The organism is Phyllobacterium sp. GQ127 (assembly GCF_059758635.1).
The window spans coordinates 1-57,394 of sequence record NZ_JCAXDZ010000004.1; the positions used below are offsets into that span (position 1 = coordinate 1).

Here is a 57,394-nt window from a genome sequence, read left to right on the forward strand (position 1 = left end):
TAGATTTTTCCTTCGCCGATTTACGATTTCTTCACAAAAAAACCGAGGCTGCCATCATGGCCAGCCCCGGTTTTTGAATGACGAGAGAACGAGCCGTCAGTTGAACGGCTCAAGCCTTGTTCTTATTGTAAACGTCAAAGACCACTGCAGCCAGAAGCACCAGCCCTTTGATCACCTGTTGCCAATCAATATTAACGCCCATAATCGACATGCCATTATTCATGACGCCCATGATGAAGGCGCCAATAACTGCGCCCATCACCTGACCGACGCCCCCCATTGCCGATGCGCCGCCAATAAACACAGCCGCAATGACGTCGAGCTCAAAGCCAAGACCGGCTTTCGGCGTTGCCGTGTTCAATCGCGCAGCGAAAATCAATCCAGCAAGCGCGGCCAATACACCCATGTTGACGAAGGTGAAGAAGGTTAGCCGCTCGGTCTTTATGCCAGAGAGCTTTGCCGCTTTTTCATTACCGCCCATGGCGTAAATACGTCGGCCAATTGTCATGCGTTTGGTCACGAAGACGAAAAGCGCAATCAGCAGTGACATGACGACGAGAACGTTGGGCAGCCCCTTATAAGAAGACAGCAGGTAAACAAGGAATAGAATAATACCGCCGATGATAAGGTTCTTGGCTACAAAGAGCGCAAAGGGCTCACCGTGATAGCCATGCTTCTCGCGCTTTGCCCGGCCACGGACACTTGAATAGATCATTAAGGCAACCAGAACGATACCGATCAGCATGGAAGTTACGTTGAAGCCAACGACGCCAAAGAAGTCAGGAATGAAACCAGAGCTCAAAAGCTGGAACTGAGGCGGGAACGGGCCAACCGATTGTCCACCGAGCAACCAAAGGGCCAGCCCTTTGAAAACCAGCATGCCAGCCAGCGTGACAATAAAGGATGGTATTTTGTGGTAGGCGACCCAATAGCCCTGTGCCGCGCCGATTACACCACCCATTATGAGGCAGAGTATCGTTGCCGGCACATAGTGAATTTGCCATTTCACCATCATGACAGCAGCCAATCCGCCCACAAAGCCCGACACGGAACCGACAGACAGATCGATATGTCCGGCAACAATGACCAGAAGCATGCCGAGAGCCATGATAATAATGTAACTGTTCTGCAAAACGAGATTGGTGAGGTTCACCGGGCGGAACAGCGTGCCATTGGTGGTGAACTGAAAGAACAGCATGATCAGAATCAGCGCCGCAACCAGCCCGTATTCACGCAAATTGCCTTTTGTCGCCGAACCGTTGGTCTGAATTTTTGCCGGTGCAGTTTCAATACTCATGATTATTTCCCTTCAGCGCGGATAATGGCGCGCATGATCTTTTCTTGGCTGGCTTCGCTGGCAGCCATTTCGCCAACGAGCTTGCCCTGATTCATAACGTAAATCCGGTCGCATATGCCGAGAAGTTCCGGCATTTCCGACGAGATCACCAAAACGCTTTTACCCGTAGCCACAAGCTGATTGATGATCGAATAGATTTCATATTTGGCACCGACATCAATGCCACGCGTTGGCTCATCCAGAATCAATAAGTCCGGATTGGCAAAAAGCCACTTCGACAGAACGACCTTCTGCTGATTGCCGCCGGAAAGATTTCCGGTTTTCTGATAGATGCTGGATGAACGGATATTGGTTTTGGTGCGATATTCATTCGCAACCTTCAATTCGGTCATATCATCTAGAACGCCATTACTGGAAACACCTTCCAGATTAACGATCGTGGTATTGTGCTTGATGTGATCAATCAGATTGAGGCCATAGGTCTTGCGGTCCTCCGTGACATAGGCAATGCCATTATCGATGGCCCGTCCAATGGTTGAAACATCGGCCTTCTTGCCCTTGATGAAAACTTCGCCGCTGATCTTGCTGCCATAGGCCTTGCCAAAGACACTCATGGCGAATTCAGTTCGTCCGGCCCCCATCAGCCCTGCGATGCCAACGACTTCGCCCTTGCGGACATTCATGCCGATCCCGTTGACCACGGTGCGGTCGCTATGGAGATGATGGTGGACCACCCAGTCCTTCACCTCGAAGACAACTTCGCCAATATTTGGCACACGCTGCGGATAGCGGTCTGCCAATTGGCGACCGACCATCAAAGTTACGATCTTGTCTTCGGAAATATCCTGCTTATCCAGCGTCTCGATGGTTGCACCATCGCGCAAGACTGTAATGCGATCCGCGACTTTACCGACTTCATTGAGCTTGTGGGAGATCAGGATCGACGAGATACCCTGCGCCTTGAATTCCAGCAGCAATTCAAGCAAGGCATCGCTATCCTTTTCATTAAGACTGGCTGTGGGCTCGTCAAGAATGAGAAGTTCAACTTCCTTGGATAAGGCTTTGGCAATTTCCACCAATTGCTGCTTGCCCACACCCAGATTGGTCACGAGCGTCAGCGGGTCTTCTTTTAAACCAACCTTGGCAAGCAATTCGCGCGTGCGGGTTTCCGCTACGTGCCAATCAATAATGCCAAACTTTGCAGGTTCATTACCGAGAAAAATGTTTTCAGCAATTGACAGCAGCGGCACCAAAGCCAGCTCCTGATGTATAATAATAATGCCTTTTTTCTCACTGTCGCTAATATCGCGGAAGCGTTGCTCCTCGCCCTTGTAGAAAATTTCTCCCTCATAACTGCCATGCGGATAAACTCCGCTTAGCACCTTCATCAGGGTTGACTTTCCGGCTCCGTTCTCGCCCACCAGAGCGTGAATTTCACCTTTGCGAACATTAAGATTGACATTATTCAGCGCTTTGACACCAGGAAAGGTCTTGGTGATATTGCGCATTTCGAGGATTGTATCCATCGAGATCCTCATCGACGTCACTGCAATAGGAAAAGAACCCTGCATCGCAAGATGCAGGGTTCATGCGATCTGTCAGCTTATTTCAGCTGATCTTCGGTGTAGTAGCCACCACCAATCAGAATCTCTTTCCAGTTGGTCTTGTCGACTTCAACAGGCTTGAGAAGATAGGCTGGAACAACTTTCACACCATTATTATAGGTCTTTGTGTCGTTGATTTCCGGCTCTTCGCCTTTCAGCACCTTGTCGATAAGGTTGGCCGTAACCTTGGCCAGTTCGCGTGTATCCTTGTAGACCGTTGAATACTGCTCGCCTGCGATAATGGATTTGACGGAAGGCACTTCAGCATCCTGTCCGGAAACGAACGGGAATGGCTGATCTTTCGTGCCATAGCCTACGCCACGTAGCGACGAGAGGATGCCAATGGACAGACCATCATATGGCGACAGCACTGCGTCCACCTTCTTGTCTGTGTAGTAGGCTGAAAGGAGATTATCCATGCGGGCTTGAGCAACAGCTCCGTCCCAGCGCAGTGTTCCGACCTTATCCATGCCTGTCTGGCCGGACTGAACAACAAGTTTGCCGCTATCGATCAAAGGCTGAAGCACCGACATTGCGCCATCATAGAAGAAAAAGGCGTTATTGTCGTCTGGTGAGCCGCCGAATAGCTCGATGTTGAACGGGCCCTTCGCATCAGGAAGTCCAAGCGCCTTGACCAGCGAACTCGCCTGTAGAACGCCAACCTGGAAGTTGTCGAATGTTGTATAATAGTCAACATTACCGGAATCACGGATGAGGCGATCATAGGCGATAACCTTGATGCCGGCATCATGTGCCTGCTGCAACACATTGGAAAGCGTGGTGCCGTCGATGGCACCAATCACAAGAACCTTGACGCCCTTGGTGACCATGTTCTCGATCTGGGCCAGCTGGTTGGGAATGTCATCTTCCGCATATTGCAGATCGGTACCATAGCCACGTTCTTTCAACGCCTTGACCATGTTATCGCCGTCAGCAATCCAGCGGGCGGAGGCTTTAGTAGGCATGGAAATGCCAACGGTGCCTTTGTCTTGTGCAAAAGTTTGCGTGCTCATCGCGCCCAGCGCGATCAGTCCCGCAGCAACCAAATTAAGTATTTTCACGTCTATCCTCCCAATTTCCAATCAAATTACGCGCTTTTGTTGACCGCAGCCAGCTTTGCCAAGATTGAACCAGTCCTCCCAAGGCAGGGCCCGTCTGCACATTTATCTGAAAAGTATGACTTTTGGAATAGGCCTTCTTTCACGATTGTGAAATTCCGCTGCACAAACATTTTCAGTTGCGCATCAGGCTACCCAAAGCTGGCTTAATGCCATATAATCTTATTATAATATTTTTTGGAAGACATATCCGTCGATCCCCTTATATAAATATTTGCAAATGAACATCGGGAGGAAATTGTGAATCTGGTTCAACTACTCAATACCAAGGGCAAGCGTCAGGTTGCTGCACGTATCGGCGAAGAGTTTCGTCTGGTAAAACGGACCCGTTCTGTATTGGAACTGGCCCATGCGGCAATCGAAGCTGGAACTGGTATTGCTGCAATTATTGAAATTCGCGGACTTGGAAAGACCGTCGATATCGCTGCTGCCTATAGTGAAGGCAGACTGCTGCCGCCCATCGATACCCATGATCCAGCTCATATCCATCTGACAGGAACCGGGCTGACACATCTTGGATCTGCTGCAACTCGCGATGCCATGCACCGCAAGATTGGCGATGCCAAAGAAGAAACACTCACCGATTCTATGAAAATGTTCCGTATGGGTCTTGAAGACGGCAAACCCAAAAAGGGAAAGACCGGAGTTCAACCGGAATGGTTCTACAAAGGCAACGGATCAATGCTGACTGGCCCAGGCCAAGCCCTGCTTTCTCCAGCTTTTGCCGATGATGCAGGGGAAGAACCGGAAATCGCTGGCATTTACGTGATAGGCCCGGATGGATCACCTTTCCGGCTGGGCTTCGCGCTGGCCAACGAATTCTCCGATCATGTCATGGAGCGCGTAAACTATCTTTATCTTGCTCATTCCAAGCTTCGCCCCTGCTCAGTCGGCCCAGAATTGATCCTTGGCGATTTGCCAGCAGATATTCGCGGCACATCCCGCATTACGCGAAAAAACAAGACCATATGGGAAAAGCCATTTCTTTCCGGCGAAGATAACATGTCCCATACGATTGAAAATCTGGAATATCATCACTTCAAATATTCGGTTTTCCGCCAGCCAGGTGACATTCATATTCACATGTTCGGAACAGCAACATTGTCATTTGCGGATGGTATAAAGCCCGAGAATGGCGACGTATTCGAAATCGAGGCACCAGCTTTCGGCCTTCCCTTGCGCAACCCGCTCAAGGTGGAAAAGCCTTCCAAAGTGAAGATCACAGCACTTTAAGTATCTTCTATATGACCAAAGCGTGTTCTTCCGTTATCGGTATTGACGGAAGAACAGCCTCGACATGTGATAATACCGGCTGGTTATAGTGCGAGTTCTATGACGATGCGCGCCCTGCGACCAGGACACGCTCGGCGCCTTCGGCAATGACAACGCGCATCGCAGCCTTGGCAGCCTCCACATCTCCGTCACGAATTGCCGCAGCAATTGCTGCATGGCGGGCTACTGAACGGATATGACTTTCTGAATTAGGAATCGGCGAGCTGATGGTAAATGTCGTCACCAGAGCTACCTCTATCAGTGCACTGATAGAGCGCATGAAGGGATTCCCGGAAGCCTCTGCAACGGCAATATGGAACTGCAAATCGCTGTAGACAAAGTCCGTTGCGGACTCTTTTGCCTCTCCCATCCGCTCGACCCAGCGAAACAATGTTTCCAATTGTTTGTCCGTACGTCGCAATGCTGCAAGACCCGCCGCCTCAGGCTCCAATGCCAGACGCATCTCGACAATACTCGCCAGAAAATCGGCTGTTGCGCCGGCTTCGAAATGCCAAACCAATATATCAGGATCGAACAGGTTCCAATGCGATCGTTCCAAGACCCTTGTGCCGATCTTGGCTTTCGGTTGGATCAGACCTTTCGCCGCCAGCGTTTTCAGCGCTTCGCGCAAAACGGTTCGCGATACTCCAAAACGTTGCAGAAGTTCGGTATCTCCTGGAAGTATGCTTTTTTCAGGATAGGCGCCGCTGATGATCTTCAGACCAAGATCACGCATAACATGACCATGATGCGTTCGCGACTGGCCCGTCGTGCGAAAGTCGTAATCGGTGAGTTCCCTGCCTGCCAAGTGCTTGCCTGTAAATTCATGGGGTGACTTTACACAGGAGATTGCAAAACATGCCACGCAACGGTTTCTGAACCGTGCAGCCTCTGCCTCCCTCTCTCCCTGATACCTATTTATAATATTATAATATCATTCACAATCGGCAATATTGCTATTCCGCAGGTCCCCTCCTCCTATGGAGCGAGAACAGCGCGAATAGAGCACATTCGCGCTGTTCTCCGGTCAATTAATGCGGAAAAAATGCAAACCGGATCACGAATAAAGCCGCCACAAGCAATGTTGCCAAATGAATATCTCTGAATTTTCCGGTTACCGCCTTCAAAATTACATAGCTGATGAACCCGAAGGCAAGACCGTTTGCAATTGAATAAGTGAACGGCATTACCAATGCAGTCAATGCAGCTGGCGTGGCCTCCGTAATGTTATCCCATTCGATTTCCACCAGTTCATGCATCATCAGACCCGCGACATAAAGCAATGCAGGCGCGGTCGCATAGCTGGGAACCGACGCAGCCAATGGCGCTATGAACAAAGCTGCAAGAAACAACAGCGCAACAACCAGAGCCGTCAAACCAGTGCGTCCGCCTGCCTGCACTCCCGATGCACTTTCAACATAGGCCGTGGTGCTGCTGGTTCCTAGAACCGACCCGGCTACAATGGCGGTGCTGTCGGCAAAAAGCGCACGGCCCAAGCGATTGGGCTTACCTTCCTCGATAAGGCCCGCACGTTTGCTGACACCGATGAGGGTGCCGGTGGCATCAAATACCTCAACCAGTACAAACACCAAAATGACTTGCAGAAAACCGGTATGCAACGCTCCCGCTATATCGAGCTGAAAGAATGTTGGGGCCAAGCTTGGAGGCATTGAAAAGACGCCTTTGAACTCGCTGACACCAAGAACCATCGACAGCACAGTCACAACAAGTATTCCAATGAGAATCGCGCCGCGAATCTTGAGTGCATCGAGAGCTGCAATGACAAAGAAACCCAATATAGCAAGCAGAACGCCGGTATCGCCAAGATTTCCAAGCCCAACCAGCGTCGCGGGATTGTCCACGACAATGCCCGACGTCTTCAATGCGATCAGCGCAAGGAAGAGACCAATACCGGCGGCGATAGCGCTGCGAATGGATTTTGGGATGCCTGAAACAAGCCAGCTTCGGATGCCTGTTACCGTAAGCAACAGGAATATACAGCCTGAAATGAAGACTGCGCCGAGCGCTTGCTGCCAGGTAAAACCAAGTGCCGCAACCACTGTAAAGGCAAAGAACGCGTTCAATCCCATGCCGGGGGCCATGCCGATTGGCCAATTGGCGACAAGGGCCATGATGGCCGAACCCAGCGCCGCTGCGAGACATGTCGCAACAAAGACAGCATTGCGGTCCATACCAGTCGAAGACAAGATGTCTGGATTGACAAATATAATGTACGACATGGTCAGGAATGTTGTCAGGCCCGCCAAAACCTCCGTCCTTACGGATGTCTGGTGGTCGCTAAGCTTGAAAAGCTTTTCGAACATGATGGTCCCCTAAGCTAAATGCCAATATTCAGATTGTTGCTATGATGAACAGACGCGGAAATGGCAAGAGCACAATGCCATTGTCCATTGGCTTATATGATTGAGCGAGTAATTCCTGATATTTTTCAATAAATTGCGGCTTCTGTTCTTCGCTCAACGCAGCAAGATACGGCCTTAACGCGGAGCCCAGAAACCACTGAACAATACCCTCGAGCCCTTTTAGCGGATGATGGTAGATGGTGCGCCAGATATCCACACGCCGAGCGTGAGGTTTAAGTAAATCATAGTAAAATGAAGCATCGCCTAAACTGCTTCTGGCTGCATTGGCTCCGGAAAGCTTTTCGGCCCAACGTTTGTCGGCTGCAACCTCCCGCATGGCAATATGGGTCGGCTGCTCCAGATTGTCCGGCATCTGCACTGCCAAGGAACCATTAATATTGAGAAACTGCGTGAGTTGCGGAAACAATGTGTCGTGCCCAGACAGCCATTGCATTGAAGCATTGGCGTAAAGGAGGTCAGCTTTCTTTTCCGGACGCCAAGTATCGAGATTCCCCTGTTCAAACCTGCAATTCGGCACTCTTTCACGAGCCTGCGCAATCATCTGTGCAGATGAGTCTATTCCCAGAATCTCTGCTGAGATATAGCGTTTGAGCAAGAGTTCTGTAGAATTTCCCGGGCCGCAGCCGAGATCTACTGCAAATTCTACTTCCGCCGTCGGCACCGCCGATAAAAGATCGTTGGCTGGGCGCGTGCGCTCGTCCTCGAACTTCAGATATTGTTCCGGTGACCAACCTGTTTTTCGCACGATGATACCTTTCAGATACGAATCGCAATAAATTTTTTGACCCGTTGTCGGCATAAGTCATACTGGTTCGTCATCCTATGAAGAAGAGGAAATAAAATGCTCTACGCCATTCTTTGCTACAATTCCGAAGACATCGTTGGCGCCTGGTCCAAAGACGAGGACGATGCTGTCATGGCGCGGCTCGCAATTGTTCAGGAACGACTGACCAAGGAAGGAAAGCTCGGTCCGGTAGCACGGCTGCTGCCGACGACAGCTGCAACAACCTTACGCAAGAGCGGCAATGATCCCGTCATTATTGATGGTCCCTTTGCCGAAACCAAGGAACAGTTCCTCGGCTTCTATGTCGTCGATTGCGCCTCTTTGGACGAAGCACTTGATATTGCCAAGGAACTTTCGATCGCTAATCCCGGAACGGGATCCTACGAAATTCGGCCTATTTCAATATTCAGACCCGGACAAACCAAACCATGACAGATGCACGTTGGATCGATGCGGCACTTATAGCGGCCCGCCCGCAGGCTGTAGGCGCGCTGCTGCGTTACTTTCGCAATCTTGATGTAGCGGAAGAAGCGTTTCAGGAGGCCTGCGTCAAAGCGCTGAAAAACTGGACCAAGAACGGTCCGCCACGCGATCCAACGGCCTGGCTGATTTTCGTCGGGCGCAACAGCGCAATTGACGTGGTTCGCCGTCAGGCAAAGCAGCAGCCATTGCCGCCTGAAGAAGTGCTGTCTGATCTGGAGGATAATGAAACGACGATTGCAGAGAACATCGACGGAGCGGATTATCGTGATGATATCCTTCGTCTTTTGTTCATCTGCTGCCATCCTGACCTTCCGGCAACGCAACAAATTCCATTGGCGTTGAGAATCGTTTCGGGCCTTTCGGTAAAACAAATTGCCAAAGCCTTTCTGGTCGGCGAAAGCGCCATGGAACAGCGCATAACACGTGCAAAAAGCCGGATTGGCGCAGGCGAAATTCCGTTTGAAACGCCCGATCCCATCGAACGTGCTGAGCGGCTAGCGGCGGTCGCGGCAATGATCTATCTGATTTTCAACGAAGGATATTCCGCTGCCGCCAGCGAACAAAAAGCCCGAATTCCGCTGTGCGACGAAGCAATCCGTCTGGTCAGGCTTCTATTGCGCATGTATCCGACCGAACCCGAAATAATGGGCCTGGCGGCATTATTGTTATTACAGAATGCGCGATCGGCTGCACGTTTCGATGCAAATGGCGAAGTCATTCTTTTGGAGGAACAGGACCGCAAACTCTGGAACCGTGAAATAATCAATGAGGGCCTGGCCCTGATCGATAAAGCGATGCGGCACAGGCAGCCTGGTCCCTACCAAATTCAGTCGGCAATAGCAGCGCTGCATGCGCGCGCGCCCACCGCAGAAGAGACTGATTGGAACGAAATTGACGTGCTTTATCGCGCGCTGGAGCGCATGATGCCCTCACCTGTGATCACGCTTAACCGCGCAGTTGCCGTCGCTAAAGTGCGCGGGCCCGCAGCGGCACTGACGCTCATCGAACCATTGGAAGAGCGGCTCTCAGGTTATTTTCACTATTTCGGGGTCAAGGGCGGATTGCTGATGAAAATCGGCCGGAATGGAGAAGCGCGCGAAGCATTCAACCGCGCAATCGCTCTTGCCAATACTGCCGCTGAAGCAGCCCATATCCGCACCCACCTTGATAGTCTCTCAAAAAAATAAACGGCAATTTTTTTCGCGGTAAATGTCGGATTTCACGCATGCCGTTCGTCCTTAGTTCAGACCATCGAAACAAGGAGAGCTGCAATGGATACAATGGCAAATACAGATCGTGATCTGGTTCTGACACGCCTCATCAACGCCCCCAGGGAAAAGGTTTTTAAAGCCTGGACCAATGCGGAATTATTGAAACAATGGTTCGCGCCCCTGCCCTATACAACACCGCATGCGGAACTGGATGTGCGCGTTGGCGGATCCAACTTCATCACCATGCGCGGACCGGACGGGAATGAATTCCCTAATCGAGGTGTGTATCTTGAAGTCATTGAGAATGAGCGGATTGTGGTCACTGATGCTTTCACCAGTGCTTGGGTTCCATCAGAAAAACCTTTCATGACACTGATTCTTACTTTCGAGGAGCAGGAAGGCAAAACGAAATACACGGCGCTTGTCCGTCACTGGTCCGTGGCTGATCGCGAAGCACATGAGAAGATGGGATTTCATGAAGGTTGGGGTCAATGCACCGATCAACTTGAGGCGCTCGTCGCAAAACTTTGAAACTCGCTTCACACTCCGCAATTAACACTGGAAGGAAGTAAAAGTGACAAGTATTAATCAAAATACCGCCATTGAGGACACCCTCAAGAACTGGTCGGATGCAATTTCCAACAAGAATGCGCAGAGCACGCTTTCTTATCTGACGGAAGACATTGTCGAGTTCAGTCTTGCCCCACCATTACAGTATCGTGGCAAGGATGCCGAAGGCATTCAAAGCTGGTTCGATAGCTGGACCGGGCCTATCGGAAATGAGTCGCGGGAGTTGGATATTACGGCAAGCGACGACGTTGCTTTTGCGCGCTGTCTGGTCAGAATGACCGGCACGAAAACCACGGGTGATAAGGCCGACCTGTGGTTTCGGCAGACGCTGGGTCTAATCAAACAGGGCGGCATCTGGAAAATCGCTCATGTGCATGCTTCCGTTCCATTTTATATGGATGGAAGCTTTCGAGCAGCAATAGACTTAAAGCCTTGATAATCAAGACATATCTATGGGCATTTTATGAGCGGCAATATCGTGAGGCAGCGTCGTCTGCCGCTCGATCATGCGGTGGACACGCGGCTCAGTATCGCCCTTGTGAAGGGCTCTGATCCGCGTTCCGACAATGGCATCGGCCTTTGTGCGGCGTTGATTATGGCGCACATATTCCACCCAGGTCGGCGTATGGTAGCTTTCCGTCCAAATCTCCGGGTTCTCCAGATCGCGCATCAGGGCCCAATGGCCTGCACCATCGCGAATTCGGATGCGCCGCCGCGCCGCCATTACCTGAAGAAATTCGTTCGCGTCCTCTTCCTTGATGACATAATCAATCATGATAACAATGGGCCCGCTGCGCGGTTTAAGATCAAGCGCCAGCAATGGTTCACTGAAATGATTGAGCGGATCTAGATTGAGTGTTTTGAATTCCGGCAAAGCATAACGAAGACCAATCGCGCCGCCTATAAGCATTACCACGCTCGATGCAAGCAACGCCATTTCCGCACCATGTTCTGCAGCGGCCTGACCCCATATCCAGCTTCCTCCGGCTATGCCACCAAAAGTTGTCGTTTGGTAGAGCGACAGCGCCCTGCCCACAACCCAGCGTGGTGTCGATAGCTGTACGGTGACGTTGAACAGCGACAGGGCCAGCACCCAACACGCGCCGGATACAAGAAGCGCAGCACTGGTCAGCCAGGTATTGGTGCTGACAGCAGTTACGACAGCACTAAGCGCGAACCCGATAAACGCTGATTTTACAATGGCTTCACTTGACATGAACTCACGCAGGCGGGCACTTAAAAGCGCTCCGCCAATGGCCCCTATGCCAAAGGCGCCAAGCAGGATGCCGTAAACCAGCGGGCCACCTTTCACCAGATCGCGTGCAACCAATGGCAGCAAAGCGAGAACAGCACTGGCAGAAAGCCCAAAAACAAAACTGCGGAATATGACTTTTGCAATGTTCGGAGACATCGCAACATAACGCAAACCTGCAGAAATGGCTCGCCCGAGAGTTTCTCTCGGCAAAGGATTAGCATCATATTTTGGCTGCCAGCGAAACAAGGCAAGTATCAAGGGCAAATAACTGAGAGTATTGACTGCAAATGCAGCTGCGGCTCCCGCGAAAGCAACAATAGCGCCACCAATAGCTGGGCCGACACTGCGCGTTATATTAAAGCCCATACTGTTGAGCGCCACAGCGCCCGGAAGGTCATCGCGCGGAACCATGTCGCCCACAGAGGCTTGCCATGACGGGTTGTTCAATGCCGTCCCGCATCCCAGCAGGAAGGTAAAGGTGAGAAGCAACCAAGGCGTAATGAGCCCGAAATAGGCAAATGCCGACAAAGAAACGGACACAGCCAACATAAAACTTTGCGCCACAAGCATCACCCGGCGGCGATTGAAATTATCCGCGAGCGCGCCAGACACCAATGAAAACAACATGATAGGCAATGCGGTCGAGGCCTGAACCAAGGCCACCATGCCCACAGAACTGGAAATGGTCGTCATCATCCAAGCTGCACCAACGGACTGGATCAAAGATCCAAAATTCGAGGATAGACTTGCAATCCAGATGTTACGGAACGTGTCGTTTTTGAACGGCGCCAAGGGCGATTTTCGGTCTGTCACCGCATCAACTTTCTTGTTCGGGCAAGGTTGTTTCGGGCTCACATCTTACAGGCAATAATTCCGGCAATGCCAGTCACGGACGGCATTTATCGCAACGAAACATGCGCTTCGCACAACTTTAGACAACTAAAATGCACTTAAAAGTTGGATTTTTTCGGGAAAATTTGGCGATTCTTCGGGAAGTTTTCCGCAAATGTGCAGCGAGGTTGTGCGATTTTCAGCGCAGCGTGTTTATAAGGCCTGTTTTTAGCCTCCAAATATTGCCGATTTCTGGAAATCCGGTCGAAATTAATTGAACGATCGTTTCTTTAGTTTCGACCCGGGAATTTTGTGTTCTGTCGCGCAGCTAATTTCAATCTCGGCTGGTGGAATGACAGGTCTTCTATCTTGCCTTTCAGACATCATATTTTACGTAGGCATAACGCGGGTCATCCTGCGGCGTTCCCTCTAGCGGGCCCCCTTCTTTGCCGGGCTGCCACTGCACAACCTTCTCGATCATTGCGCCGAGCACGAAATCCTTATCGCTGATGCCCGGGAACCAATAGTGCGTGGTTCGACAAAGCTCACCATGAGTAATGTGGATTGATTGCAATTCATCGCAGTATTGCAGGAAGGTTTCCGCAAATAACAACCTCCCTCATGGTGAGCTCCTGAGCGTGTCAAAGGACGAACCACGCACCAAAAACCGCATGGCCAGACAAACCTAGTGAAAAGCGCCCCAGCCTTCGGTCTCACCGCGGCGGCGCTCAATCTCAACTCCGACGCCGCCCGGCCCCAATTCCAGCTTCTCGGCCCTGACCACAACTTTCAGCACACGCGGATTTTCCAGAATGAAAGCCGCAATCTGCTCGGCCAATGTTTCAGACAGCTCGACATGGCCCCGGGCGATAATGGCTCTTATGCCGTCCATGATGAGATCATAGGAAACAACATGACGCAATTGTTCTGCATTGCGGGCAACGCGAACAACTTCGGCAGTAACATCGAAGCGCATCTTCTGGGTCTTGCCATGCTCGAAACTATAGGCACCGATCTCGACCGGCAAAACAAAATCGCGCACGAAAATCTTGTCCGTACCCAACCCAGGTTCGCTGCCGTCCGCCAATGGTGCAACGGTCCGCACTGCGCCTTTCGGAATCAGCCCTCTTATCTTTGCTGCCGCAGGACCATCCATTGGCGCCGCCCAATAAAGGTCAGTGCGCAATGCGGCGCAAAAACCAAGCATATCCGGCCTGTAGGAAAGCAGTCGTGGAATATCGGGCGCTTCGAGCGAACCGGCGGCACCCGCCAGCAAGCCTTTCGACTGAACGAGCTTGAAGAACTGACCGATCTGGTCAGGCGACAAATGGTTGAGCAAGCGTTCGTCAAGCGTGTTTTCCGTGTCAATCATGGCGGCGTGAAAACCGGCCGCAACCAGGTCATCTAAAAATGATTTGGGATATCGGCTCTGTTCTTCAGCAAACATGACGGCGACAAGCTTCACTTTGGAGGTGAACGGCTTGATCGCCTCGATCACTGCCAGCAGGTTCTCGCCCGGACGCAAGCCCACCCGTATATATTCCACACCCGCAGCGACAAACTCTCCAACCTTGCGGCGCATCACATCCGCCTGCATCGGCAAATGGCTGGCATCGGTACAAACGGGCCTGCGGCCAGCCACGAAATTGATGATTTCCGGCAAAGGCCCGGATTCGACCGAGCCTGACATGGCTATGGCCGGACCGCCGACATCAATAATGTCCGCACCATTTTCGAAGACGATTTCCGCCTCAGGCAGATTCTGTACGCTGGCAAGCAGTTTTGTCATTCCTGAGCGAACCCATGTTGGATGAAGCGGCAAATAAAGATGATATAGCTCGTAACGATCGCCCGCCCAACATGTTGGCACAGTTATTCCGATATTTCTGCTCAACCCACGACACGTTCGGGCACATATTGCTCAAACCTCGCCGGCAAAAACTTAACAGCGATGTAGGATTTGGATTTCCTCAAACGTTCCTTTGGGAGTGAACCATGAGAGGAAATCAAAATGACCTATGTTGATGGCTTTATACTTGCAGTTCCGAAGGACAAGATCGACGCTTTTAGGGCGCTTGCCCAACTGGGAGGCGAGGTTTGGATGGAGCATGGCGCGCTAAGCTATGTTGAATGCACGGGCGATGATGTGCCCTATGGCGAACTGACGTCGTTTCCCCGCTCCGTACAGGCAAAGGACGACGAGATCGTGATTTTTTCGTGGATCACCTACGAATCCCGTGAGCAACGCGACAAGATAAACAAGCTGGTCATGGACGACCCGCGACTATCAAAGCAGATGGACCAAATGCCATTTGACGGAAAGCGCATGATCTATGGCGGGTTCAACGTCCTGCTGCAAATGTAGAGCCCTCGCCCATAGGCAGCAGAATCAACGGGACATTGTTTCCGGTTTTTCTGTGCGAAACCGGACATTCAGATTGCACGGGAAATAATATTCACCCATATGGTTGACTAATATGCGCAGATGCGATATTCAACCATATGGATGAATGAAATGGACGACGATGCCCTGTCACGAATTCTGAAGGCCGCTGGCGATACGACACGGCGACAGATTTTGACGCTCCTTGTTCAGGAGGGTGCGTTGAGGGTGACCTCGCTTGCTGCCCATTTCGACATGTCCCTGAATTCCGTTTCCAAACACATCAAGGTGCTGGAGGAAGCAGGACTTGTCACCCGGCAGACTTCGGGCCGCGAACACTTTATCGCTGCCGAGCTTGCCCCGCTCAGACTTACCGAAGATTGGTTCGGTCAGTTGAAGTCGATTTGGGAATTGCGCCTGACAGCGCTTGAGAACATGCTTTTGGAGGATGACGAAAATGAGTGAGCTAGAACTGACGATCCACCGCACAATCGCCGCACCACGCGAGAAGGTTTTCAATGCCTGGATCAGTCCAAACGCCATGGCAAAATTTATGCGTCCGCCAGGTTGCATCGCGGACTCCAAGGTGAAGAATGACCCGACCAAAGGCGGCCGCTTCGAGATCATCATGGTGACGAGCGAACGGGAAATCCCGCATTATGGGACTTATCTTGAAATCGATCCGCATTCGCGGCTCTCTTTCACATGGGGTTCTCCGCACTCACTCGATGACAGCGTGGTCACGATTGATTTTGTAGAAGCGGGTCAGGGCAAGACGGATGTTACCCTGCGGCATGTGAAATTCCGCAATGAAGAATCGCGCGATGGCCATAACAAAGGCTGGACAGCAATCCTTGATTCCATGGATGAGGCTCTCGCCTGAAGGGCGTGGCAACAGCGTTATGCAGGGTTCGACGAGGCTCACCATGAGGAAGGTTAAAGTGCTGCAATGACAGTTGCCAGCGTTGCAAATCCTGACTCCCTGCAATCGCCAACTTTCCTCATGGTGAGCCTCGTCGAACCACGCAAGATACTGTTGCGGCAAACTGAAATTCGAGCAGAATTCGCGCCGACAATGACAGTCCAACAGAGTTATTGATTGCAGTTTCGCATTTGCGCGGCGTAATCCTCGGCCATCTTGGTGGTGGCGCGGGCGACCTGCTGCATACTGGCATTGCTTTTCCACTCACCGCGTGAAAAAGCGCCGTGACCGAAATAATAGGCCAGATAGAGATGATAGGCATCATTCAACTCGATGCCGTTCGTCTTGTTGCTCTTGGAGTGATACCAGCCAACGAAATGGACCGCATCGGCAAACTTGCTGCGGCTTGCGCCATAGCGCCCGGTTTCGCGCTGATATTGTTTCCACGTTCCATCCAGCGCTTGCGAAAAGCCATAGGCGGAGGATGGCCGCTTCCACGGAATGAAGCCAAGCAGCTTGGTACGCGGCGGCTTTACACGGGGGCTAAACCCGGATTCCTTGCGGATGGTCGCCATGAGAATTGGCACTGGTACGCCATATTCGCGTTCGGTCTGTTTGGCAGCAACATACCAATTATCAAACCAACCATCGCGTTGCTCAAAAACAGCGCAGACATTATTAATCCGGCTGGGCGCAGATGCGCACCCGCCCAGAGCCAGAATGACGGCGATTACTGCCATTTTCAGAGACAATTTTCGTAACATTGTTCCTGATATAGACAGGAAAAGTTAATAGTTTTTTGCCATGCGATTCGCCGGTTTTCAACAATTGTTGCGGCGAGTCATCCTCCGCAGCCTCTTCCCTGCGGAGATGTGGCCCCGGTACTCGGCCAGAGGATTGAACTGAACAGGGCGTTTACGTCAGCAATTGCTATCGAGCCGAGTTGCCGGCGGGCACATCGGCAACGCCCTTGTTCATTTCGTCGAGAATATTAGGATTTCCGTAATACCTCTGCCAACCGGCTATCCGTGTCGCCACGTCTGCTACAGTTTTCTTGTGCACTTTTACAGGCCTCGAATGAACGCGTGAAACCTTTGCCCTGCAGGGTCAATTGTTGCTTCGCAGGCGCCAGCAAGAATAACCGCCTAATATTTAGCCATCATCAGATATAAGCTTACGCATTGTGCATATTATTTAATATATGTCGGCATAATAACGGAATATGGCGCTGCTTGGCACTTTTTGTCCCAATCTGCGCCAAGGGAAGCCATCGTGAAAAAAAGCGGCACGATCGTAAATGAATGCTTTTCTCTAATACTTTATGCTTATATACCGATGGCTTCTGATTGATTGTCTTGTTAATTGCTTTGATGTGCGGCGCACCATTAAGCGCTGGTAAGTTTTCTCGTAAACTGGCGGTGGGCACCGTTACGGAGACTTCGATGGTACCGAATTATCTGCAACATATGATTGATAACGAAGCGGCACCGGATGACGTGTCGAAGCCATTTGGTGGCCGCAAGCCCGCCAATATTCCGGCACCGAACATCACACATTTTGAACTTGCTCGCACGCTGGAGCGGGTGAACAGACGATTTGCAGCCTTTATGCAATCGGAAATGACCCGTCGCGGCGTTGAAGAAATCGGCCACGCTCATCTGATGCTGCTTCTGGCAATTGGCGATGACGAAATTTCTGTCACGCAGTTGATGGAACGCGGTCCCTATGCGGGCACCAATCTTTCCTACTACCTCAAGCAGCTGGGTGAGTCCGGTTATATTGAGCGTAACGCCCTGCAGCGTGATCGCCGCGCAGCGCGAATCAAGCTTTCGGAAAAGGGCAAGGAGCTTTGCGCCGACATGACGGCCATCGCCGCCAACTGCCATAAAATCGTTGCCGACAGCCCCGACAATATTCGTAACCTCGAAATCACTTTCAAAACGCTTGATCGTATTGAGCAGACTTGGGCAAGCGCAGCCATTTTCGGCCCCCGCGGCGAATAATAACCAACAAAAAAGGCCGGATTTCTCCGGCCCTTTCGTCAACTCTTCAGGCGTTGCTATTCGCGCTCGCCTGTAAAGTTCAGCAGAAGCTGAAAAATATTGATGAAGTTGAGATAGAGCGAGAACGCACCGAATACGGCCATTTTCTGCTGTGTCTCTGAATCAATATTCTCGCCATACTGTTCCTTGATCGTCTGTGTATCCCAGGCGGTCAAACCGACGAAGACGAGAATGCCGGCAACTGACACCACAAACTGGATCATTGTCGAACCAAGGAAGATGTTTACCACGCTGGCAACGACAACACCGATCAGACCCATGATCAGGAACGAGCCGAACTGCGAAAGGTCACGCTTGGTGGTGTAACCGTAAAGACTGGTTGCACCGAACATTGTTGCGGCAATGAAGAATGTGCGCGCAATGCTGTTGCCGGTAAAGACCAGGAAGATGGAAGCCATGGACAGGCCCATGACGGCGCAGAACGCCCAGAACAGCATTTGAGCGGAAGCTGCCGACATTGTCTGCATCTTGAACGAGAAGAACATCACGAAAGCCAGCGGCGCCAGCATCACCACCCATTTAAGCGGTGTCGAGAAGATTGGTACATAAAGTGCTGGCGTTGAAGCGACGACGAAAGCGACAACACCGGTGAGAACAAGGCCAAGGCCCATATAGTTGTAGATGCGCAGCATATGCTGGCGCAGGCCCTCGTCGAACGCAGCGGCTGACTGGCCGCCTGCCCGGTCGATGCCATAACGAAGTGGTGTATTCATCAGAACGTTCCTTCTGTTGTTGATCAGTAAAGTGTGTTGGCAAGTTGAGTAGCGGCTTTGCCCAGCTCATCGGAACCACCATCGGCAACGAGCGCATAGGCGACGTCGCCGATCTGGAAATAGGCTGCTTTCATGTCTTCAATCTCGACAATGCGTGGTTTAACGACATCAAATGAACCGGGGCGAACCGCAAAAAGGGACAAGGCACCCGTGACAGACGATCCGATCTCAAGTTCAATGCTTGGTCCGAATGTGGACGGGAACAATTGCACGTCCTTCACTTTCCATTCGGTTGGAAGCTTTGGCATAATGATTGCCGTGGCGGCACGTATTTCAGCCGGGTCATAATTTCGGGTGCCGGGCTGCGATGTCATTGCAGCGCGTACCAGCGACGTGCGATGCGCCATCACCGCATCCTGGACATAGGCAGGAGCCGGCTGTGAAGCGACAACCTCCGAGACAATCAACGGACCAAAACCGGCATGGGCCATCCAACCGAGGCCAACAAGCAATGCCACCGCCGCAACGCGTTGCAGCCGATTGAAAATCTGCCTGCGTCCAAGGCTGCGCTGAAGCCGCTCGGCAGCCTGTGCAGAAGCAAGGCCGGAAACCGAAGCGGGCGCTGAGAGCGCGAGACGCAATTCATCACGGCACCGCAGATCTGCCATGACGCGGGCAGCATCCTCGGGATGCTCGGAAAGATATCCAGCCACCTCGATACGGCGTGCACCATCCAGCTGATCGTCCACATAGGCATCAAAATCGGCCTGCACGATAGGGTCTCTTGTCTTAATCATCACGACCTCCGACAATTCGCAGTTGGGCAGCGCGGGAAGAAGGCTCTTCGCCTTCGCTGGCGCGCATGAAAGCCCGTGCCCGGCTGACCCTCGACATCAATGTGCCGATAGGTATGTCCAGAATTCCGGCAGCTTCCTCATAGGAAAGCCCCTCAATAGCCACCAGATGCAGCGCGCTTCGCTGCTCTTCGGGCAAGGTTTCAAACATCTGGCGTATCTGTTCCAGCCGCACCGCATGTTCCTGCGATGGCTGCTGGACGGTTTCCGCCGTCTCTGCTGTCTGGGCTATTCTGCGCGCATCAGCCTGGCGCGAGCGGAAACCATCAATGAACGTGTTGTGCAACACGGACAACAGCCATGTCCGCAAATTACCGTTCGGACGAAAACTCGCCTGCTTTTCATAGGCCCGCACCAGCGCATCATGCACGAGATCCTCGGCATCCTGCTCATTACGAGCCAGCGAGCGCGCATAACGGCGCAGCGATCCAAGCTGGCCAATCACGTCGAAGCGGGTTTTCTCATTGCTCATGACCGATATACGTAGCCTATCGCGGGTTTATTCCCATGCAGTACGGTTTTTTTGTCAGCAGTAAAACAAGAATGATCATTCTCATATTGACGATATTGTGCAGCTGATATAAATGAGAGAGAACGTTCTCTCTTTTTTATTTGGTGACTGATGACCGATCAAGCAATGCCAAGGCAGACACCCGCCGCATCAAGTGATGATACGGAAGGATCATGCTGTTTTGTCACCAAGCTGTTCGGCAAGCGGGCGCGCAATCGCGAGGCGCAGGAAGAGCGCATCCTTGCCGCTGCAACCACCTGTTTCATCCGCTCCGGCTTTCGCGGAGCCTCCATGAATGACATTTGTTCCGAGGCTGGCATGAGCCCTGGCGCGCTTTATCGTTATTTCTCCTCAAAAGAGGCGATCATTGAACATATTTGTGCGCAACATCGGCGTGAAAGCGCAGAGATCCTTGATCGCATGTCCAGTAGCAATGACATTATTGAGGCCGTTGTCAAAGTGGGCATAGAGCATGTGCGCCACATGTCGATGGATATGAGCAATAACGGCCCAGCCGATGCCAGTGCGCGCCTTTTCATTGAAGTACGCGCCGAGGCGACACGCAATGATGCGGTTGCTGCCATTTGCGAACTGCATGAAGGCATGATGCGTGAAAGGCTGATTGCTGCATTTACCGCAGCAAAAGAGGCCGGCCTTATCGACCCGGTGGTTGAACTCGAGCTTGCCGTCGCCACGCTCGCAGCCATGGGCGAAGGCATTATCCTTCGCAATTTTCCCGCACAAGGCGTGCCGCTGGAAGCATTGGAACCCGTGTTCCGTGCGCTGGCAACCGCCGTTTTGCGACCAACGAACAAGCAACTATAGCTCTCACCCCCAGGCTCCAAGATGAACCGCCACCCTCACCGCAATCTCAGAAAAGTTCTCTTCTCCTCCATTGTGGCGATTGGTTTCGCCTTGTCCTTGCCCGGAATTGCCGCGGCGGAAGACACACCAGCGGTTGCAAGCGAACCCAAGGCTCCCTCGATCAATGTGGTCGCTGCCGGAAAGCAGGAAATGGTGGCGACACTGACTGTAACGGGAACCATTGTTCCCCGGCAAGAGGTTGCCGTCGGCACGGATGTTGCCGGACTGCTTGTGCTCGAGCTCAATGCCGATCAGGGCGATGTGGTCAAGGAAGGCGACATCCTGGCAAGGCTCGACAAGTCTTCGCTTGAAATCCAGCTTGCGCAAATCGAAGCGCAAGGGGCTCAGGCCGCCGCGTCCATCGCACAGTCCGAAGCACAAATTGTCGATGCGCAGATTGCCGTGCGGCAAGCATTGGAAGCGCTGGAGCGTGCCCGCTCCTTGAGCGCCAAGGGCTTCACCTCCAAAGCTGAATTTGACAATGCAACCAATGCCCATGACAGCGCCAATGCCAAGTTGAACACGGCTCGTCACGCGCTGGTGGCAACGCAAACGCAGTTGCAACTTGTCGCCGCCCAAAAACGCGATGTCATGCTGCGTCTGGAGAAAGCCGATGTAAGAGCACCGGCAAGCGGCGTTATTTTGAGCCGCGACGCGCTTCTTGGCGCGATCGTCTCCGCTAATGCAGGCCCATTGTTCCGCATTGCCCGCGATAATGATTTTGAGCTCGCAGGCAATATTCCGGAAGTCGATTTGCCGCTGTTAAAGGCGGGCATGCCGGTCTCTGTCCGCGTTTCGGGCATGGAAGAACCGGTCGCAGGCAAAATCCGCCTGATCTCTCCGGAGATTTCAGCAAGCTCGCGTCTGGGCGCGGTAAAAGTGTCGCTTGAGAAGAACCCTTCAATCCGCCCGGGCAATTTTGCCCGCGCTGTCATTGAACTTGCCCGTCGTGGCGGCATTAGCGTTCCGCTTTCCTCTATTGTCTATAATGGGCCGGCGACGCTCATTCAGGTCGTCAAGAACGGTGTTGTCGAAAGCCGCAAGGTGAAGATCGGCATTCGCAACGGCCATTCCGCCGAAGTACTTGAGGGTCTTGCCGAGGGCGAAGAAATCGTCGCCCGCGCCGGAACATTCGTCGCCGATGGCGACCGCGTTACCCCGGTTCGTGTCTCAGCCGAGCAGACCGGAGCGGTCAAATGAACTGGAACATCAGCGCCTGGTCCATCCGCAACCCGGTTCCGGCAATTCTCCTCTTTGTCGTTTTGACCGTGCTGGGGCTGATGGCCTTTTCCAAACTGCCCATCACCCGTTTCCCCAATATCGACGTGCCGCTGATATCGGTTTCAATAACCGATCCAGGCGTTGCGCCGACAGAGCTGGAAACCCAGATTGCCAAGCGGGTTGAGGACTCTGTCGCCAATATTACCGGCGTCAAGAATGTCATCAGCAATCTGACCGAAGGCAATTCGACAACGCTTGTCGAGTTCCGGCTGGAGGTTGATACACAAAAAGCGCTGAACGACGTCAAGGATGCCGTATCGCGCATCCGCGATGATCTTCCAGCGACCATCAAGGAACCGCTGATCAATTCGGTGGATGTCGAAGGTTCGGCAATCCTGACCTACGGCATTTCCGCTCCGGCAATGACGGCGGAACAGCTTTCCTGGTTTGTCGATGACACGATTATCCGCGACATTCAGGGGCTCAAGGGCGTTGGCAAGGTGGAGCGCTATGGCGGGGTGAAGCGCGAAATCCGTGTCTCGCTCGACCCCGATCGATTGACCGCACTCGGGGTTACCGCTGCCGATGTCAATCGCGCGCTGAAATCCATGAGTGCCGATCTGACCGGCGGTCGCGGTGATCTTGGCGATACGCAACAGACGATCCGAACCTTGGGCGGCTCCCGTTCATTGGAAGATCTGCGTGCGGTGGAAATTCCGCTCGCCGGTGGACGCTCTGTCCGGCTCGATGCAATCGGAACTGTCAGCGACGCTTTTGAAGAGCCAAAATCCTTTGCGCGTGTCGATAATCAGACGGTTGTTTCACTGGGTGTGTTCCGCGCAAAGGGAGCCAGCGATACGGAAGTCTTTGCGGCCGTGCAAGCGCGCATCGATCAGTTGCAGCAGAAATACCCCGATACACGCTTCAGCATGATCGATAATTCGGTCAATTATACCTATGGCAATTACGAATCCGCCATGAGTTCGCTGATTGAAGGTGCCGTGCTTTCAATCATCGTGGTGTTCCTGTTCCTGCGCAATATGCGGGCGACATTGATCGCGGCTGTTGCCCTGCCCTTGTCGGCGATCCCTACTTTCTGGGCCATCGACATGCTGGGCTTCTCGCTCAATCTGATCAGTCTGCTTGGTATTACTCTGGTGACCGGTATTCTGGTTGATGACGCTATCGTCGAAATCGAAAACATTGTCCGGCATATGCGATCCGGCAAATCACCCTATCGGGCTTCACTGGAAGCTGCCGACGAAATCGGGCTTGCTGTTATCGCCATCTCGGCCACAATCATTGCCGTGTTCGCACCGGTCAGCTTCATGAGCGGCATTGCCGGTCAATATTTCAAGCAATTCGGTCTGACGGTTGCGGTCGCGGTCTTTTTCTCGCTGCTTGTTGCACGGCTTATTACGCCGATGATGACCGCCTATCTGTTGCGCGACGGAAAAAGCCTGCACCACGGCTCGGAAGAAACCGGCTGGATCAAGGCCTATACCCGCTTCCTGACCGTCACTTTGCGTTTCCGCTGGCTGACGTTGGGCAGCGGCGTGGCTCTTTTTGCTGTTGCAATCTGGGCCATGGGCTTTCTGCCATCGGGCTTTGTCCCGCCACAGGATGAAGCCCGGGTTGTCGTGAGCCTTGAACTGCCTCCTGGTGCACCTATCGAGGAAACACGCCGCGTTAGTGACGAGGCGGCATCACTTGTTCGCCAGATACCAGAAGTCAAGCAGACCTATGTGACGGGCGGTGCGTCGCCAACGGGTTCGCTGGATACAAGGCGCGCAACGATGGTCGTTAAGCTCAGCCATAAATCCGAAAGGGACCGCACCCAGAAACAGGTGGAGACCGACATTTTCAACAAATTGTCCGAGGTTTCCGATCTGCGCGCCAATTTCGTCAATGATCGCGGCGAACGCGAATTTGCTGTTGGCGTCATCGGCAATGATGGTGAGAAAGTAACCCAGCAGGCAAGACAATTGCAAAGCGCCATGACTGCAACCGGCGACTTTCAGGCTGTGTCATCCACGGCGGCGCTTGATCGCCCCGAGATCATCGTGACACCGCGCATGGATAAGCTGGCGGAGCTGGGCCTGTCGACATCAGCGCTGTCGGAGGCTTTGCGTGTTGCAACCTTGGGTGATCTTGATGCCAATCTGGCAAAATATACGGTTGATGGAAGGCAGGTCCCGATCCGCGTTCAATTGACCGAGGATTCGCGCCGTGACCTTTCTGTGCTCCAGACCCTGACCGTAACAACACCTGCCGGTGTAGTCGTTCCGTTGGAATCAATTGCGCAGATCAGCTTTGGACAGGGTCCCTCCTCCATTGAGCGCTTCAACCGCGAACGCCGGGTCGTCGTTGGCGCAAACATGGCCAAGGGCAAGGAAATTGGCGAGGGCCTCTCCATTGTCAAAAACCTGCCGCAGACCAAATCCATGCCGGAAGGCGTCAGGATTCAGGAAACCGGCGATGCCGAGGTGATGGGTGAAGTCTTTACCGGATTCCGCGATGCAATGATCATGGGCCTGATGCTGGTCTTCGTGGTGCTGATCCTGCTCTTTGGCAGTGTGTTCCACGCCTTCACCATCCTCATGTCACTGCCTCTTTCGATTGCAGGTGTCGCGGTGGCTCTGCTTTTGACCAATAATTCCGTCTCCATGGCCGTGGTCATCGGTATTTTGATGCTGATGGGCATTGTCACCAAGAATGCGATCATGCTTGTCGATTTTGCCATAGAAGAAGTGAAGCATGGGATACCGCGCAATGAGGCAATTATTGATGCCGGGCGCAAACGCATCCGGCCAATCGTGATGACGACGATTGCCATGTCGGCAGGCATGCTGCCCGCAGCAATGGCTTTTGGCGATGGCGGTGAATTCCGGGCCCCGATGGCGATTGCGGTGATTGGCGGTCTGCTGGTTTCAACAGTTCTGTCGCTGGTGTTTGTACCATCCTTCTACACAATCATGGATGATGTGAGCCATTGGATGGGCAGAATATTCCATTGGTCCATGCGTCCGAACAAACCGGATGAACCGCATACGGAGCAGGTCTATGCCAGCAGTCCGGTGCCGCTCATCCACCCGGCGCGGGTCATGACCGAAGCGGCTGAATAAACGCAAAAGAGCGCCCAAGGGCGCTCTTTCTGTTTCTGCTGCTATTATTATAGCGGATGGTAATTGCGAACCCTGTCCCGTTCCCGCGCGAGCTCTTCTTCGGTAAATGCCGGGCTTGACTCATCAAAGCGATCCCAGCCTTCTTCACGATACATGGATCGCCTCGTGTCGAGATCTACCGGCGTATTATTGTTGATGATCGAGCGGGCAATATCGGCCTGGTCATCGCTGACCCTGGCGGATACGAGCGTGCTGCCGCGGCGGACGCCCTCCGCATAGACATGCGCATCATCTTCATCAACGCCGGAACTCGTAAGCCCGCCAATCAATCCGCCAGCGGCGCCGCCAGCCACTGCACCGGCCGCCGCACCAGCAGCTGTAGCTGCGAGCCAGCCTGCTGCCACGACAGGGCCGACACCAGGAATTGCCAGCATGCCAAGACCGGCAAGCAGCCCGCCCGTACCACCGACAACAGCGCCAATACCGGCGCCGGCAGCAGCCCCCTCGCCCGCATAGGTTTCGCCGCTATCGCCATCGCGTCCCGCGATCGTGATATCGGAAGAGGAAACCCCGGCGTCTTCGAGCTGCTCGACCACCTGTCTTGCATCGCGGTGATTGTCATATAGTCCTGTTACAGTTTGCATATCTGATCTCCTTGAGCTGGTTTACGCCCTTATTTTGCGGTCTCTGTTATGTTGCCCTGATAGTCGAGCTTGACCTCGAAAGACTTGCCGTCCTTGGTGCCCGTACCCGTCCAGATGCCGTCTTCGCCTTTTACGAGGCCCGTTACGGCAGTGTAGCCTTTGGCTTCAATGCGCTCTTTGGCCTGGGCTTCTGTAAAGCTATTTTCTCCGGCGACAGGCGCAGTAGGATTGGCAGAATCCGGCGTTGTCACTGCCGGTGTTTCAGACTCTGTAGTCGGCTTAGGAGCCTCCTGTGCATAAGCCAGTGAAGCAATCGAAAGCGCGCCAAGTGCGAGTGCAATTCGTCTCATATGAACCTCCATCTTTCGCGACCATTTTGTCAGCCGCCTGAGAGACTAACCCGCATAGGCAGATGAGGTTCCTGATTTTCAGATGATGGAGAGCAGGTTTATTTTTTCGAATTGACGGAACTTCCTGGAAGGAGCGTCAATGACAAAAACCAAAAACAATCGCGAGGAACGGCGCGGGCTTATTGCGCACCCACCGGCCGCGGAGGATAGACTGCCTGAGCAGGTGCACGGTATATTGCGCCGGTTGTCATGCTTGATATGTTGGGAGCCTGCCTTCCCTTTATCAGCATGTCCTCATGCACCCAGCCAATCATGCCAGTTGTCGGCACTGCAATATGATGCCATTTGCCCGCTTTGCTGTAGGAGCGCATTTCACGCCCTTTTTCGACAGAGCCTATCGAGGCGGAAGCTTGCGATGCGCTACGCCGTAAAACCAGCCTGTCACGAGCATAGACTACCGATGGCGCCATGCCCGGCACATTGGTGCCGCGCGGTGGCTCGCCAATTGCTTTGCCAATGGGCCCCTGCGGACGCTGCAATGATGCTTGCTGCGCCGGCTTCGTTGCAGCAGGATTTTGTTGCGGCACGCCCACGGGAACGGAAGGTCGCGGCACAGGCGCTCGTGCTATCTCTGTCCGTCCGCTCTCCTCGCGAAGCGCTGTTTTTGCCGGCGACCTCACCTCTTTCTCGGGTCTGGGCACCGCAGACGGCGCTCTGGAAGCTGTAGCCACGGGGGATCTGGTATTTGTTGCAGATGGGTTTTTCGCCTGTTCCTTTGTCCAGAATGCCAACAACCCGACACCACCCAATACCGCCACTGCAAGCAGCAGCCCGATAGGAGACCAACGCTGCGACGACCGCGAGGAAGATCGCTTCGGAGAGCGCGAAGTTGAACGAGTGCGGCGCTTTTTCTGAGCCATTGAGTCCTGCCGTTTTCAGTCCATCATGGGGTGACTGGATAAAAGTCGGAAATATCGAGTCGCCATATTCCTATTTTGACAGGGCTTCCTTGGTATTTCGTTACCATGGCAAAGGGAAAAAGTTTTTACGGATAATCGCTGATTTAGAGAATTATTTCCCTTTTCATTGGCTCCCGTCCGCCGTAGATGCGGGTATTATATCGAAAGTCGCCCGGAATTTTCCAAATGCGCCAGTTTTTCTATTCAAAAGGCCCGGATGGGACGGAGCGGTTTCGTCTCTTCGTGCCGATCCTCGCCGGGGCGACATTGCGCGAGAGAATTATCGGCTGCATTGGGGCATTGATCGGCATTGGCCTGACCGGTTGGATTTGCGGCATCATGTTCGGTGCTGGCCCCGCCGTGCCGCTCATCGTCGCGCCTGTTGGCGCATCCGCGGTCCTGCTGTTTGCCGTTCCGGCCAGCCCTCTGGCTCAGCCTTGGCCAATCATCGGCGGCAATACAATTTCCGCCCTGGTCGGCGTGACAGTGGCTCATTTCGTACATCAGCCGGAACTGGCTGTTGCTCTGGCTGTTGCATGTGCAATCGCAGTGATGTCGGTGGCACGGTGTCTGCATCCGCCAGGTGGCGCTGCCGCTTTGACAGCTGTTATCGGCGGGCCAGCGGTTCTTTCGGCGGGTTTTCTCTTCCCATTCGTGCCGGTTGCGCTGAATTCCGTGCTGCTCGTTGTGCTGGGTATCCTGTTTCACAGGCTGGCTGGCAGAACCTATCCACACAAGGCAGCCGCGCCTGTTGCCAATATACATGGGACACAGGACCCGCCAGCTCCATTGCGTTCGGGCTTTCAAAGCGAAGATGTCGATAACGCGCTGGAAGCACTTGATGAGACATTCGATATTGAACGAAGCGATATCGATATTCTGCTGCGGGAAGTGCAGGTTCAGGCCGCTATACGGCGGCACCGGGCACTGCTGTGCAGCGATATCATGTCACGCGACGTGATCAAGGTTTCTGAGGATGCCAGTGCGGATACCGCGCGGACCCTGCTGCTTGAACACAATGTGCGTGCCCTGCCCGTTCTTGACATTTCAGGATGCCTGCTTGGCACGATCGGCTTGCGCGAATTGGCAAATGCCGGGGCGGCAATCAAAGGGTCAATCACCCCTGCTGTCACTGCCAAGCCTGACGACCATGCCATGAAGCTTTTGCCCATGCTGACTGACGGCAAGACCCATGCGGTGATCATCATTGACGATTCCCGCCACGTTCTCGGGCTGGTCACCCAGACCGATCTGCTCGGCGTCGCGTTCAACTCCTATCTATGATCCGTTGCCCAAAAGATGCAGTGCCGGAAAAACCGGGAGCGGGCGCTTCTCGCCCGTCGTCCGGCGACCCGTACTCTGATATCACCGTTAAATCCCGCAAACCAAAGAGACCCTCCATGCCGTCTTTCGATTATATCCGTCCTATCCTCCTGCTCCTCGGATCAAATGTATTCATGACATTCGCGTGGTACGGGCATCTCAAATTTGGCAATAAATCCTTGATGCTGGTCATTCTTGTCAGCTGGATGATCGCCTTCTTCGAATATTGCCTTGCCGTTCCGGCCAACCGCTACGGGCATGAGGTTTATTCCGCAGCCCAGCTGAAAACGATCCAGGAAGTCATCACGCTTCTGGTCTTCGCAGGCTTTTCGGTGGCTTATCTCGGCGAAAAAATCACAATCAACCACGCTGTCGGTTTTGCCATGATTTGTGGCGGCGCATTCTTCGTATTCAAAGGGCCACTATAATTGAATTTCGGAATTTGTCCTGAACTGTCGCAAATCTGCGACAGTTCATCCTTCTATTTTTCAAATCGGGGATGACAGACCGCAAAAATGCGGTCTAACTTTGTACAATTGATTTGTGCGTGAATACTTCAGAAAAGCAGATAAGAACAATAAATGGGGAGAGCGCTTTCATTGCCCAATACTGTAAAGCTTGGCGCGCCAGATTGCTGGACTCATGCCTTTTTCATGGCCGGCGTCTCGTCGGCAACCACATCGCGCCAGAAGCACATTAAGGCACCGCATTCGGAACAATGCACGGGCGCCTCGTCCTCTTCTTCAATCGGAACCGTCATATGACTGGTTTTGCACTCGTGACATATAATCTCTTGGCCGAGCTTCTGCATAATTGCACTCCACAAGGAGTAAGCTTTAAATGAATAAAGAATGCAGGCATCGCTCGTGGAAGAACGTCTTGAAGCGACACCCTCTAAACCAGTCAACAATAACCATATTATGCGTTAATTGGCAAAGACAAGCTTGCCTATATTGAAAATGGATAAACGATTCCCACTATAATTAATCGATTGCGGACTAAATTAATCTGGAGTGACCATTTCGGTGGTGGGGTATGGTCGAAAATGAGAATTGAACCATGACGGGACACGAAAAACTTATTGAAGCAGTAGCTCAGGCTATTCATGCTTACCGCAGCACTGGTAGCCAGGAGTGGGACAAAATCCCCGACTTCATCCGTCAAACCTATCGTGATTATGCCAATGTTGCGCTCCCCATCGTCTATGATGTCCTTCGTAACCCGACGAATGAAATGATCGATGCGGCTAACCGTGCGCGCCCCTCTGTGACCTCGCGAACGATACAGGCGGCGATAGAGGCCTCCCCTCTCAATCCTGAGAATCAGGCGTGAAGGCGTAAAACCGTTTTTCTGACGAGACATCCCACTCAGGACAGATTGCGTCGGACGTAAAGCGCCGAAGCAATATAGGCTGCGATTCTTTTGGCCAATATCCGCCCGAAGTTTCAAACTTGAATATTACATTCTTATATCCACGCGGTTTTTGACCGGATCACAAACATACATTTTGCGACAATAAAGTATTATAAGCGCCAAAAAGTAATGTCTCGTCAAACATCTTGGATTAAAATCACTTTGTCTGCGTATTATTCAAAAAAAAATATTGCCATATGTAAGGCGATGAAGCAGTGTCTAAGGGAGAAAGGTGTAAATCGGATTGTTTACGAGTTTTGAATACAGCTATTCTTATATAGCTTTATAATATTGTTAAAATTGCAAATAAATCCTTTTAATTCGATAACTGAACATTGGTTTCATACGAAACTGGTTAACACGGTTTAGGTAATTGGGGGACTCATGTACGACAATTCTCTAGGTAAATCTGATTACAGGTCTTTGACCGTAGCAGATGATACTGATCGGGATGCAGAGGCCCCGGATGAGAAGTGGCGTTGGTCTTCTTATAGCGATGATAAGGGCAATATTGGCTACAGTCGCAACCTTTATAAACTGCAACAAACCACGATTATGTACGGCGATACCCATGGCCGACTAGAAATGATCTCCAAAGGAGCTTCATCCACTCTCAGTTTTCTCTTTGTCATCAAGGGAACTATTGACCTGGTCGACATGAAAAAGAGAAAAATACAGACATTGGTAGCCGGCAATGCAACCAGCATCATCGATCGGGCAGATGTGAAAGCCAAAATCCACCCCGGGAGCTCTTGGGTGGCCTATCGGGTGCCGGTCACCACGCTGCGGGAATATTTCGAACGCCTGATGCACCGGCCCTATTTTCAGGAGCAAGCTTTCGCGCCTCTCCATGATTTTCGCTCCGGTAGTGCGGCAGCTCTGTATCAAACGCTGTGTTACGTCAGTGAAGATCTCGCCAATGCGACCAATTCGACACGAGACGTTCTGACCAACGTCTATGAACGCTTACTGCTGGCGAAACTGTTCATGACAAAACCTGACAATGTAAACACGCTCAACAATTTGGCAGGTCGCCGGATATCGCCGCGCTATCTGCAGCGCGCCGAGGCATTCATGCGCGAAAATATCCATAATGCTGTGACACTCGATAACATAGCAGATGCAGCAGGGTGCAGTGCGCGGGCGCTGCAGAGAATGTTCAAGGAATATCGGGATACAAGCCCGATGCATGTTTTGTGCGAGTACAGATTATCTGCGGCACATGAGGCTATCCTGAGTGGCAGTGCTCGCAATGTCACGGATCTTGCCATCCACCTGCAATTTTCCAATCCCGGACGCTTCTCGTCACTGTACCGCAATGCCTATGGAATGAGCCCGTCGGCAATGATGCGCTTTCATGAAAAGAATACCTGACACATGTTGCGAATGCCAGTTTGTACCTTGCGTAGCCTGCCTTCCTCAAAACCACTCACCCTGGCCAGGATAAGCGTTTTACCACTTATGCTGGCAATAGCGGTTTCGGTTTCCGGTTGCCTTCCCCGCTCGGGGCCAACAACGGGTGACGTTCTCAATCAGCGGAAGACGTCAACCAACCTGAATTACGCGCTCGTCGACATAGGCAAGGATATATTGACCTATGCCGGGACCCGTCCGCGGGCAAGCCTTGCCGCCAAATTTGGCGCCGGGCCGCGTTCCAGTGATCTGCGCATCGCTGTGGGTGATGTTGTGGCCGTCAACATTTGGGAAGCGCCTCCCGGCAGTCTCTTTGGCGGAAACATCACCATGGCCGGGTTTCAGCAGCCAACAGGAAGCTCAGCCACCATTCCGCCCCAGACGGTTTCCGGCAATGGAACGATCGCCGTACCCTATGCGGGCCGCATAAAGGTCATTGGTAATACGCCGACACAGGTCGAACAACAGATAACCAAGGCGCTTGAAGGCAAGGCAGTCCAGCCGCAGGCGCTGGTTACCATCCAGCGCAGCACGGCCAATGCAGTGACCGTAACCGGCGAAGTGGCTGCAGGCGCCAGGATATCGCTGACAGGTGCCGGCGAACGGGTTCTTGATGCCATCGCAAGTGCTGGCGGCCTTCGTGCGACAGCAAGCGACAGCATAGTTGGGCTAACGCGCAACGGCGTCGTCGCACGCGTACCCTTCGACGTCATGCTGGAAAACCCAGAAGAAAATATCCGTTTGCGCTCCGGTGATCTGATAACAGTGGTGCGCGAACCACGTACATTTCTGGTATTCGGCGCCACTGGCCGCAATGCAGAAGTTCCATTCGACGCGTCCCGCATAACAATGGCTGATGCCTTGGCAAAATCCGCAGGTCTGAATGACCAGCGGGCGGATGCGAGCGGCGTATTCGTTTTGCGATACGAACTGGCGTCTGTCGCGCGACACTTCATTCCGGCAGGCAGTCCGCTCCTCAGCAGGGGCGAATACATTCCCGTGGTTTATCGCTTCAATATGCGTGACACGAATGTGATGCTTTCCATGCAGCGTTTCGAAATCCAACCGCGCGACGTGATTTATGTTGCCAATGCGGCGGGTGCAGATCTGCAGAAAGTCATGGCCATTTTCCAAGGTGTAAGTTCCCCTGCAATGAGTGCAACCTCGCTTGGTCTTAGTGCCAGCCGTCTATGAAAACTGTTTTTGTCTACTACCGAGTACTGGAATGAGATAGCGCATGCCATCATTGCTTCACTTGCACGAGATAGCGAAATTGAAGCGGCTTGATCTTGAGGCTGCGATATTGGCACTCGCAAACAGTGCCTATTTGGGAGATCATACTGCGATTGCCCGCGTGCTTGGCCGATACAAGCTCTATATCGACACACGCGATCGCGGCTTCGGCTCGCATATTCTGCTCGATGGTTTTTGGGAGATTTGGCTGACACAGTTTTGCGCCCGAAATGTCCGGGCCGGCATGACAACCATCGATGTCGGTGCCAATTTCGGCTATTATTCAGTGCTACTTGCCGAACTCGTTGGGGAGAAAGGAAAGCTGATCGCTGTCGAGCCCAATCCGCACGCGGCAGACTTCCTCAAAAGAAGCCTCGATCTGAACGGGTTTACTCCGCGCAGCCAGGTTATAGAAAAGGTGCTTGGCGGCACAGGATCCAGTAGCGCGAAGCTGTTCGTCCGCGATCACGAACCGAAAAATGCGACTGTTGTGCCTGCCGCTTTCGATGCCGAAAATGCCCGGCAACATGGCGGTTACCTTATCGAAATTTCGGTCGCTACCATGGATGCATTATGCATGCCGCTTGAACGCGTGGATTTCATCAAGATCGATGCAGAAGGAGCAGAAGAGGATATTTTTTCTGCCATGGGCGAGACGATAGAACGTCACCGGCCAATGATCGTTGTCGAGTTCAACGCTGCCCGTTCGGAGAACAGCGCTCAGTTCGTCGAAAAGCTCACGAAAATTTACGGAAAGATACGGCGTCTTGATTTTGAAGGCTTTGCCCGGCCCGTTACGGCCAGTGATTTGATGACGCAGAATTATGGCCAGGACTGGCTGCTTGTGCTTTCGGATAACGAACCTGCATGAGGTCATAGGGCCTTGAAATATCGCTTGAAAGGATGCCGCCTTGGTGAAAACCATCCTCTACGATGGACTTAATCTATCCCTGCAAAAGGGGACCGGCGTTGCCACTTATACACGTGGTTTGATTCAGACCGTGCGGAGCCTTGGTTATCAGACAGGAATTGTACACAGTGTCCAAAGCAAATTGCCCCGCAATCCGGCTTTGCGCGAAGTGGTGCTCTTTGACGATAATTCGAACAGGAAGCTGGGGCCCTTAGCTCTGGGTAAACGCTGGGCGCGGCGGCGCGTTGGGGCACCATTCGGCCTAACACCAACCCATGTTGAACTGACCGGGACAGTTATCCTGAAATCACTGCAGGGCAACGTTTTGGACTCGGATTATCTTTACGCAAACAACGATCTGTTTGCCACGGCACGGCATCACTTCAAGAATTTCGGCAAGAGCCTGCCGCTTTCATTTGCGCACAAGCCCGATCTTCTCCATTGCACCTATCCAATACCGATGCGAGCCAGAAAAGCACTGAATGTATGCACCATTCACGATCTGGTGCCGCTACGCCTGCCCTACCTTACCGAGGACAACAAACGCTACCACTACAAGATGCTAAAGCATCTGGTTAAATCCGTTGACCATATAGTCACGGTGTCCGAAACATCGCGGCAGGACATTATCCAGTTTCTCGGCGTCGAAGAAAGCCGGGTAACCAATACCTATCAGGCTGTTCACGTGCCGCTGGAGCTGCGCGAAAAAACGCAAGATGTTGCCTCCGACGAAATTGCCGGAATATTCAATCTGGACTGGAAAAAATACTTTCTCTTTTTCGGCGCATTTGAACCCAAAAAGAACCTCTCCCGTCTGGTTGAAGCCTACCTTTCGGCCAAGGTCGATTACCCATTGATCATCGTTGGCGCGCCGGGGTGGAAGGGCGATCAGACGCAGCTTTTGATTGAAGACGACCGCTTTCGCTTCTTCCTTCAGCAGGATAATCGCATCACCCCCGGCAGGCGTATCCACCGGTTCGATTTCGTCTCTTATAATCTGCTTGTCAGTCTGATCCGCGGAGCTCGCTCTGTCCTGTTTCCCTCGCTTTACGAAGGATTCGGCCTGCCTGTTCTGGAATCGTTGCAACTCGGTACGCCGGTGCTGACTTCCACGGAAGGCTCCGTTCCGGAAATTGCGGGCGACGCTGCCCTCTTGATTGATCCTTACAACACTGAATCCCTGCGTAATGCGGTGCGTGCACTTGCCAATGATCAAGACCTTTGCGACCATCTTGCGGAACTTGGCCCGGCTCAGGCCGCTAAATTCTCGCCTGAGCGCTATCAGCAAAAGATCGCCACACTGTATGACGATCTGTTGGGGAGCTAAGAGGTAGATGACACTCTTCGTCGCCTTTGGATTGCCCGGCACGATGTTTTCTTGGGGCATTGCTGCGCTCAAGGCCATTGCCAGTGAAGTCTATGGCGATTGCAATACTGTGAAAGTAGAGACCCTGCCGCAATTGCAGGACGCCTGGCGAAACCGCACCAGCGAAGCAATGATTATTACCTCCCATTATCCGGATCAGGAGCTCTGCGCTTTCCTTATGCGGTCAAAAGCGCCCTATCTCGTATTCACCGAAAACGTGATGGACGCTTTAAACTGGTTGGCCAAAACGACGGGTACAACTGATATCCCGCTGGTACGGGCCATGTCGGCAAGTCTTGCCTGCATATCTCAAATACGCACGCATCCATCGATCCTTGCCGTGCAGCGGCAGAAAATGGGCCCGGTGCAAATACATAGAATACTTGGCCATTTTTGCCGGACACTTGGAATTAATCTCTCCAAGGAAGGGATTATCCGTTGTCTTGAAAAACTTGGCACCGACTTTTCAGGACCAGCGCCGGACCTTTCGCGTATTCCCACATTCGAAGCATCCGCCAAAAAGCTTGACCCTCATTATTTGACGCCCGGCACCGAGCTCAAAGCTATTTCGCCTGAGATACGCGCCATCGCACTTGATGTACTCAAACCGCTGGACGGTTCGATCATGCGAACCCCCATTACCAACGTGACCTGGCCATTGCAGACCTTTTTGCTCGCCGATAAGGCAGGGGCCAATATTATCAGCGAAATTGAGTTGGTGGGGCGGGCACGCTGTGTCGTTTATGGTCCCTATTTTCACCTGCCTCCGGGGGAATGGACTGCTCGTTTTTCCATGCGCATCGACAATGAAATCTACGGCCAGATATTCACCATCGAAATTCACAATTCAGAGCTGCTGAGCAAAATCAGAATCCGCCCCTCGCAAACCGGATCATTTGTTGCTCAAGCTCAGTTTCAGATCGAACGTGCCAAGGAACCGATAGAGGTGCGCCTGTTTACAGAAAGCGGCGCCATAGAAGGTTCAATCGCCCACTGGTCGGTTGAATTGATTCCAGAAGAATCTCTCCCGGCGCAACGCTTTGGCGATACGGGAAATTACTCTGAAAACGAGCGAGCATTGCCGCCATCAGAACGTTCCAAATCGAAAGAAAATCAGCCCGCGAACGCTCAATAGCCCAACGCAATTCTGTTCAATACAAATTACGTCAATTAAGCACATTTAACGAATATCTTTAGCATTACCGGCCTAACTATATTGTATTCCCACGGTTTATTCTGTGCAAGTATAAGTTGAAGTTGCACATTCAAAGGTGAATCTCATGCGGAAATCCAACGTTATCGGTCTATTCTTGTCGGCATTGGTTGTTTCGGGGGGCGCGCATGCCGCCGATGCTGTCATTGAAGCTGCTCCCGAAGCTGTGATGGCTGATCCGGGCTTTGTCTGGACAGGTTTTTATGCGGGTGTGAATGCCGGTTACGGCTTTGGTGGCGATGACCGCGTTGGCGTCCGGGTCGGCGATACTTTTCTTGGAAATATCGGTAAGATCGAGCAGAATGGTTTCATTGGCGGTGCCCAGATCGGCTATAACTACCAGATGAACAATTTTGTTCTCGGTATTGAAGCTGACTTCCAGGGGGCTGGTCTTGATGACTCTACATCAGGAACACTATCTGGCGTTGATCTCCATGCCAAATCCAGCATCGACTGGTACGGTACATTGCGTCCCCGTCTCGGCTATGCCTGGGATCGCACGATGATCTATGGTACGGGCGGTTTGGCCTATGGCCGCGTCAACTACAAGATGTCGGCAGATGGCGTGCAGTTCATGGACGAAAACAAAACCCGTGCTGGCTGGGTTGCCGGTGCAGGTGTTGAACATGCGTTCACCGACCATGTGACCGCCAAGCTTGAATATCAATATGTCAGCTTTGGCGATTATACTGTCGAAAGCCAAGGTGTCTCGACACGGGCTTCACCAGACTTTCATAGCATTCGTGTGGGTCTGAACTACAAGTTCTGATCCCAATTAAACAGCATCACTATGATAAATTAACTCTTAACAGGAGCGGGGAAGGCTATGGCTTTAATTAACCTCAATCTGATCAGTAATTCGACGCAGACCATTGATGCCGGTAGCGGTGCCCAGAACGGCGATACCCTCGAATTGGGCCTGGTCTCCAATGGTACGCTGATCATCGATGGCGTCGATCTTACACTGACGAACCTCATCGGTGGGGGTGTCCTGACAAGCACCACCATCATCTTGCAAAACGGCGCTGATCTCGTCGTCGATACGGCTTTGGCCGGTGTGACGGCGGGCTCAACATTCCATTATATGATTGGTGACGGCACAAGTCTGGAAATTCAGGCAGCAGCCATCAGTGCTTCTCTTCTCGATGGCACGACCGTCGACTTCCTGAATGCCAATGGCAATGGCCACTTCATTTATGACTCCGGTCTGCTAAATATTGCTCTCAGCAGTCCGCCGGACATTGTGAACGTGGACAATGGCGATCGCGTAACTGTGATCGGGTCGGCCAGTGTTCAGCAATCGGGCAATACGGTAACGTTCTACGGACCTTTGGGCATTCTGCAACCCATCGCTTCCTATGACATTCCTGCTGGCGCTACTTACACTTATAGCAACGCCACAGATACACTGACCTTCCTGACTCCTTGCTTCGTTCGCGGCACACTTATCGCAACTCCGGACGGAGAGATCGCAGTTGAACGTCTGAAGGCAGGCACGGTCATCTCCAGCCTGAACAATGGCGCGGTTGCCGTGAAATGGGTTGGCAATCGATCCATTGATCCAAAGACACTGGACAAGCCACGCAATGATCTGCCAATCCGCATCCTTGCCGGTGCGATTGCGGAAGACATGCCCTCGCGCGACCTCTACGTCTCGCCGGACCATTGCATGTTCGTCAATGGATCTCTTGTGCCGGCAAAACTATTGATCAACGGGACAACCGTCAGCCAGCCGATCACACTCAATCCAGTCGATTACTATCATATCGAACTTGAGCAGCATGACGTGATCTGGGCAAACGGTGCCATGGCTGAGACCTATCTTGATCTCGGCAACCGTCATGTATTCCTCGAGCCAGGTGTACTGCAATTCACCTCGCCCAAGGCATACGACGCGAAGGCATGCTACCCGCTTGCCTATTCGGGTCCGGCTGTGGATGCAGCGCGCGCAATTATCACCGAGCGCGAAGTAGAGCTTGGCTACGAAACCGAAGAAGCCAAGGTTTCCTGATAATTGTGGGGCGCGTTTACTCCAGTCAACGCGCCTCACATACTTCTTTAATCTAGAATCGACCTTTACTGTGCAAGGTAGAGGTCGATTTACGCATTAGAAGTTTTTCACATTCAGTATGACATCTGGCCGGCAGATGTTCTGGAGAAAAGTGTATGCGCAGTGCGCCAATCGTGTCGCCTTATACTATTGATCTTGATGATAAAAATTTGAAGTTCGCACGTGAGGCATTTGCCGCTAAGCGTGTTTTCTTCGACGGTGTGTTCAAAGGCGATTACAGCCTTGCCATCGTTAATCGCCTTCTGGCAAAAGCGCTTGTTGAGGCCGGTGTCGATCTTCACTGTTATACGCCCGAATCTGATTGGCAGAGCGATGCAAGGCTCAACGCCGCTCCCGAGGTGAAACGCCTGCTGCTGCCCGGCTATCCGACCGAGAAATACGACATCCATTTGCGTAACACATGGCCGCCAGCCACGCATGACATGATTGGGCGCTTCAACGCCTATGTGAACTTCGCCTGGGAAGAACTGGAAGTTCCCCAATATATGATCGAGCGTTTTAACCGCGACCTTGATCTGGTCATGGTAACGGCCAATTTTGTGAAACAGGCTTTCGTGCAATCCGGCCTGACGGTCCCTGTTGAAGTTGTCGGCAATGGCACGGACCATGTTGCGCTTGATGCGGGCCTGAACACGCCCTCGCCCCTGCCCGCCACCGGCAAGAAACGCATTCTGCATGTCTCATCCTGTTTTCCGCGCAAGGGAATTGATGTGCTTGTGGATGCCTTTACACAGACATTCAAGCAAAACGAACAGGTTGAACTTGTCATCAAGACCTTTCCAAACCCGGACAATATTCTGTCGTCGATCATGGAAAAGTTCAGTGATCGGCTCGCCACTGCTGCACCGATAACAATCATCAATGATCTTTACACTTCCGAGCAGCTGCTGGCGCTTTATCGCACAGCCTCGCTTGTTGCCGCGCCAAGCAGAGGCGAAGGTTTTGGCCTGCCTCTGGCTGAGGCGATGCGCCTTGATATACCGGTTGTCACCACGGCCTATAGCGGGCAGGTGGACTTTTGTACGCCCGAGACCGCATGGATGGTGGACTATCAAATGGCCCCCTCACAAACCCATGTTTCCGGGCCTTTGAGCATTTGGGCTGATCCTTCTGTTGAACATCTTGGCGCGCAGATGCGGGCGGCCCTGACGAACCACGAAGACGCTCGCTTGCGAAGTAAAAACGCCCAAAGACTTCTGGCCGATCACCTGAGCTGGGGTGCTGTAGCAGGGCGCGTGCTTGCATCAATCGCCAAGGTCAAGAAAAGCGCAGCCACAGCGCGCAAACCCTGGAGCCTGGACCTGGTTTCGTCCTGGCATCAGCAATGCGGCATCGCTACCTATTCGGAACATCTCTATTCCACCCCGGCATTTGCCGACAGATTTTCGCACATCTATGCAAGACGCCTGCTCAATGATGAGTTGCCGCCTTCCGCACAGGCAAAACATGCTCCCGCGCAGGATCTCGTTTCCCGCTCCTGGGGATATGATCTGACATCACTGACAAGATTCATTTCGGAAATCGAAAATGCCCGGGGAGACGTGCTGTGGATACAGCATCATCCGGGACATTTCTCGACACCCGATATGGAACTTGTCAACAATACGCTGGCAAATACCCGGCATAAATTGCGCGCTATCACGATGCACAGTGTGAAGGAAGTTCTTCGTCACGGTCATCTCGAATGGACGAAGTTGTTCGACATTGTGTTCGTGCATTCTGCCGAAGATGCGGGCCTTTTGGCAAAGGCCGGGCATCCCAATCCCGTTGTCATGCCTCATGGCGTCATTCCGATACCGGAAGACGATATCCGCCCCGATCCATCGGTTTTCACCATAGGATCATTCGGATTTCTGACGCGGCACAAGAATATCGACCTTCTGGTGCAGGCGTTTGCACGGGCGCGGGTCTTTGAACCACGTTTGCGCTTGAAGCTTCTCAATTGCATGCTTCCCAATGATGAATCGCGGGAAGCCCGGGTTGTCATTGAAAACCTGTTCTCCCATTTCAATCTGCACGATGTAGCCTCTGCACGATTTGACTTCGTGGAACAGGACGAACTTGCCCGCGAACTGGCACAGTCCGATCTTCTGGCCTTTCTCTATGGTCCCTCGAACGAAACGGCGACGGGAGCGGCTCGCATCGCAATGAGTGCCGACCGACCGCTTCTGTGCTCACGCTCGACCGTCCTGCGCGACATGTGGCCGATCAGCCATGTGGTTCGTTCCGTGGATATAGATTGCGTTGCCGAAGCCATAATCAGTCTTGCACAAAATCCTGTCCTGCTTGGGCTGCGAGATCCCGACCGGCGTCAGGCGGTGCAATGGAATTCCTATCCGCGCGTCGCTGCAAGACATGCCGCCCTTATCGAACAGATGCTGGATCAAAAACATGACAATCGCCGAGCTGCATAAAATCCCGCTTCAAGCTGTGCCCAAGGATGTTTTTTCCCTGTCCGGTGAAGCCTTTGTGGATGCCTGGGCCACTGCTTTCAACTTGTCTGCTGATGAGCTCAACGATGAAGAAAGGCAAAATCTCGTGAAAGCCATCCGCAACGGTACGAACCGCCTCAAGATCATTGACGCCTTGCGCGCCATATCGTCCGACGGCGGCGAGAAACCAGTCGACTATGAGGCACAGGTGTTGCGGCGTACTCCGGATCAATATGCCATTATCGAGAGTTTCACACGTTTTGCACCAGATAATAATGTCGCCTTTCTTCGTTATACATTTGACAAGATTTGTGGCCGCGACCCCACTGAAAAAGAACGCCTCACCATGGAGTTCGATCTGCGGCGGAATGTGACCACGCGCGAAGATATCGTCAAACGCGTCGTCTCTATCGCACGCCGCGACGGTCAAATTTCGCTCTGGGATACGTTGGAACAACCGGTGACCCAGCACTCGGGTAACAAGCCGGTTGATCCCAGTTCCGCCCGCACCCTGCCGGCAGGCCTTTCCTATGATATTGATGGCAACCAGACACTGATTTTTGTTCGCGAAGTGCCAGGCGAAGGCTGGATGATCGGCCCGGACCTGCTGCACCAGCCGGTCAATGTTGTCGATGGCGGATGGAGTGTTTCGCCTGGCTGGTTGATTACCGGACCAAAACGCAGTCTGGAAGCCGGCACGTGGATGGTCCGGCTGGATCTCGTGCAGGATCCGGCAGCCAGAATTGCCGTACAGGTCAGCGCCAATTCCGGACTCGACACCTTGCAGGAGTTGATCATTGCCGGTTCGTTCGTCGGAAGCCTGTGCGTGAATATCCGCAATGAGCATAGATTTGTGGAACTCCGGCTTAAAATACTCGAAACGCCTGACACAACGCCCTGGATCAAACTGCGCGATGTCTCCATGATCCGGAGCAAGCAGGGGCTGGAAAACTCATGATCAAACTGCCTTTCTCGGACCGGACGCGGCGTATTGCAGTGCAGCTTGCTGCGGTGGCCGACAGCTCGGCCAGCCCCAGAAACCTTTCCCAGCAGGCCGATGCCGCTCGCGACAAAGGCAACTGGGCTGAGGCCGCGGCACTCTACACCAAGGCTATTGCCGCCGATCCCGCACGCACGGGTTTGCTTGTGCAGCTGGGTCACGCCGAAAAGGAACTCGGCAATTATGATCGGGCCGAAACGGCATATCGGAAGTTTGTCGGTATGAACCCTGAGAATGCGGATGTGTATCTACAGCTGGGACACCTCTTCAGCCGGGCGGGTGAGTCACAAAAAGCCCTTGAATGGTACGAGAAGGGTTTAAAACTGGCGCCTGCGGACGAGGAATTGATCCGCCACACAAATATCGCACGCAGCCGGTCCGGCAAACCCGGTGTTCAGCTCAAGCGCCTCGAAGCAATGAAATATGTCGAGGAGCAGGACTGGTCTCGCGCACGCCAACTGCTGCGCGAACTTGTTACTGAGGATAATGAGCGGGACATGATTGCCGTCTACGCCAATATAACCAAAGAAGACGGGGATTTTGACGAAGCGAAGAAGCTTTATGGCGAGTACCGCGCCTATGCGGAAGCTTTTGACCAAAACAGTCTGGAAGACGTAGAGGTCCAGCTTGGGCATTTACACAAATTGACCGGCGACTATAAAACAGCACTGTCGCACTATATTCTGGCGCGCAATGTGAGAGCGCAACGATCCGGATATATCGACCAGACAGGTTCTATAGAGAACGAAATTCAAGCGTGCATCAGCGAGATATACACCTGCTTTGCACCACCCGCCTGAGCGCTCCTGTCTAAACTCAACTGTCGTGATCGCGGATCGCGGTAAGCAGTAGCCAGCCAAGCAGATATCCGATCGATGTGACCAGAAATACGATCGCAATATTCTTCAAGGCCAGAGGAAGCTCGGCCTGGTCTGGCAAATTGGGCGAGACGACCACTTCCAGATAAAGCTGCTGCCGGCGTGCATCGGCACGCGCCGTTTTCAGCGAATCCAATGCCGACAGGAGCGCCTTGTTGGAAAATTCCCTTTGCAGCATCAAGGCTTCATAATCTGCTATTCGCGGCGCAATCGAACCGTCCTCTCCCGCCACTTTGCTCCGCTCCATGACCAACTGCTTTTCGAGTGCATCAATGCGGCTCGTCATAAAGGGGATCGAGCTTGAATCGGGAGCCGTGGATCTGGTTTCTGCAAGATTGGCGCGGGAAACAGCCAGCTCCGAACTGATCCGGCTCATGAGTTCGACCATGGACACGGAGTTGAGCTTGGGATCGATCATAAGCTCCTTGTTGCGAAAGAGCGTTATGTTCTTCTGCGCTTCGATCATCCGTTGCTCCGCACTTTCAACTTCCGCAGTAGCAAAACGTACCGCATCCCCCCTCGCCCGTTCATTCATCTTGATCAGACGCGCATTGCCGATATCCAGAAGTGTCTTGTTCAGGGCCAGAGCGTCCTGCGGCAGGAATGCCGAGGTCCGCAGAAGGGTTATACCTGTCGTGTCATTATGCACAATCTGGACACGCTTGCCGTAATAGCGGAACAACTCCTCGAAAAGCCCGCTTTCCCACGGAGCTGGAAACCGTGCCAGCACATCTCCATGGCTGCTATCAAAATAGGTTCGCAGGGGCAGAGTATCCTGCACAACAGTCAGAGCATCCCGGGAACGTATATATTCCTGAACGGAAAAAGTATCGTCCTGCGATCGCGTGATGCCGCTGTTCTGCAACATGGAGCCAAGGTTTGATGAGGATGGCGGCGTGGCCATTCGCACGACAAAGGCCGACTCCGACACAAACATGGGTGATGCAATGAAAATATAATAGAGGCTCACCAGCAAAGTCGGCAGGCCAATGAACAGGATAGCGAGCAGGCGCGGCACAAATTTTGCGCGTGCATATATGGGCCGAGGCGCGGGTGCCGGTGTAAACAGACCTGGAGCAAGACTATTAATGGCGATTCCCCTTTATGCACATGCAGAAGCGCAGTAAATATACTGAGCATCATTACCTATTTAAACTTTATCTATTTAACATAGGCAAAGTTTATTCTTATTTCTATTGCAGAATACTACTGTATGTATATATTCGTCAATGAACTCCTCTTGTTAATACCAAGGCGATAGAATGGAAGCTGCTCCGGCAAAACCCACATTGAAAACGACGATGCTTACGGGCATACGTACCCAGCTGCGCGTCCTTGGTGCGCTTGTCATGCGTGAGATGATCACACGCTATGGTCGCGAGAATGTCGGGTTTCTGTGGCTCATTCTTGAACCCATGATCCTGACGCTTGGCGTCATGGCTATGTGGACTTTGTTGAAACACGAGTCGCATGGCCTTGGCATTATTGCGTTTGTGTTGAGCGGGTATATGCCACTGACCCTTTGGCGCCACGTCTCGTCCCAGCTGGTTTCCTGCCTGAAGCACAATCTGCCTCTGATGTATCATCGCCAAATCCGTATGGCGGATACGCTGATGGCACGTGCCTTGCTGGAGGTTGGCGGCACCACACTTGCTTTGATTATTGTTTACACCGGGACACGCCTGGCTGGTCTCATGGAGCCCTATCACGATCTCGGACTGGTGATGGCGGGCTGGTTCTTCATGGCCTGGTTTGCCTTCGGGGTCGGCATGATATTGGCGGCTCTGGCGGAGTTCTTCGAATTTGTCGAGAAACTCATTGCGCCATTGCAATATCTGACCTTGCCCATCTCGGGCATGTTCTTCATGGTTTCGTGGCTGCCTTCCGACATTCAGAAACTGGCGCTTTATGTGCCGCTCGTACACTGCTTCGAAATGTTTAGGTCCGGAACATTCGGCGATACAATCGTCGCCCATTACGACATCTCGTATATTTTCTCCTGCTGCCTGATCACCACCGCCATAGGCTTTTTCCTGATCGAACGGGTGCGCGATCACATCAAGTTCGAGTAGTGGTGGCTGATGAGGCTTTGGGGCTTTGCTTTGCATGGCCCCTCCTACAGCGACGCGTAGATGTCGAAGGCAAATTTTACATCATTGAACACCTTGCCCCGCCCATTCTTGAGCACAAGCGCTGATGAACAATGTTCGGCGATGACATCCAGGCTGTGACCGACAATGATCATTGCCCGATCGCGTCGCTTCACAAACAGTTCTTCAAAAGATTTACGCTGGAACCGTTGATCGCCAACCGCAACGACCTCATCGATCAGATAGCAATCGAAATCAATCGCAAGGGAAAGTCCGAACGCCAGTCGCGCACGCATGCCCGAGGAATAGGTTTTGATCGGCATGCGCAGATATTTGCCAAGGTCACTGAATGTCTCCACACAATCGCGGATTTCGTCGACAGGTCTGTTATAAACGCGCGACAGAAACCGCATGCAGTCTATGCCGGTCATCGACCCGCCAAACCCGCCGCTCAATGCAATGGGCCAGGATAGCGACATGGTTCTGGTAATCTCACCCGAGGTCGGCGGCTCCATCCCCGCAATAAGCCTGACAAGCGTTGATTTACCCGCACCATTGTGACCAAGAACAGCAATTTTCTCGCCGGCCTTCACCTCAAAACTTATGTCATCAAGCACACGGCGTGTGCCCCCATTCATGGGATATTCCTTGATGATATTGCGAACAGAAACAGCACCGGTCTTGGCGGGTCGGCTAGCGACCAATGAGGGCGGGAGACCGTCCTTGCCACCATGGAACGTGATTGTGCCTTCTGTGCTCATGTCTCTGAATGATCGTAAATCTGGTTGCGGAAAAAGCGAACAATCCAGAACGCGGCAAAGCACAGGGCCAATACCATGAGAATGGATTTTATACGCTTTGGGTACATGGCGTAATCGGGGCGATTGGGACTAACGATGCGCTCGAGATAAAGCTGCTGCCTCTGCGCCTCCAGTTTGGCATTCTCAAGCGATGTCGCCGACGATTCCAGCATCCGCATGCCAAGCTCGCGCTGAAGCAGCAATTGCTCGTACTCGGCGATCAGCGGCGCCATGGAAGCGTCATCGCCAACAATCCTGGCACGCTCTTCGATAATCTGTTGTTCCTTGGCATCAATGGAGCTGCGCATCGCCTGTATCTGAGGGCTTTGCGGTGTCTGCTGCATCAGGGAAGCGAGCTGTGCCTTGCTTTGCGCAACGTCATCCGACAATTTTGCAATCATCTCAAACATGGCGGTGGATTGCTTGCTCGGATCAATCATCGCAACCTTGTTGCGGAAATCCGTCAGGGATTTCTGCAGATCACCGAGCCGTTTTTCGCTGTCTGTAACCTCAATACGCGCAAAGCGAACCGCATCCTGACGCGCGCGATCATTAAGCCGGTTAATAAGCATTTCAGCGCGATCCAACAGTGCTTGCGCCAGCATTTGCGCATCTTCCGGACGGAACGCACGCACCCGCAATGTTGTAACCCCGCCACCGGAATCGGTCTCGATTGTCACAAAATCAAGATAGTGCTCAAACAGCGCCTCTTCGGTGGGCTTGCTCCAGAGTGAGGGGAAGCGGGCAAGAAAGTCTGCCTCCGGACGGGACAGTACTTCGCGCAAATTGCTGTGTTCCGCCAGATCGCCTGAGGCTGCGCGCGATTCGATAAATTCCATGACGACATAGCTGTCGTCCTGAGCCCGGACAAAGCCTGTGCTTTGAAGGAAACCGCTGAGCAGCCCGGCGGCGTTTCTATTGGGACTGCGCACGACGAACCGCGTTTCGGAAACATACTGGTCCGATGCGATTGCAATATAATAAATGGTGGCCAGGCTGGTCGGCAATGCAACCATGATCAAGACGAGAATGTGATTTCGAATCCAGGAAAGCGCCCGATCAGTGACAGATTTCGTTTCGGGAGGAACATCTCCGGCATGAATATCCACCAACGTCAGATAGTCGGTAAACTCATCATTTGTACTAACGCGCGTCATGCTGCGTAGAACCGGTGTCTAGAGGATATCCAAGCCAAATTACGCTCCAATATGTGCACTAAAAACGTGCGTTATCGGCACTAATTAAAGTGAAGCATATAATGAAAAAACATTAGTCGCAATTATAAACCACTGTAAACATTTATATAAACGCAACTAAGTAAATAGATTTTAGAATAGAAACCATAATAGATAATTTTAATGGGTAATTGGCGTTTTTTTACTTGTTCTGGCGTAATTAGTATGGCGCCCAATGGTTGCGGATGAAATAACTCTCTGAAAAGCATCAATTTTATGCTCTGAGTAGAGTTTTGACCCAGAGTAAGCGTTGTAAAGGGGCTTGAAGACCTGTGGGGCATAAAATCGGACGCCATGAATCCGACCAATTGGGCCTGATCGTTTCATTTCCGGAGCGTACAGGCCATACGCAGCCCACACAAAAACCTCTCATTCTTCTCCTGCAAGGTCCTGTCGGTCCGTTTTTCCGTGTTCTTTCCACAGAACTCGAAGCCGAGGGCTATGACGTTCTCAAAGTCAATTTCAACGGCGGAGACTGGTCCTATTTTCGCGGATCGAAAACGTTGCATTTTTCCGGAACGACAGAGGCATGGAGCGATTGGCTGAGCGATTTTATCCGCGGCCGCAAACCGGAGACCATTGTTCTTTTCGGCGACAGCCGGCCCTATCACCGCCAGGCCATTCGAGTGGCGCAGCAGGCCGGTATTCCTGTCGCTTCATTCGAAGAGGGCTATGTTCGGCCAAACTTCATTACGCTCGAATGGGGTGGCAATAATGCCATGTCTCCCTTGCGCACACACACGCCGCGTCTTGTTGCCCGTGGCCCCGCTTTGCCTCCGGAACAGGTAAAAGGCAATCTCTTCCGCGCCATGACCTTCCTTGCCATCCGTTATTATCTGGCAAAAACGGCGGGGACCGTGTTCTTTCGCGGCAATGCGCATCATCGCAGCCGCGGCATCATTTCCGAATCCATTCTATGGACGCGCAACTTCTACCGGAAGCTTCGCTATTATCCGGCAAATAATGAACTGATGCTCAATCTGATCGAGAATCTCGAGGGTCAGTATTTTGTCGTCGCGCTTCAGGTGCATGATGACCAGCAATTGCTTCGCCACGGTCGTGGGTGGACGATGGAGAGGTTGATCACCGAAAGCCTGCGCTCATTCGAACGGCATGCGGCGAGCAATCATCACCTTGTCATCAAGATTCATCCAATGGACCGCGGCCACAAGAGCTACCGTCCCTTTGCCATGGCATTGGCCCGCATTGCCGGCTGCGAAGACCGGGTTCACATTGTTGATGACGGCTCAATCGGCCTGCTGATCCGCCATTCGCTTGGGCTGGTGACAGTCAACAGCACATCGGGCCTGCTGGCGCTAAACCACGGCAAACCGCTATTGGCATTGGGGGATGCCTTGTATAGCGGTCAGGGACTGTCGTTTGCACACGACCCTCAAAAAGGTGCTGTTGCCAGCAATATGGATGCATTCTGGGCCTCGCCGGAGGCACCGGATAAAACGGCGGTAAATGCATTCAACGCAAGAATGCACGACGAAAGCCTCGTCAATGGCAGTTTCTATCTTCGAAATCTGCTCGAGGCGACTGCCAAAAGAGTCGTGAAACGAATTCAGCTGGAGCTGAAGATTGTCCCGATTGATGAAGCTTCGTCTTTGGTGACAATGCCTTCCGCACAAGACAAAACCACCGCGACAACAGAAGCAGCAACCGTCGGTGCTTCTGTTTCAGCAGATGCGGTGAATTGATGCCATGAGCGTAATCCCGCCACCTCCCATTGCACATTCTGCTCCGGTGGTTCTGGATGATTTTCGAGTGCGTGAAGCAGCGCCGAACTGGCTGCCAGAGAAGAATGCGCGGCTATTGGCTTTCACGCCAACGCGCCTGCGGTTTCCTTTGATCGGGGCTGCCTTGAATACATCGCGCATATGCAGTGCCGAATTGGCGGCCAGACCGGCAGACGGCATTGTCGGCTGGGGCGAAAAACCGCTGGCACGCATGGCCCGCCGGTTGGCAAAGTTGCGCGGGCTACCCTACTGGGCATTGGAAGACGGTTTCCTGCGGTCTGTTGGACTTGGCAAAGCTGGCGCGCCGGGGGTTGCAATCGTTGCCGACGACACCGGCATTTACTTCAACGCAGCAAAACCATCCCGGCTGGAGCTTCTTGTACAAGGCGGCTTTGGCGAGCAGGATCTTTGCAGAAGCCGCGCCCTGCAGCAGCAAATCATTGAACACAGACTGACCAAATATAACCATCTGCCGGACTATCCATTTTCTCTCGCGCCAACCTCCGGCCGCAGGATTCTTTTGATCGACCAGGTCATGGGGGACTATTCGGTCAGCGGTGCGGGTGCCAATGAGCACAGTTTCCACCAGATGTTGCAGGAAGCACAGGCTGTGCCGGGCGCCACTGTTCTCGTTAAAAGCCACCCGGATATTGTTGCAGGATTTGCCAGGGGCTATCTCACACACCTTGCCGGTGAGGCCAATCTTCACGTTATAAGCGATAATGTTTCTCCCCACGCCTTGCTTGATGTCGTGGACGAGGTGTGGACTGTTTCAAGTCAGTTCGGCTTCGATGCTTTGATCCGGTCTGTGCCCGTCAAGACATTTGGCGTCCCGTTTTATGCAGGCTGGGGGCTTACCACTGATTGGGCTGACGGTCCGGTTGCACGCGCTGCCTTTTCGCGCCGGACTAGCCGACCGGACCTGGATAGTTTTGTTGCAGCCGCATTGCTGCATTATTCCCGCTATGTCGACCCGGTCAGCGGGAAAGCAATCACAGCCGAGAAGGCAATCGAACGCCTCATTGCCTGGCGGCATCATGCGTTGGCGCGGCGCGGTAATTATCTGTGCATCGGCTTTTCCAAGCACAAGCACCGCAGCGTCAAACGCTTTCTTTCCGGTCCATGGTCGACGGTCCGGTTCATCAATTCCAAGCCAGATGCCAAAGCGCTTGCACAGGCAGATTATCTCGTCCGCTGGGGTCGGCAGGAAGAGGCTGCCGTCACTGACAGGAGTGCCCGTTCCGTCCCCACCCTGCGAATGGAAGATGGTTTTATTCGCTCGGTCGGGCTTGGCTCACATCTGGTTCCGGCTTCATCGCTTTGCCTTGACCGGGATGGCATATATTTCGATGCGACACGCGAGAGCGATCTTGAACGATTGCTGCTCAATACCAACTTCACGCCTGCTTTGCTGAGCCGTGCTGCCCGCCTGCGCCAGAACATAGTCCAGCACAACATTACCAAATATAATCTTCAGGGCGCGATCACTCCAGACTACCGTCATCTGGCAGCTGGAAAACCTGTCATCCTTGTTGCGGGACAGGTGCCGGGCGATGCATCGCTACGGTTTGGCTTGACCAACAGCGTTTCAAACATGGATCTGCTGAAAGCTGTCCGCGCGCAACGTCCGCAAGCCTTCATCATATTCAAGGAACATCCCGACATGCTTGCGGCAAAGCGCGGCATGGCTTCAGACCCAGCCCAGCTTGCGCAGTTTGCGGATCTGGTCGTCGGCAATGTGTCGGTAGACAGCTTGCTGCGCGCCTGTGACGAGATCCACGTTGCGACATCCCTGATCGGGTTCGAAGCATTGATGCGGGGCCGTCCAGTCTGGTGTCACGGCCTACCCTTCTATGCAGGCTGGGGGCTGACGCATGATTGTGTATCCCCGCTGCGCCCACGCAAATATCTGACACTGGATGCTTTGGTTGCCGGAGCGCTGATCCTTTACCCGCTCTATTTTTCCGCCCGCACAAACCTTCTTTGCGAGGTGGAAGACGTGATCGAAGAACTGCATGGTGAGACGCCAGCAGAGCCATCCTTATTGAAGACGGCTCTGCGCATGATGGGATGGTCATGATGAATGCAATTGCGATGGATATTTCCCGGCTGATTGACAGGTCGCATTTCTCGACACCCACCGGGATTGATCGCTTCGAGCTTCAATATGCCAATTGGGCAAAGGCGCGCAGCTCCTATTTCATTGAAATGGGACGGACAAAGCCAATCGAGATAAACCGTGGTCGCGCCAATGGATTGATCAGTGAATTGGAACAGAGATGGTCAACGGCCGCTTTGACCCAATCGCAATCGACAGAACTGGAACAGATCTATGCGGCAATAGACGGCCGTCTCTCCTGGTCACAGTTAAAGAGCATCGTGCCGACGAAGAATAAATCCAAGCTTCAACAATGGGGCATGAATGCCGGCAAGGTGCTGCGCACCATATTACCAATGAGCCGCTTGGCCACCAGCGCACCCTTTGTGCATGTGTCACACACCAATCTGCATCGTCCTGCCGCCTTTTCCTGGCTGGATGCTCAACGCAGCAACGGCATATTCTACGTTCACGACCTCATCCCGCTCACCCATCCGGAGTTTGTCCGCAAGAACGAGCCGCAGCGACACCTACAACGCATGGAAACCGTGCTGAAACATGCCGGGCTGGTTCTTTGCAACTCGCAAACCACCGCTCGTTCATTTGAAACCTTTGCCGAAGAGCAAGGCCGTGCGGTTCCCCCAATTGCCGTTCTCCCGCCCGGCGTCGAACATAGTTTCAACGTTGCCAGCAGAGCCGCGCGCCGTTCAAAGCGACCCTATTTCTTGATGGTCGGAACCATTGAGCCGCGCAAAAACCATGCGATGATCCTGCAACTTTGGCGCGCATTGGTTGACGAGCACGGTAAGGATACACCGCGCCTCGTCATCGCCGGAAAGCGCGGCTGGGAGAACGCGCAGGTCTTTGCCACCCTCGAACGTTGCCCTCAATTGCGCGATATTGTCATCGAAGCTCCAGATCTTGGAGATGCAGCACTAGCCGATCTCATGGCAGGCGCGACCGCCCTGCTCGCCCCCTCATTTGCAGAAGGCTATGGCATGCCCTTGGCCGAGGCCATGGCAACCGGCACGACCATTATTGCTTCCAATATTCCCTCGCATAAGGAAATAGCCGGAGAGCATGCAATCTTTCTTGATCCGCTCGATGGTCTCGGATGGCGCGAAGCAATCGAAACCCACGCCGCGGAGCATCGCCGTCGCGCGCCCCTGACACTGCAAAAGTGGGAAAAGCACTTTGATCAACTCGACGAGTTGCTGGACGCGGCAGCACGTCAAAAAAGCAATGCAGACAAACAAACCAGTGCCAACCATTCCGGGAAATGAGTGAAAGCGTAATGACGAGCTATAACGACATTCTCAATTCGTATAAGTACATCCTCGGGCGTGATGTGAACGTTGAAGAAACCCGTATCATTTCCGAGAACCTGTTCAGCATTTCAGAATTGCCCCTGACGGAGCATCGAAGAAGGTTCATGAGTTCGGTCGAATTTCACCAGAGGCACGCCGAACTGCTGTTCAATAATTTCGTGCCCAAGAGCATTGAAGTCATGTACGAAACCAAGGACGGGTTCAAAATCTATCTCGACCTGCGCCAATATCACATGACCTTCGGCATTTTTAGCGGCGGCTATGAGAAGTTCGACATTGATATTATCAAGGCGATCACACCGGACAATGGGACCTTCTTCGATGTCGGCGGCAATGTGGGCTATTATTCGCTTTCAGTTGCCACAAAGCCCGGTTTTTCAGGCAAGGTGGTGGCCTTCGAGCCTCTCCCCCATTTATGGACGCTTTTCAGCAAGTCGATCAAAGAAAACAAGCTTTCAAAAACAATCACGGTTCATCAGATCGCTCTTGCAGATGTTCCAGGCACGATGGAACTCAACAGAGCGGACGAAACCGTCAATGCCGGTGCGACCAGTCTCGTCGCTGGTTCGCAAAACCGCCATTCAGATCGCAGTGTAAGGGTCGAAACGCTCGATGCCATCGCCAAACGCATCAGGCCGGATACGATCAAAGTGGATATTGAGGGCGCCGAAGGCATGTTCTTCATGGGCGCTGCCCATACGATCCAATCATCGCATCCAACCATGCTCGTCGAGATAAACCGGGCTGTGCTGTGGAACCTGTCCCGCGTGACGCCGGGTAAAATTTGCGACATTCTGACAAGCTGGGGATATGGGGTATGGGAGGTCGATATCGATTCAATCGCACCTCTTAAAAACGCCGCGGAAGTCGATGCTGCGTTTCCATCAGGCAGGGTTGCCAATATTCTGGCGGTTCATCCGGATCGCAAGAAAGACGTGCAGAAAAGATTGAGCACGCTCGGCCTCTCACTCTAGAAAAAAGCCGGCGCTGAGCGCCGGCCTTTTGTGGTCAATCAAGATAGCCTTTGTTTTTCAACCAGGCCTTGAGCCCTTCTGTGCTGTCGGGTTTAACCTCACGGGCGAAGCCATCATTACGCATTGTATGGCCCGCCGCAGGATCGTACCATAATATGTGGTACGTCATTGGAGCGTTGGGATCGACCTTCTTCGGAGGAGCCCACCATTTGTTTCCGTCCCAATACATGGAAGTCTGCGAGTCTTCGTACCGTTTTTCCTGAGCGTCATATTTGATATTCGGATACTTAGCCAAATCTGCCTTGGCCGGATCGAAAGGCAATTGCAGATATTGAAGATCGTCCTGCGTATCCTTCAACTTGTGGTCGTCATTGGTTGTCATGTTGCGAATTGTCTCGGACACTTCCTTGGCCTCTTCCGGTGTCCAACTGTTGAACAGCTTGCCGAGCCGCGCCCGATTGTAATCAAGATCGGCATAGGTGCCGGTCAGAACATTATTTGCACTGCGTGTGCCTTCATCGCCGCCCATCAGATACTTATCGCCCGGAAGCACGGTCTGGAGTATGCCCATAAGACCCTCATCCAGAAGATCATTATGTTCGGCGAGCATTTCCGCAGTCTTGCGATCATTGACTCCATACAGAACCTGGATGGCATCAGCATCCGCCTTGTCATAGGTATGAGCAGCGTTATAAGCGCCTCGCCCGCCAACGATACCGGCACCGGCGACTTGCAGTACTGCTGCAACACCTGTGACCCTGAGAAATCCAAGGCGCGTCATTAATCTAGCCGCTCCGCTTTCTTTGACCAAAGCAGCCTCTGCGGCACCTGTGGTTACCTTCCCCGTTGAGGCGGCAACCGCAAACATCGCATCGCTAACCGTAGCAATGCCATAGCCCCAGGCCTTGACTGTATCCTGCTTGACGGAGTCAGTCCCCACTGTATTCAAAATCATGTTTGTCATGTCGGCGGCGACATAAAGAGTATCGACGCCACCCGCCCTCGTGAGCATATGAGAGGTCTTGTTCCACCTCTCCTTTTGTTTTGAATCAAGCGTCGGATCGTTGTTAACATGCCCATTGATCTCGGCCACGTCAGGCGGATTTCCGGTAGCAGACGGAGTCGACAAGATTGACTTGGCATTGGGATTCAAAGCCGTCTGTGCCGCGGTCAACATCATGATCGTATGCGGCACGTAGTACACCAAATCGTCTGGAGTACCCGTCAGGCCGTCTATGTTCTTGCCAAACAGGCCTGCACTTAACCCGGAGGAGAAGCGTGTAACTCTGCCAAATCCGTGATCAAGGCGCTGTACGCTCGCAATTTGCCTGCGCTCTTCATCAGTGGGAACGACTTTTCCAGACACGATATCATGGACTTTCGACTCGCCCAGGATTGATTTAACATCCTTCAAGAAGGCAGCATCGGCAGGCCTCAGCTTGTCAGCTTTGAGAATTGCCTGCGCTTCGGCCATTGTGGGCAGGGTGTTTCCTTTCAATATCTCCTGGAAACGATTCTCTCCCATTGCAGCAGTGACATCTCCGACTCGGCCTTTAAGAGTTTGGGTGATGGCTTCTGTCGCCAAAGCACGGGTCGCACGCTGCACCCAGACGGTGCCTGGGGTTTTTTGTTCGGTGGTGGTCATTTCCTTCGGACGCTCCGGCAGGTCCGCCAGTGCTTCCTTGGTCGACTTGGATTTGGTCATCATGATGCCGGTACCGAACAACATCGGGATGGGCGCTTCTGTATCCTGTCCATCGACCTTCTTGTTGTCATTACTGTACAATTTGACACCAAGCTCGATACTGTCCTGAATCTCCCATTGCTTCTGTTTGGTTTCACCCAGATCAACCAGCTCCTCGGACTTCTTCTTGTTCTCCGGCGACATATTGTCGATTGCCTTCATATCCTCGGCAAGCTGGGCTTCCGGAGGAATCCCGTTATCGGCTTTGACATTGGAACCCCAGCCTGAGAGCCCGTGATAAAGCTCGTTGTACTTGGTGTTTATTTCCTCATTGAGCGATTTGGCCGCCGAGCCGAAGTTTTCGATGCTGCGACGGGTCGCCCATTGCGCATTGGAATTGATCCCCTGAAAGCTATTATCGTAGTCTTCGAGTGATATAGTCTTATCCTTCTGCTTGTCAGCTTCAACTGCGGTATAGGCCGAAGTCGCCGAAAGCAGGGATGTGCCACGCCCCTGCAAATCCTCGCGGCTGGCAATGCTGAAGAACTTATTCTGGCTGAAGACATTCAGATGATCGCCCGGTAACTCCGTGCGCATCTTGTCGATCACATATTTCGCAACATGATCAACGAAGTCCTTGCCCTTGCCGGGTTTGTCGCCATCATTGTAAAGAATGTTCTGGCTGGCCTCGGCCAGATCGACAACCGCCTGGGTTTTCGCTTTCATGTCACCATCACGCGGGCCGGCACCGGCGATCGCATCAATTGACTTATCGAGCATTGACATGACCCGGGGATCCGAAGCCAGAAGCGAACCGCTTCCCGGAAGCGTGTCCTTCGTACCGGTTTGCTCGCGCAGTTTGGCCATGAATGCCTGAGCACCACCAAGATCGCCCTTGCCAAAGGCGTTGGTCAGTTCCCCAACCTTACGATCAACGCGAATTTCCTTGATCGCCTGTTCAGCACCAGTTTGAAGCGCTGCCTGATATTTTTCAGGATCGCCTGCACTGAAGTTCATGTAAATATCGGCGCGGTTGCTCAACGCTGTTATCTGCTGGGCCTCGGTGGGGCCCGCTGCGAGTGCGAGGTCAACCAATTGCTTCTTGGTTTCGCTGGTTACCTTGTCATAATCCTTGGCGTCGCCTGCCTTGGCAATCACACCAATCTGATCGTCCGTGCGGCCATCGGCCTTCCACGCGGATTCTTTCAGTTCTTTCGCCTGATTGAAGGCATCAACAAACACAGGATCATTTGGTGCGCGTTCTAGGATGGGCTTTGTAACATCGCTTGCTTCATTGACGTCGACTTTCTTGTCGCCGTTCTTGTCAGTGCCAAGCTTCGGCACGCCCTGTCCTACCGTGGCCAATTCAATCTCATTGCCGATTGCGACAATCAGATCGTCTTTTGCCCCGTCTCTTTCAACTTGGGTCTTTGAGCTATCACTTACCGTTGCCAATGCGGTGCGCTGTTCTTCAAGCAATGCAAGTCGCTCAGGACTGAGAACATTGATCGTATCGCAGTTCTCCAAGGCCTTGTCGGCATCCGCTGGCGCAGCTGGCCTATTGCCAAAAGCTTTGGGATCCAGTTGCGGCGTGGCAACGAGCTGATCGTGCAATGCCTTATTATCCGTCGGGTCTATTCCCGCCTTGTCATAGATGCGGAAAGGCCAAAGACCGGGTTCCGTGCGGTGCTGTGAAATACCAGCAGGGCCTTCATTCCATCCGTGCGGTGCCACAGGCGGTTTTGGCGGGGTCGCCGGTGGCGGTGCTGCCTTGGCACTTTGCGTGAGGGCAGTATCGAATTTATTGTCTACATTCGCAGGCTGGGCCCGCCAGCGCTGAAAGATATTATTTGCACCAAAAGACATCTTATTTCCTTCCGAAATCGGACATCGCAGTCCGTTGTTTCAAAGAAAAGCCAGGGCCAGACCTCAGCGATTCCACTTCACCGGATCACAATCGATATTGTATTTGTTCTTGGCGTGCTCGCCGATCAGCTTGTCCATGCTCTTGTCGTCAAATCTCTTCGAAACCCAATTGTGTTCCAGCAGGCTGTCAAAGACGTTTTTCTTGGCGTCATTGTCCTTGGATGGCTCCACGAGAACATCCAGGATCTCCTGACGTTTGGCCGTCCTCACTTTTTCTTCGCCATAATCCTGATTGGGATCAAGCAGCTCAATCGCCGCCTTGGTACGGTCCTCTACGCTGCCACTATGCCCATCGAGATAGGTCGCAATGGCAGTCTTGCGCTGTTCTGAGGTAGCACTGGGATTCTTCAGCGTATCGATCGCACTCTGCTTCTTGACACCATCCGTTTGCCCCGTTGGCTCGTCTGATGAGGGAACTGGTCCATCCGGGTTTTTATTTGAAATGGGCTTATCCGCCTCGGGCTGTACCGGAACCGTAACAAAATCAGGATTGAGATCGCCCTCATGATAGGTATGGATCAGATCAGGGTCGGCAAATTGCACATTGCCCTCCACCATCGCCTGCGCCCCTTCGGGCCCGATACCAAACTGATCGGCGATCTTATACTGGGAGTCTCCGGCGTTTGGCACGGTCACCACAAAGGTATCGAGCAACTCGGTTGTACTTTTAAAGCCCTGCATCTTGGCCTGCTTTTCCAGCGCCGCTTGCCAGGATTGCGATTGTGCCGGGCTGACATTGTAGGTCTGAGCGCCATCTGCACTCTTCAGGCTGAAGCTTTTTCCATCAAATTTCACGACAAATGCCATTGTATTGCCTCCTTACAAAACAACTACTTTTGTTCCGATT

55 protein-coding genes (1 of these 55 cut by a window edge) are annotated in these 57,394 nt (G+C 52.9%); 31 read left to right on the forward strand and 24 right to left on the reverse strand.

Annotated features, from left to right (window positions below; translation table 11 throughout):
• Nucleotides 1–109 precede the first annotated feature (109 nt).
• From mmsB to chvE, 3 genes are all read right to left on the reverse strand, one after another.
• A complete protein-coding gene (mmsB, locus tag AC6CHM_RS15620; RefSeq protein ID WP_498173686.1) occupies nt 110–1,297 on the reverse strand; it encodes a multiple monosaccharide ABC transporter permease in 1,188 nt (395 codons plus the stop codon).
• 2 nt (nt 1,298–1,299) lie between these two features.
• Nucleotides 1,300–2,823, reverse strand: coding sequence for a multiple monosaccharide ABC transporter ATP-binding protein (gene mmsA, locus AC6CHM_RS15625; RefSeq protein ID WP_498173687.1), 1,524 nt, complete (start codon nt 2,821–2,823; stop codon nt 1,300–1,302).
• Nucleotides 2,824–2,900: 77 nt separating this feature from the next.
• Nucleotides 2,901–3,914, reverse strand: a complete 1,014-nt coding sequence (chvE, locus tag AC6CHM_RS15630; protein WP_115055132.1) for a multiple monosaccharide ABC transporter substrate-binding protein — start codon at nt 3,912–3,914, stop codon at nt 2,901–2,903.
• A gap of 345 nt (nt 3,915–4,259) precedes the next feature.
• On the opposite strand from chvE, the gene araD1 reads away from it, so the two are divergent.
• Nucleotides 4,260–5,252 (forward strand): AraD1 family protein, encoded by a 993-nt coding sequence (araD1, locus tag AC6CHM_RS15635; RefSeq protein WP_115055099.1) that lies wholly within the window; start codon nt 4,260–4,262, stop codon nt 5,250–5,252.
• Between the two features lie 97 nt (nt 5,253–5,349).
• On the opposite strand, the gene AC6CHM_RS15640 is transcribed toward araD1, so the two are convergent.
• The 3 genes from AC6CHM_RS15640 to tam form a co-directional block, all read right to left on the reverse strand.
• Nucleotides 5,350–6,099 (reverse strand): FadR/GntR family transcriptional regulator, encoded by a 750-nt coding sequence (locus AC6CHM_RS15640; protein ID WP_336441522.1) that lies wholly within the window; start codon nt 6,097–6,099, stop codon nt 5,350–5,352.
• Nucleotides 6,100–6,322: 223 nt separating this feature from the next.
• Nucleotides 6,323–7,615, reverse strand: coding sequence for an NCS2 family permease (locus AC6CHM_RS15645; protein WP_498173688.1), 1,293 nt, complete (start codon nt 7,613–7,615; stop codon nt 6,323–6,325).
• Between the two features lie 28 nt (nt 7,616–7,643).
• Entirely contained in the window at nt 7,644–8,474 is an 831-nt protein-coding gene (gene tam, locus AC6CHM_RS15650) for a trans-aconitate 2-methyltransferase (protein ID WP_498173689.1), read from the reverse strand.
• A gap of 42 nt (nt 8,475–8,516) precedes the next feature.
• Here tam and AC6CHM_RS15655 point away from each other — a divergent pair, with 42 nt between their 5' ends.
• From AC6CHM_RS15655 to AC6CHM_RS15670, 4 genes are all read left to right on the forward strand, one after another.
• Nucleotides 8,517–8,891 (forward strand): YciI family protein, encoded by a 375-nt coding sequence (locus AC6CHM_RS15655; protein ID WP_307277582.1) that lies wholly within the window; start codon nt 8,517–8,519, stop codon nt 8,889–8,891.
• On the forward strand, nt 8,888–10,129 hold the full coding sequence (locus AC6CHM_RS15660; protein WP_498173690.1) for an RNA polymerase sigma factor: 1,242 nt from the start codon (nt 8,888–8,890) through the stop codon (nt 10,127–10,129). The genes AC6CHM_RS15655 and AC6CHM_RS15660 overlap by 4 nt, the downstream gene beginning before the upstream one ends.
• 84 nt (nt 10,130–10,213) lie before the next feature.
• The gene (locus tag AC6CHM_RS15665; protein ID WP_354346269.1) at nt 10,214–10,684 is read left to right on the forward strand and encodes an SRPBCC family protein; all 471 of its coding nucleotides are present in this window, start codon (nt 10,214–10,216) and stop codon (nt 10,682–10,684) included.
• A 52-nt stretch (nt 10,685–10,736) separates the two neighbouring features.
• Nucleotides 10,737–11,159: a nuclear transport factor 2 family protein gene (locus AC6CHM_RS15670; protein ID WP_498173893.1), complete on the forward strand. Its 423-nt coding sequence runs from the start codon at nt 10,737–10,739 to the stop codon at nt 11,157–11,159.
• A gap of 3 nt (nt 11,160–11,162) precedes the next feature.
• Here the strand turns inward: AC6CHM_RS15670 and AC6CHM_RS15675 are convergent, their stop codons facing one another.
• From AC6CHM_RS15675 to AC6CHM_RS15685, 3 genes are all read right to left on the reverse strand, one after another.
• Nucleotides 11,163–12,791 carry an MFS transporter gene (locus AC6CHM_RS15675; protein ID WP_498173691.1) on the reverse strand — a complete coding sequence of 543 codons (1,629 nt, stop codon included), beginning with the start codon at nt 12,789–12,791 and terminating at the stop codon, nt 11,163–11,165.
• Between the two features lie 394 nt (nt 12,792–13,185).
• Complete coding sequence (locus tag AC6CHM_RS15680) at nt 13,186–13,422, reverse strand: hypothetical protein (protein ID WP_498173692.1); 237 nt, start codon at nt 13,420–13,422, stop codon at nt 13,186–13,188.
• A gap of 72 nt (nt 13,423–13,494) precedes the next feature.
• Complete coding sequence (locus AC6CHM_RS15685) at nt 13,495–14,598, reverse strand: (5-formylfuran-3-yl)methyl phosphate synthase (protein WP_498173693.1); 1,104 nt, start codon at nt 14,596–14,598, stop codon at nt 13,495–13,497.
• 222 nt (nt 14,599–14,820) lie between these two features.
• Here AC6CHM_RS15685 and AC6CHM_RS15690 point away from each other — a divergent pair, with 222 nt between their 5' ends.
• The 3 genes from AC6CHM_RS15690 to AC6CHM_RS15700 all read left to right on the forward strand — a co-directional run bounded on the left by AC6CHM_RS15690 (nt 14,821) and on the right by AC6CHM_RS15700 (nt 16,075).
• The gene (locus AC6CHM_RS15690; RefSeq protein WP_498173694.1) at nt 14,821–15,174 is read left to right on the forward strand and encodes a DUF1428 domain-containing protein; all 354 of its coding nucleotides are present in this window, start codon (nt 14,821–14,823) and stop codon (nt 15,172–15,174) included.
• A gap of 150 nt (nt 15,175–15,324) precedes the next feature.
• On the forward strand, nt 15,325–15,657 hold the full coding sequence (locus tag AC6CHM_RS15695) for an ArsR/SmtB family transcription factor (protein ID WP_115055129.1): 333 nt from the start codon (nt 15,325–15,327) through the stop codon (nt 15,655–15,657).
• A complete protein-coding gene (locus AC6CHM_RS15700; RefSeq protein ID WP_498173695.1) occupies nt 15,650–16,075 on the forward strand; it encodes an SRPBCC family protein in 426 nt (141 codons plus the stop codon). The genes AC6CHM_RS15695 and AC6CHM_RS15700 overlap by 8 nt, the downstream gene beginning before the upstream one ends.
• 209 nt (nt 16,076–16,284) lie before the next feature.
• Here AC6CHM_RS15700 and AC6CHM_RS15705 read toward each other — a convergent pair whose 3' ends face one another.
• Together AC6CHM_RS15705 and AC6CHM_RS15710 are read right to left on the reverse strand one after the other, a co-directional pair.
• Nucleotides 16,285–16,878, reverse strand: coding sequence for a transglycosylase SLT domain-containing protein (locus AC6CHM_RS15705; protein WP_440809795.1), 594 nt, complete (start codon nt 16,876–16,878; stop codon nt 16,285–16,287).
• 166 nt (nt 16,879–17,044) lie between these two features.
• Nucleotides 17,045–17,176, reverse strand: a complete 132-nt coding sequence (locus tag AC6CHM_RS15710) for a hypothetical protein (protein WP_498173696.1) — start codon at nt 17,174–17,176, stop codon at nt 17,045–17,047.
• Nucleotides 17,177–17,556: 380 nt separating this feature from the next.
• Between AC6CHM_RS15710 and AC6CHM_RS15715 the strand changes: the two genes are divergently transcribed.
• A complete protein-coding gene (locus AC6CHM_RS15715) occupies nt 17,557–18,117 on the forward strand; it encodes a MarR family transcriptional regulator (RefSeq protein ID WP_115055088.1) in 561 nt (186 codons plus the stop codon).
• Between the two features lie 56 nt (nt 18,118–18,173).
• Here the strand turns inward: AC6CHM_RS15715 and AC6CHM_RS15720 are convergent, their stop codons facing one another.
• From AC6CHM_RS15720 to AC6CHM_RS15730, 3 genes are read right to left on the reverse strand one after another with little or no spacing between them, the layout of a single operon-like run.
• Complete coding sequence (locus AC6CHM_RS15720) at nt 18,174–18,890, reverse strand: Bax inhibitor-1 family protein (RefSeq protein WP_115055087.1); 717 nt, start codon at nt 18,888–18,890, stop codon at nt 18,174–18,176.
• Nucleotides 18,891–18,913: 23 nt separating this feature from the next.
• Entirely contained in the window at nt 18,914–19,687 is a 774-nt protein-coding gene (locus AC6CHM_RS15725; RefSeq protein ID WP_498173697.1) for an anti-sigma factor family protein, read from the reverse strand.
• Nucleotides 19,680–20,216, reverse strand: a complete 537-nt coding sequence (locus tag AC6CHM_RS15730) for a sigma-70 family RNA polymerase sigma factor (RefSeq protein WP_498173698.1) — start codon at nt 20,214–20,216, stop codon at nt 19,680–19,682. Before AC6CHM_RS15730 ends, AC6CHM_RS15725 begins: the two co-directional genes overlap by 8 nt.
• Before the next feature lie 150 nt (nt 20,217–20,366).
• On the opposite strand from AC6CHM_RS15730, the gene AC6CHM_RS15735 reads away from it, so the two are divergent.
• From AC6CHM_RS15735 to AC6CHM_RS15745, 3 genes are read left to right on the forward strand one after another with little or no spacing between them, the layout of a single operon-like run.
• On the forward strand, nt 20,367–21,080 hold the full coding sequence (locus AC6CHM_RS15735) for a TetR/AcrR family transcriptional regulator (protein WP_115055084.1): 714 nt from the start codon (nt 20,367–20,369) through the stop codon (nt 21,078–21,080).
• A 21-nt stretch (nt 21,081–21,101) separates the two neighbouring features.
• Nucleotides 21,102–22,319, forward strand: coding sequence for an efflux RND transporter periplasmic adaptor subunit (locus AC6CHM_RS15740; protein WP_115055083.1), 1,218 nt, complete (start codon nt 21,102–21,104; stop codon nt 22,317–22,319).
• Nucleotides 22,316–25,465: an efflux RND transporter permease subunit gene (locus AC6CHM_RS15745; RefSeq protein ID WP_337353453.1), complete on the forward strand. Its 3,150-nt coding sequence runs from the start codon at nt 22,316–22,318 to the stop codon at nt 25,463–25,465. Before AC6CHM_RS15740 ends, AC6CHM_RS15745 begins: the two co-directional genes overlap by 4 nt.
• Before the next feature lie 47 nt (nt 25,466–25,512).
• On the opposite strand, the gene AC6CHM_RS15750 is transcribed toward AC6CHM_RS15745, so the two are convergent.
• The 3 genes from AC6CHM_RS15750 to AC6CHM_RS15760 form a co-directional block, all read right to left on the reverse strand.
• Complete coding sequence (locus AC6CHM_RS15750) at nt 25,513–26,109, reverse strand: general stress protein (RefSeq protein ID WP_115055081.1); 597 nt, start codon at nt 26,107–26,109, stop codon at nt 25,513–25,515.
• A 29-nt stretch (nt 26,110–26,138) separates the two neighbouring features.
• Nucleotides 26,139–26,459, reverse strand: a complete 321-nt coding sequence (locus tag AC6CHM_RS15755) for a PepSY domain-containing protein (RefSeq protein WP_498173699.1) — start codon at nt 26,457–26,459, stop codon at nt 26,139–26,141.
• A gap of 179 nt (nt 26,460–26,638) precedes the next feature.
• A complete protein-coding gene (locus AC6CHM_RS15760) occupies nt 26,639–26,929 on the reverse strand; it encodes an SH3 domain-containing protein (protein ID WP_336441513.1) in 291 nt (96 codons plus the stop codon).
• Here AC6CHM_RS15760 and AC6CHM_RS15765 point away from each other — a divergent pair.
• The 3 genes from AC6CHM_RS15765 to AC6CHM_RS15775 all read left to right on the forward strand — a co-directional run bounded on the left by AC6CHM_RS15765 (nt 26,928) and on the right by AC6CHM_RS15775 (nt 29,169).
• Nucleotides 26,928–27,374, forward strand: a complete 447-nt coding sequence (locus tag AC6CHM_RS15765; protein WP_498173700.1) for a hypothetical protein — start codon at nt 26,928–26,930, stop codon at nt 27,372–27,374. The two genes, AC6CHM_RS15760 and AC6CHM_RS15765, sit on opposite strands and share 2 nt — an antisense overlap.
• Before the next feature lie 230 nt (nt 27,375–27,604).
• The gene (locus AC6CHM_RS15770; RefSeq protein WP_498173701.1) at nt 27,605–28,702 is read left to right on the forward strand and encodes an HPP family protein; all 1,098 of its coding nucleotides are present in this window, start codon (nt 27,605–27,607) and stop codon (nt 28,700–28,702) included.
• Between the two features lie 116 nt (nt 28,703–28,818).
• Nucleotides 28,819–29,169, forward strand: a complete 351-nt coding sequence (locus AC6CHM_RS15775) for a DMT family protein (protein WP_115055076.1) — start codon at nt 28,819–28,821, stop codon at nt 29,167–29,169.
• Nucleotides 29,170–29,381: 212 nt separating this feature from the next.
• On the opposite strand, the gene AC6CHM_RS15780 is transcribed toward AC6CHM_RS15775, so the two are convergent.
• Nucleotides 29,382–29,552: a hypothetical protein gene (locus AC6CHM_RS15780; RefSeq protein WP_162802623.1), complete on the reverse strand. Its 171-nt coding sequence runs from the start codon at nt 29,550–29,552 to the stop codon at nt 29,382–29,384.
• Nucleotides 29,553–29,800: 248 nt separating this feature from the next.
• On the opposite strand from AC6CHM_RS15780, the gene AC6CHM_RS15785 reads away from it, so the two are divergent.
• The 11 genes from AC6CHM_RS15785 (at nt 29,801) to AC6CHM_RS15835 (ending at nt 42,592) form a co-directional block, all read left to right on the forward strand.
• Nucleotides 29,801–30,073, forward strand: a complete 273-nt coding sequence (locus tag AC6CHM_RS15785; protein WP_115055075.1) for a hypothetical protein — start codon at nt 29,801–29,803, stop codon at nt 30,071–30,073.
• A 465-nt stretch (nt 30,074–30,538) separates the two neighbouring features.
• Nucleotides 30,539–31,528: a helix-turn-helix domain-containing protein gene (locus tag AC6CHM_RS15790; protein ID WP_115055074.1), complete on the forward strand. Its 990-nt coding sequence runs from the start codon at nt 30,539–30,541 to the stop codon at nt 31,526–31,528.
• A gap of 3 nt (nt 31,529–31,531) precedes the next feature.
• Nucleotides 31,532–32,761: a polysaccharide biosynthesis/export family protein gene (locus tag AC6CHM_RS15795; protein WP_498173702.1), complete on the forward strand. Its 1,230-nt coding sequence runs from the start codon at nt 31,532–31,534 to the stop codon at nt 32,759–32,761.
• Nucleotides 32,762–32,804: 43 nt separating this feature from the next.
• A complete protein-coding gene (locus tag AC6CHM_RS15800; RefSeq protein WP_498173703.1) occupies nt 32,805–33,671 on the forward strand; it encodes an FkbM family methyltransferase in 867 nt (288 codons plus the stop codon).
• Nucleotides 33,672–33,714: 43 nt separating this feature from the next.
• On the forward strand, nt 33,715–35,037 hold the full coding sequence (locus AC6CHM_RS15805; RefSeq protein WP_498173894.1) for a glycosyltransferase family 4 protein: 1,323 nt from the start codon (nt 33,715–33,717) through the stop codon (nt 35,035–35,037).
• A gap of 7 nt (nt 35,038–35,044) precedes the next feature.
• Nucleotides 35,045–36,211, forward strand: a complete 1,167-nt coding sequence (locus AC6CHM_RS15810) for a hypothetical protein (RefSeq protein WP_498173704.1) — start codon at nt 35,045–35,047, stop codon at nt 36,209–36,211.
• A 145-nt stretch (nt 36,212–36,356) separates the two neighbouring features.
• A complete protein-coding gene (locus AC6CHM_RS15815; protein WP_498173705.1) occupies nt 36,357–37,058 on the forward strand; it encodes an outer membrane protein in 702 nt (233 codons plus the stop codon).
• Nucleotides 37,059–37,115: 57 nt separating this feature from the next.
• Nucleotides 37,116–38,300: a Hint domain-containing protein gene (locus AC6CHM_RS15820; protein ID WP_115055069.1), complete on the forward strand. Its 1,185-nt coding sequence runs from the start codon at nt 37,116–37,118 to the stop codon at nt 38,298–38,300.
• A 155-nt stretch (nt 38,301–38,455) separates the two neighbouring features.
• Nucleotides 38,456–40,774 carry a glycosyltransferase family 4 protein gene (locus tag AC6CHM_RS15825; RefSeq protein WP_498173706.1) on the forward strand — a complete coding sequence of 773 codons (2,319 nt, stop codon included), beginning with the start codon at nt 38,456–38,458 and terminating at the stop codon, nt 40,772–40,774.
• Nucleotides 40,752–41,750, forward strand: coding sequence for a hypothetical protein (locus AC6CHM_RS15830; RefSeq protein WP_115055067.1), 999 nt, complete (start codon nt 40,752–40,754; stop codon nt 41,748–41,750). The genes AC6CHM_RS15825 and AC6CHM_RS15830 overlap by 23 nt, the downstream gene beginning before the upstream one ends.
• Nucleotides 41,747–42,592 carry a tetratricopeptide repeat protein gene (locus AC6CHM_RS15835; protein ID WP_498173707.1) on the forward strand — a complete coding sequence of 282 codons (846 nt, stop codon included), beginning with the start codon at nt 41,747–41,749 and terminating at the stop codon, nt 42,590–42,592. The genes AC6CHM_RS15830 and AC6CHM_RS15835 overlap by 4 nt, the downstream gene beginning before the upstream one ends.
• Nucleotides 42,593–42,608: 16 nt before the next feature.
• Here the strand turns inward: AC6CHM_RS15835 and AC6CHM_RS15840 are convergent, their stop codons facing one another.
• The gene (locus AC6CHM_RS15840) at nt 42,609–43,688 is read right to left on the reverse strand and encodes a KpsE/RkpR family capsule polysaccharide export protein (RefSeq protein ID WP_307277498.1); all 1,080 of its coding nucleotides are present in this window, start codon (nt 43,686–43,688) and stop codon (nt 42,609–42,611) included.
• Nucleotides 43,689–43,932: 244 nt separating this feature from the next.
• Between AC6CHM_RS15840 and AC6CHM_RS15845 the strand changes: the two genes are divergently transcribed.
• On the forward strand, nt 43,933–44,742 hold the full coding sequence (locus tag AC6CHM_RS15845) for an ABC transporter permease (protein ID WP_115055065.1): 810 nt from the start codon (nt 43,933–43,935) through the stop codon (nt 44,740–44,742).
• A 44-nt stretch (nt 44,743–44,786) separates the two neighbouring features.
• Here the strand turns inward: AC6CHM_RS15845 and AC6CHM_RS15850 are convergent, their stop codons facing one another.
• Nucleotides 44,787–45,521 carry an ABC transporter ATP-binding protein gene (locus AC6CHM_RS15850; RefSeq protein ID WP_498173708.1) on the reverse strand — a complete coding sequence of 245 codons (735 nt, stop codon included), beginning with the start codon at nt 45,519–45,521 and terminating at the stop codon, nt 44,787–44,789.
• Nucleotides 45,518–46,717, reverse strand: coding sequence for a KpsE/RkpR family capsule polysaccharide export protein (locus AC6CHM_RS15855; protein ID WP_115055063.1), 1,200 nt, complete (start codon nt 46,715–46,717; stop codon nt 45,518–45,520). Before AC6CHM_RS15855 ends, AC6CHM_RS15850 begins: the two co-directional genes overlap by 4 nt.
• Nucleotides 46,718–47,067: 350 nt before the next feature.
• Between AC6CHM_RS15855 and AC6CHM_RS15860 the strand changes: the two genes are divergently transcribed.
• Genes AC6CHM_RS15860 through AC6CHM_RS15875 form a run of 4 tightly spaced genes read left to right on the forward strand, consistent with a single transcriptional unit; the run spans nt 47,068 to nt 52,937 of the window.
• A complete protein-coding gene (locus AC6CHM_RS15860) occupies nt 47,068–48,498 on the forward strand; it encodes a capsular polysaccharide export protein, LipB/KpsS family (protein WP_498173709.1) in 1,431 nt (476 codons plus the stop codon).
• Nucleotides 48,499–48,502: 4 nt separating this feature from the next.
• A complete protein-coding gene (locus tag AC6CHM_RS15865; protein WP_337353443.1) occupies nt 48,503–50,617 on the forward strand; it encodes a capsule polysaccharide biogenesis protein in 2,115 nt (704 codons plus the stop codon).
• A complete protein-coding gene (locus AC6CHM_RS15870; protein ID WP_440809748.1) occupies nt 50,614–51,918 on the forward strand; it encodes a glycosyltransferase family 4 protein in 1,305 nt (434 codons plus the stop codon). Before AC6CHM_RS15865 ends, AC6CHM_RS15870 begins: the two co-directional genes overlap by 4 nt.
• A gap of 11 nt (nt 51,919–51,929) precedes the next feature.
• Nucleotides 51,930–52,937, forward strand: a complete 1,008-nt coding sequence (locus AC6CHM_RS15875; RefSeq protein ID WP_498173710.1) for an FkbM family methyltransferase — start codon at nt 51,930–51,932, stop codon at nt 52,935–52,937.
• A 34-nt stretch (nt 52,938–52,971) separates the two neighbouring features.
• Here AC6CHM_RS15875 and AC6CHM_RS15880 read toward each other — a convergent pair whose 3' ends face one another.
• The 3 genes from AC6CHM_RS15880 to AC6CHM_RS15890 all read right to left on the reverse strand — a co-directional run.
• A complete protein-coding gene (locus AC6CHM_RS15880) occupies nt 52,972–56,487 on the reverse strand; it encodes a hypothetical protein (RefSeq protein WP_498173711.1) in 3,516 nt (1,171 codons plus the stop codon).
• Between the two features lie 63 nt (nt 56,488–56,550).
• Complete coding sequence (locus AC6CHM_RS15885) at nt 56,551–57,354, reverse strand: hypothetical protein (RefSeq protein ID WP_115055058.1); 804 nt, start codon at nt 57,352–57,354, stop codon at nt 56,551–56,553.
• A gap of 12 nt (nt 57,355–57,366) precedes the next feature.
• Nucleotides 57,367–57,394 carry the 3' portion of a L,D-transpeptidase gene (locus AC6CHM_RS15890; protein ID WP_337353440.1) on the reverse strand. 641 nt of this gene lie beyond the right edge of the window, so 28 of the gene's 669 nt are visible here — the last part of the coding sequence; its start codon lies off the right edge, out of view; its stop codon occupies nt 57,367–57,369.

What these genes read in the sequence shown, in the direction of transcription:
- AC6CHM_RS15810 (WP_498173704.1), top strand. Translation starts at nt 35,045, where the DNA reads ATGACACTCTTCGTCGCCTTTGGATTGCCCGGCACGATGTTTTCTTGG.
- AC6CHM_RS15755 (WP_498173699.1), bottom strand. Translation starts at nt 26,459, where the DNA reads ATGAGACGAATTGCACTCGCACTTGGCGCGCTTTCGATTGCTTCACTG.
- AC6CHM_RS15750 (WP_115055081.1), bottom strand. Translation starts at nt 26,109, where the DNA reads ATGCAAACTGTAACAGGACTATATGACAATCACCGCGATGCAAGACAG.
- AC6CHM_RS15765 (WP_498173700.1), top strand. Translation starts at nt 26,928, where the DNA reads ATGCCCGGCACATTGGTGCCGCGCGGTGGCTCGCCAATTGCTTTGCCA.
- AC6CHM_RS15845 (WP_115055065.1), top strand. Translation starts at nt 43,933, where the DNA reads ATGGAAGCTGCTCCGGCAAAACCCACATTGAAAACGACGATGCTTACG.
- AC6CHM_RS15660 (WP_498173690.1), top strand. Translation starts at nt 8,888, where the DNA reads ATGACAGATGCACGTTGGATCGATGCGGCACTTATAGCGGCCCGCCCG.
- AC6CHM_RS15725 (WP_498173697.1), bottom strand. Translation starts at nt 19,687, where the DNA reads ATGATTAAGACAAGAGACCCTATCGTGCAGGCCGATTTTGATGCCTAT.
- AC6CHM_RS15790 (WP_115055074.1), top strand. Translation starts at nt 30,539, where the DNA reads ATGTACGACAATTCTCTAGGTAAATCTGATTACAGGTCTTTGACCGTA.
- AC6CHM_RS15830 (WP_115055067.1), top strand. Translation starts at nt 40,752, where the DNA reads ATGACAATCGCCGAGCTGCATAAAATCCCGCTTCAAGCTGTGCCCAAG.
- AC6CHM_RS15705 (WP_440809795.1), bottom strand. Translation starts at nt 16,878, where the DNA reads ATGTTACGAAAATTGTCTCTGAAAATGGCAGTAATCGCCGTCATTCTG.
- tam (WP_498173689.1), bottom strand. Translation starts at nt 8,474, where the DNA reads ATGCCGACAACGGGTCAAAAAATTTATTGCGATTCGTATCTGAAAGGT.
- AC6CHM_RS15880 (WP_498173711.1), bottom strand. Translation starts at nt 56,487, where the DNA reads ATGTCTTTTGGTGCAAATAATATCTTTCAGCGCTGGCGGGCCCAGCCT.
- AC6CHM_RS15780 (WP_162802623.1), bottom strand. Translation starts at nt 29,552, where the DNA reads ATGCAGAAGCTCGGCCAAGAGATTATATGTCACGAGTGCAAAACCAGT.
- AC6CHM_RS15740 (WP_115055083.1), top strand. Translation starts at nt 21,102, where the DNA reads ATGAACCGCCACCCTCACCGCAATCTCAGAAAAGTTCTCTTCTCCTCC.
- AC6CHM_RS15770 (WP_498173701.1), top strand. Translation starts at nt 27,605, where the DNA reads ATGCGCCAGTTTTTCTATTCAAAAGGCCCGGATGGGACGGAGCGGTTT.
- AC6CHM_RS15735 (WP_115055084.1), top strand. Translation starts at nt 20,367, where the DNA reads ATGACCGATCAAGCAATGCCAAGGCAGACACCCGCCGCATCAAGTGAT.
- AC6CHM_RS15820 (WP_115055069.1), top strand. Translation starts at nt 37,116, where the DNA reads ATGGCTTTAATTAACCTCAATCTGATCAGTAATTCGACGCAGACCATT.
- AC6CHM_RS15685 (WP_498173693.1), bottom strand. Translation starts at nt 14,598, where the DNA reads ATGACAAAACTGCTTGCCAGCGTACAGAATCTGCCTGAGGCGGAAATC.
- mmsA (WP_498173687.1), bottom strand. Translation starts at nt 2,823, where the DNA reads ATGGATACAATCCTCGAAATGCGCAATATCACCAAGACCTTTCCTGGT.
- AC6CHM_RS15645 (WP_498173688.1), bottom strand. Translation starts at nt 7,615, where the DNA reads ATGTTCGAAAAGCTTTTCAAGCTTAGCGACCACCAGACATCCGTAAGG.
- AC6CHM_RS15720 (WP_115055087.1), bottom strand. Translation starts at nt 18,890, where the DNA reads ATGAATACACCACTTCGTTATGGCATCGACCGGGCAGGCGGCCAGTCA.
- mmsB (WP_498173686.1), bottom strand. Translation starts at nt 1,297, where the DNA reads ATGAGTATTGAAACTGCACCGGCAAAAATTCAGACCAACGGTTCGGCG.
- AC6CHM_RS15700 (WP_498173695.1), top strand. Translation starts at nt 15,650, where the DNA reads ATGAGTGAGCTAGAACTGACGATCCACCGCACAATCGCCGCACCACGC.
- AC6CHM_RS15665 (WP_354346269.1), top strand. Translation starts at nt 10,214, where the DNA reads ATGGATACAATGGCAAATACAGATCGTGATCTGGTTCTGACACGCCTC.
- AC6CHM_RS15800 (WP_498173703.1), top strand. Translation starts at nt 32,805, where the DNA reads ATGCCATCATTGCTTCACTTGCACGAGATAGCGAAATTGAAGCGGCTT.
- AC6CHM_RS15715 (WP_115055088.1), top strand. Translation starts at nt 17,557, where the DNA reads ATGGTACCGAATTATCTGCAACATATGATTGATAACGAAGCGGCACCG.
- AC6CHM_RS15745 (WP_337353453.1), top strand. Translation starts at nt 22,316, where the DNA reads ATGAACTGGAACATCAGCGCCTGGTCCATCCGCAACCCGGTTCCGGCA.
- AC6CHM_RS15775 (WP_115055076.1), top strand. Translation starts at nt 28,819, where the DNA reads ATGCCGTCTTTCGATTATATCCGTCCTATCCTCCTGCTCCTCGGATCA.
- AC6CHM_RS15730 (WP_498173698.1), bottom strand. Translation starts at nt 20,216, where the DNA reads ATGAGCAATGAGAAAACCCGCTTCGACGTGATTGGCCAGCTTGGATCG.
- chvE (WP_115055132.1), bottom strand. Translation starts at nt 3,914, where the DNA reads ATGAGCACGCAAACTTTTGCACAAGACAAAGGCACCGTTGGCATTTCC.
- AC6CHM_RS15850 (WP_498173708.1), bottom strand. Translation starts at nt 45,521, where the DNA reads ATGAGCACAGAAGGCACAATCACGTTCCATGGTGGCAAGGACGGTCTC.
- AC6CHM_RS15690 (WP_498173694.1), top strand. Translation starts at nt 14,821, where the DNA reads ATGACCTATGTTGATGGCTTTATACTTGCAGTTCCGAAGGACAAGATC.
- AC6CHM_RS15865 (WP_337353443.1), top strand. Translation starts at nt 48,503, where the DNA reads ATGAGCGTAATCCCGCCACCTCCCATTGCACATTCTGCTCCGGTGGTT.
- AC6CHM_RS15785 (WP_115055075.1), top strand. Translation starts at nt 29,801, where the DNA reads ATGACGGGACACGAAAAACTTATTGAAGCAGTAGCTCAGGCTATTCAT.
- AC6CHM_RS15875 (WP_498173710.1), top strand. Translation starts at nt 51,930, where the DNA reads ATGACGAGCTATAACGACATTCTCAATTCGTATAAGTACATCCTCGGG.
- AC6CHM_RS15835 (WP_498173707.1), top strand. Translation starts at nt 41,747, where the DNA reads ATGATCAAACTGCCTTTCTCGGACCGGACGCGGCGTATTGCAGTGCAG.
- AC6CHM_RS15760 (WP_336441513.1), bottom strand. Translation starts at nt 26,929, where the DNA reads ATGGCGCCATCGGTAGTCTATGCTCGTGACAGGCTGGTTTTACGGCGT.
- AC6CHM_RS15815 (WP_498173705.1), top strand. Translation starts at nt 36,357, where the DNA reads ATGCGGAAATCCAACGTTATCGGTCTATTCTTGTCGGCATTGGTTGTT.
- AC6CHM_RS15855 (WP_115055063.1), bottom strand. Translation starts at nt 46,717, where the DNA reads ATGACGCGCGTTAGTACAAATGATGAGTTTACCGACTATCTGACGTTG.
- AC6CHM_RS15870 (WP_440809748.1), top strand. Translation starts at nt 50,614, where the DNA reads ATGATGAATGCAATTGCGATGGATATTTCCCGGCTGATTGACAGGTCG.
- AC6CHM_RS15795 (WP_498173702.1), top strand. Translation starts at nt 31,532, where the DNA reads ATGTTGCGAATGCCAGTTTGTACCTTGCGTAGCCTGCCTTCCTCAAAA.
- AC6CHM_RS15695 (WP_115055129.1), top strand. Translation starts at nt 15,325, where the DNA reads ATGGACGACGATGCCCTGTCACGAATTCTGAAGGCCGCTGGCGATACG.
- AC6CHM_RS15655 (WP_307277582.1), top strand. Translation starts at nt 8,517, where the DNA reads ATGCTCTACGCCATTCTTTGCTACAATTCCGAAGACATCGTTGGCGCC.
- AC6CHM_RS15885 (WP_115055058.1), bottom strand. Translation starts at nt 57,354, where the DNA reads ATGGCATTTGTCGTGAAATTTGATGGAAAAAGCTTCAGCCTGAAGAGT.
- AC6CHM_RS15825 (WP_498173706.1), top strand. Translation starts at nt 38,456, where the DNA reads ATGCGCAGTGCGCCAATCGTGTCGCCTTATACTATTGATCTTGATGAT.